The following is a 46864-nucleotide window of genomic DNA, read 5'->3' on the forward strand; positions in this document are numbered from 1 at the left end:
GCGATGGATGCAGCGATTGGGGACGCGGCCCTGGCCCACGTAATATCTACTCTGGCGGTGCCGTCTGACTTCTTTTGAAATGGAGGTCGGGTCTTTGTCCAGGGAGCGGGCTATGGTGCGGAAGGAGTGGCGTTTTTCAAGTGAGTGTTGAATGGCGTAACGATCTTCAAGGGTTAAATGTTTCTGTGTTGTCATAGGTGAACACTTCCTTCTTTTTGTAAGTGAGGAAGCAAAACATTATCCACCTTGAATTATAGGCTGTTTGCAGGAGTGAATTCCACTCCCAGCTTTGCAGAAGTTAATTCCGTATTTTGAACCAGTCAACTGGAATTTAGTTTTTCAAATAACAGAAATTGGAAATTTAGATTATTTTCAGAAAAAGACTTGCCTAACTCACTGCGATTGTGTATAATATATTGGTACGGCATTCATGGTTATGAATAAAGTATTGGGGACCGTTCATTCGGGAACCGCAGCTAAGAGACGAGAGGTTGCGATACACCCGGTCGCTTTGTCACGGCGGGTGTGCCGGGGAATTTTCGTGGAGCTAGTCTTATGAATTACATCTGACGAAGGAGGGAACAACATGGCAAAACAAAAAATACGTATTCGTTTAAAGGCATATGAACACCGTGCTCTTGATCAATCAGCGGATAAAATCGTGGAAACAGCAAAAAGAACGGGAGCTACCGTTTCAGGTCCGATTCCATTGCCGACTGAAAGACAACTTTACACAGTGATCCGTGCTACTCACAAGTACAAAGATTCTCGTGAGCAGTTCGAAATGCTTACACACAAACGTCTTATCGACATCATCAACCCAACAACAAAAACTGTTGACGCTTTGATGAAGCTTGATTTACCAAGCGGCGTAGACATCGAAATCAAACTATAATCAAAACCAAATCATATAAAAAACAAACGGAGGTGTTACCATGACCAAAGGAATCTTAGGCAAAAAAGTAGGAATGACTCAATTCTTTACTGCAAACGGTGAGTTAGTACCAGTTACAGTTATCGAAGCTACTCCAAACGTTGTTTTGCAAGTCAAAACAAACGAAACAGACGGCTACGAAGCGGTACAACTAGGCTACCAAGAAATGCGTGAAGTATTGTCAAACAAACCTGCTAAGGGTCATGCAGCAAAAGCAAAAACTGCTCCTAAGCGCTTCATTCGTGAATTTAACAATGTTGAGCTGGGAGAATACGAAGTAGGAAAAGAAATCAAAGTTGATATCTTTGAAGCAGGCGACATTGTTGATGTCACTGGTACCACTAAAGGACATGGTTTCCAAGGCGTAATCAAACGTCACGGACAAAGCCGCGGACCAATGGCCCACGGTTCACGTTACCACCGTCGTCCTGGTTCAATGGGTGCTGCTTCATTCCCATCCCGCGTATTCAAAGGCAAAAAATTAGCAGGACGTATGGGTAACGATCGCGTTACTATCCAAAACCTTGAGATCGTTATGGTTGACGTTGAGAAAAACGTAATCCTGATCAAAGGTAATGTACCTGGTTCTAAAAAATCATTGATCGAAATCAAAACAGCTCGTAAAGCTGTCAAAAAATAAGAAAATAAGAGAGGAGGAACGAGAATAATGCCAAACGTAGCCTTATTTAAACAAGATGGAACACAAAACGGTGAAGTGACTTTGAATGAAGAAATCTTTGGAATCGAGCCAAACGAAAACGTTGTTTACGATGCAATCATCATGCAACGCGCTTCATTGAGACAAGGAACTCACGCAGTAAAAAATCGTAGCGCTGTTAGCGGCGGTGGCCGTAAACCATGGCGTCAAAAAGGAACAGGCCGTGCACGCCAAGGTTCAATCCGTTCACCACAATGGGTTGGCGGCGGAGTTGTCTTTGGACCAACACCTCGTTCTTACAGCTATAAATTAAACAAAAAAGTTCGTCGTTTAGCTATCAAATCAGTTCTTTCATCTAAAGTGGCTGAAGGAAACTTGATCGTAGTCGAAACATTGAACTTCGATGCACCAAAAACAAAAGAATTTGCGAATGTGTTGAAAAACCTTAACGTTGATACGAAAGTATTGGTTGTTGTAGAAAACGACAACGATTTTGCAGCATTATCAGCACGTAACCTTCCTGGCGTAACAGTTGTTAACGAAACAGGAATCAACGTATTGGATGTTGTTTCAAACAACAAACTAGTCTTGACACAAGCTGCTCTTTCTAAGGTAGAGGAGGCTCTTCAATAATGGAAGCAACAGACGTTATCAAACGCCCAATCATCACGGAAGCTTCTATGCTTGCAATGGATGACAAAAAATATACCTTTGAAGTGGATGTTCGCGCTAATAAAACTTTAGTCAAACAATCTGTAGAAGCATTGTTCGGCGTAGAAGTCAAAAACGTAAACATCATGAATGTGCGCGGCAAACTAAAACGTATGGGCAAATACAAAGGCTATACAAGAAAACGCCGCAAAGCGATCATCACTTTAACTGAAAATTCTAAAACAATCGAATTATTCGAAAATTAATCCATTGAAATAATCAAATAGGAGGGAAAAAAACGTGGCGATTAAGAAATACAAACCTACCACAAACGGCCGTCGTAATATGACTGGTTCAGATTTCGCAGAGATCACAAAAACAACGCCTGAGAAATCATTGATCGAACCAATCAAAAGAAAAGCCGGTCGTAACAACCAAGGTAAAATTACCGTTCGTCATCAAGCGGGTGGACACAAACGTGCTTACCGTGTGATCGACTTCAAACGTAATAAAGACGGAGTTATTGGTATCGTCAAAGCAGTTGAGTACGATCCAAACCGCACAGCAAACATCGCATTGATCCAATATGTCGATGGAATCAAAACTTACATCATTGCCCCTAAAGGCATCGAAGTAGGCCAACAAATCGAATCTGGAGTAGGGGCTGACATCAAAGTCGGTAACGCATTGCCATTGGCAAACATCCCAGTCGGTACTGTTATCCACAACATCGAAACTAAACCAGGCAAAGGCGGCCAATTGATCCGTTCAGCTGGTACAAGCGCTCAAGTACTTGGTCAAGAAGGTAAATACACTTTGGTTCGTTTGAACTCAAGCGAAGTACGTATGATCCTTTCGACTTGCCGTGCTACAATCGGTTCAGTTGGTAACGAACAACACGAATTGATCAACATCGGTAAAGCCGGACGCAGCCGTTGGATGGGTAAACGCCCTACAGTCCGCGGTTCTGTAATGAACCCTAACGATCACCCACACGGTGGTGGTGAAGGTAAAGCTCCAATCGGACGCAAAGCGCCAGTTACTCCTTGGGGTAAACCTGCTCTTGGACTTAAGACTCGCAACAAGAAAGCTAAGTCAAGCAAGCTGATCGTTCGTGGACGCAAAAAATAATTATCACAACAATAATTAAGAGAAGCAACACATAATCGAAAGGAGGCTTCACCATGGGTCGTAGTTTGAAAAAAGGACCTTTTGTCGATGAGCATTTGGTTAAGAAAGTAGAAGCTGCATTAGCTAGCGAAAAGAAACAAGTCATCAAAACTTGGTCTCGCCGTTCTACAATTTTCCCGCAATTCATCGGTCAAACAATTGCAGTATATGATGGAAGAAAACACGTTCCAGTTTACATTCAAGAAGACATGGTAGGACACAAACTAGGAGAATTCGCTCCTACAAGAACATACCGTGGACATGCGGCAGACGACAAAAAGACAGGTCGCCGTTAATTACGAGGGGAGGAAATAACATGCCAGAACAAATCACAGAAGCAAAAGCATCTGCAAAAACTGTTCGCATTGCCGCTCGTAAGGTTCGTTTAGTAGTGGATCTTATCAGAGGCAAGAGCATCGGAGAAGCAATCTCCATTCTGAAATTCACACCGCGTGGCGCTTCGCCCGTTGTAGAAAAAGTGTTGATGTCAGCAATTGCCAATGCAGAACATAATTATGATTTAGATATTGAAAACTTGGTAGTAAGCGAAGCTTATGTTAACGAAGGACCAACGATGAAACGTTTCCGTCCACGTGCAAAAGGATCAGCTTCACCAATCATGAAACGTACTAGCCACATCACAATCGTGGTATCAGAAAAGAAGGAGGGATAATCTGTGGGTCAAAAAGTACATCCATTAGGATTGCGTGTCGGCATCATCCGTGACTGGGATGCTAAATGGTACGCAGAAAAAGATTTCGCAGCTTTCTTACATGAAGATTTGCGCATCCGTAAATACATCGAAAAGAACCTAAGCGAAGCTTCTGTTTCTAAAATTGAAATTGAACGTGCTGCTAACCGCGTGAACGTCTCCATTCATACTGCAAAACCTGGTATGGTTATCGGTAAAGGCGGTTCTGAAGTAGAAAAAACTCGTAAAGAGTTGAATGAATTAACTGGTAAAAAAGTACACATCAACATCGTGGAAATCAAAAAACCAGATTTGGATGCTAAATTGGTCGGCGAAGGCATCGCTAAACAGTTGGAAAACCGTGTAGCTTTCCGTCGCGCTCAAAAACAAGCAATCCAACGCACAATGAGATCTGGCGCTAAAGGGATCAAAACGCAAGTTTCTGGTCGTTTGAACGGTGCAGATATCGCTCGTGCAGAATCTTATTCTGAAGGAACTGTTCCATTGCACACTTTGCGTGCCGATATCGACTACGCATGGGAAGAAGCAGATACAACTTATGGTAAATTGGGCGTTAAAGTTTGGATTTACCGTGGTGAAGTTTTGCCAGCAAGAAAAACAACTGAGAAAGGAGGGAAATAACCAATGTTAGTACCTAAACGTGTAAAACACCGTCGTGAGTTCCGTGGAAAAATGCGCGGAGAAGCTAAAGGCGGAAAAGAAGTCGTATTTGGCGAATTTGGTTTGCAAGCAGTGGACTCTCACTGGATCACAAACCGTCAAATCGAAGCAGCTCGTATCGCTATGACTCGTTACATGAAACGTGGCGGGAAAGTTTGGATCAAAATCTTCCCTCACAAATCATATACATCCAAAGCTATCGGAGTTCGTATGGGTTCCGGTAAAGGGGCACCTGAAGGTTGGGTATCTCCAGTTAAACGCGGCAAGATCATGTTCGAAGTAGCAGGCGTCCCTGAAGAAGTGGCACGCGAAGCTCTACGCCTTGCATCACACAAATTGCCAGTTAAAACAAAAATTGTAAAACGTAAAGAAATTGGTGGTGAATCGAATGAAGGCTAATGAACTTAAAGAGTTATCCACTGCTGAAATGATTGAAAAAGAAAAACAATTCAAAGATGAATTATTCAATCTACGATTCCAACTTGCAACCGGACAGTTAGAAAATACTGCCCGCTTGAAAGAAGTACGCAAATCAATTGCACGTATTAAAACTGTATTGCGACAACAAGAATTGCAAAAATAGTAGATCAGCAAAGGAGGTCACAACGAAATGACTGAACAACGTAACCAACGTAAAGTCTACCAAGGCCGTGTTGTTTCCGATAAAATGGATAAAACGATTGTTGTAGAAGTATCTACATACAAAACACATCCTACTTACGGTAAACGCGTTAAGTACTCTAAAAAGTACAAAGCACATGATGAAAACAACCAAGCAAAAATGGGTGATGTAGTCAGAATTATGGAAACTCGTCCATTATCTGCTACTAAAAACTTCCGCTTGCTTGAAGTTGTCGAAGAATCAGTAATCATCTAAAGAAAATAATATTTCTATATCCGGAAGGAGGATACTGAAGTGATACAAACAGAAACTCGCTTAAAAGTCGCTGACAATTCAGGCGCTAAAGAAGTGCTTACTATTAAAGTATTAGGTGGTTCAAACCGCAAATTCGCAGGAATTGGTGATACAATCGTCTGCACAGTAAAACAAGCTACACCCGGTGGTGTTGTCAAAAAAGGTGATGTTGTTAAAGCTGTTATCGTTCGTACGAAACACGGCGCACACCGTAAAGATGGTTCTTACATCAAATTTGACGAAAATGCTTGTGTAATCATTCGTGACGACAAGAGCCCACGTGGAACACGTATCTTTGGACCAGTTGCACGTGAATTGCGTGATAACAACTACATGAAGATCGTTTCCCTAGCTCCAGAAGTATTGTAATCAACTGTCATAAATGAAGGAGGTGCAACAACGCATGCACGTAAAAACTGGTGATAAAGTTAAAGTCATTACTGGAAAAGATAAAGGAAAAGAAGGAGTCATCCTTAAAACTTTCCCTAAAAAAGATCGTGTTATTGTCGAAGGCATTAATATTGTCAAGAAACATCGCAAAGCTTCCCAAACAAACCCAACAGGCGGAATCCTTGAGGAAGCAGCACCTATCCATGTTTCTAACGTTATGTTAATTGATGCTAAAACTGGCGAACCTACTCGCGTAGGCTCTAAAGTCGTAGATGGCAAAAAAGTCCGTGTTTCCAAAAAAACCGGCGAAATCATTGATTAATTATTAGAGAAAGGAGGATATTCTAAATGAACCGTTTAAAAGAAAAATATACAAAAGAAATCGTTCCATCATTGATGGAAAAATTTGAATACAGCTCAATCATGCAAGCACCTAAGATCGAAAAGATCGTTATCAACATGGGTGTGGGTGATGCTGTGTCAAACACAAAAAACCTGGACAAAGCAGTTGAGGAACTAACTCTGATCTCTGGTCAAAAGCCAGTCATTACGTTAGCTAAAAAATCAATCGCTGCATTCCGTTTGCGTGAAGGTATGCCTATCGGTACTAAAGTTACTTTACGTGGCGAAAGAATGTACGACTTCTTGGATAAACTAGTAACAGTTTCATTGCCACGTGTACGTGACTTCCGTGGGATCAGCAAAAAATCTTTTGATGGTCGTGGAAACTATACTTTAGGTATCAAAGAACAATTGATTTTCCCAGAAGTTGACTATGATAGAGTCGACAAAGTACGTGGTATGGATATCGTTATCGTAACTACTGCTAACACTGACGAAGAATCAAGAGAATTATTGACTCAACTTGGAATGCCATTCCAAAAATAAGCTAAGGAGGCGAATAATAAGTGGCTAAAAAATCCATGATTGCTAAAAACAAACGTCCCGCAAAGCATTCTACTCAAGCTTACTCTCGTTGTGAACGTTGCGGACGTCCACATTCAGTTTATCGCAAATTCAAACTTTGCCGTATTTGCTTCCGTGAACTTGCCTATAAAGGACAAATTCCCGGCGTGAAAAAGGCTAGCTGGTAATTTAACCATACTCGCAAAAGGAGGTATAATGTAAATGGTCATGACAGATCCAATCGCAGATTTCTTAACTCGTATTCGTAATGCCAACATGGTACGTCACGAATCTTTGGAAGTCCCTGCATCAAAAACAAAACTAGAGATCGCGAACATTCTTAAAGCTGAAGGTTTCATCAAAAACTTTGAATACACTTCAGACGACAAACAAGGTGTTATCCGCGTATTCTTGAAATACGGTCCAAACAACGAACGCGTTATCACTGGTCTGAAACGTATTTCTAAACCAGGTTTGCGTGTATACGCTAAAACTGGCGATATCCCTAAAGTATTGAACGGTTTAGGAATCGCAATCGTGTCTACTTCTGAAGGTGTTATCACTGACAAAGAAGCAAGAGCTAAAAACGTCGGCGGCGAAGTATTAGCTTACGTTTGGTAATTTTCAAAAAATAAGAGAAAATAAAGGAGGTGCAGCCCTGTGAGTCGTATTGGTAATAAACTAATCGAAATCCCAGCTGGCGTAACCGTTACTCAACAAGGTAACACTGTTACAGTCAAAGGCCCTAAAGGCGAATTGACAAGCACATTTAATGACATGATCGGTATCAACATCGATGGAAACACTGTTACTTTCACTCGTCCTAACGAAGAAAAATTCACTAAATCCATTCACGGTACTACACGCGCGTTGTTCAACAATATGGTCGTAGGCGTATCTGAAGGTTTTGCGAAAGAATTGGAGTTAGTAGGGGTTGGGTACCGTGCGCAATTGCAAGGAAACAAACTTGTATTGAACGTCGGATATTCTCATCCAGTTGAATTCACACCTGAAGCCGGTATCGAAGTGGAAGTTCCATCAAACACTAAGATCATCGTTAAAGGTTACGATAAAGCTAAGGTTGGCGCTTTGGCAGCCAACATCCGTGGCGTACGTCCACCAGAGCCTTACAAAGGTAAAGGGATCAAATACGTTAACGAAATCATCCGTCGTAAAGAAGGTAAGACTGGTAAATAATAGTCCGCTATTTTTACTGTCTGCCTGAACGAACGACAAAATAAAATAAAAATAAAGAGGTGACAATTGTGATTACTAAACCAGATAAAAACAAAGTGCGCCAAGCTAGACACGCACGTGTAAGAAGAAAAATCTCTGGTACTGCTGAGTGCCCACGCTTGAACGTTTTCCGTTCCAACAAAAACATCTACGCGCAATTAATTGATGACGTAGCGGGTGTGACGCTAGCAAGTGCCTCTACAAAAGAATCAGAAATCGCAAAAGGTACTAAAACTGAAGCTGCTGCTGCAGTTGGAAAACTGATTGCTGAACGTGCTACTGCAAAAGGAATTAAAGAAGTAGTCTTTGACCGTGGTGGCTATCTGTACCATGGCCGTGTGCAAGCTTTAGCTGAAGCTGCCCGCGAAAATGGACTAGATTTCTAAGAAAAGGAGGATAACCACACATGGTTTATGTTGACCCAGCTCATATTGAATTAGAAGATCGCGTAGTTGCAATCAATCGTGTAACAAAAGTTGTTAAAGGTGGACGTCGTCTGCGTTTTGCTGCTTTAGTTGTTGTAGGAGACAGAAACGGACGTGTAGGCTTCGGTACTGGTAAAGCAGCCGAGGTTCCAGAAGCGATTCGTAAAGCTATCGAAAGTGCTAAAAAGAACCTGATCGAAGTACCAATGACTGAATCTACAATTCCTCACCAAGTTATCGGAACTTTCTGTGGCGGTAACGTAATGTTGAAACCTGCTAAATCCGGTTCCGGAGTATCTGCAGGCGGACCAGTCCGTGCCGTTGTGGAATTAGCGGGTATCGCTGATATCACAAGCAAATCTCTTGGTTCGAACACACCTATCAACATGGTACGTGCTACAATCGAAGGTTTGAAACAATTGAAAAATGTTGACGATGTTGCGAAATTGCGCGGCAAGTCGGTTGAAGAACTATTAGGATAAGGAGGACCACATAATGGCAGAAGTAAAGATCACTTTAACACGCAGCTTGATTGGACGTCCTCAAAACCAAAAAGATACTTGCAAAGCTTTGGGATTGTCCAAAATCGGCAAAACTGTTGTGAAACCAGCTAACCCAGCTATCTTGGGCATGATCAACACAGTTAGCCACTTAGTAACAACTGAAGAAGTTAAATAATAAATATCAGATTGAAGGAGGTGCCAAGTTACTATGAAACTTCATGAATTAAAACCAGCTGAAGGCTCACGTAAAGAGCGTAACCGTGTAGGTCGCGGATCTTCATCCGGTAATGGTAAAACATCCGGTCGTGGACACAAAGGTCAAAAAGCCCGTTCAGGCGGCGGCGTAAGACTTGGATTCGAGGGTGGACAAACTCCATTGTTCCGTCGCGTTCCAAAACGTGGATTCACGAACATCAACCGCAAAGAGTATGCTGTTGTCAACTTAGAAACATTGAACCGTTTCGAAGAAGGAACAGAAGTTACTCCAGCTTTATTAGTTGAAACTGGTATTGTCAGAGATGAAAAATCAGGCATCAAAGTTTTGGGCAACGGAAGCGTTGAGAAAAAACTGACAGTCAAAGCTAATAAATTCTCCGCAGCAGCACAAAAAGCTATCGAAGCTGCAGGTGGGACTGTAGAGGTGATCTAATGTTTGCTCTTCTGAAAAATGCATTTCAGGCGAAGGACATTAGAAATAGAATCTTCTTTACTCTAGGTATGCTGATTGTGTTCCGTCTCGGAACACATATTACTGTACCAGGTGTTGATGCGGGTGCCATCACAAACTTGGCATCGACAGGCTTATTCAGCCTGTTGAACACATTCGGAGGTGGAGCACTGAGTCAGTATTCCATTTTCGCAATGGGTGTTTCGCCATACATCACTTCTTCTATTGTTGTTCAATTGTTACAAATGGACATTGTTCCCAAATTTGTGGAATGGTCCAAACAGGGTGAAGTAGGTAGAAGAAAGTTAAACCAAGTAACAAGGTACTTAACAGTCATTTTAGCATTTGTACAATCCGTCGGTGTTTCTATCGGTTTCAACCAATTATCCAATTTGGGTTTGGTCAACGATCCGGGCATGACGACCTATATGATCATCGCTTTGGTGATGACGGCAGGTTCCATGCTGGTTGTTTTTATCGGAGAATCGATTTCAATGCACGGTATCGGAAACGGAACGTCGTTGATCATCTTCTCAGGTATCATCGCAAGAATCCCTACAGATCTTTACTCCTACTACAATGAACGTTTTGTTGATGCAGGATCCGATTTGATGAACAATATCTTGTTCTCGGTTGCGCTGTTGGCAGCGATATTGTTGGTGGTCACACTCGTTGTGTACGTTCAACAAGCCGAACGTAAAATCCCGATTCAATATTCCAAGCGTGCTTCCGGATCTAATCAATCCGCGCATCTGCCCTTAAAAATAAATTCAGCCGGAGTCATTCCGGTAATCTTTGCCAGTTCTTTCATGATGACGCCGCAAACGATCCTCGGATTCTTTGCGACTAATTACAGCGAAGCAAACTGGTATCAAATTTTATCAACCATCTTTAATTACCGTGAGCCCATCGGTGCAACAATCTATACGGTATTGATCATTGTCTTCACTTACTTCTATGCCTTCATTCAGATCAACCCTGAAAAGATGGCGGAGAACTTGCAGAAGCAAGGCGGCTATATTCCAAGTGTACGTCCGGGTAAGGGGACAGAAGATTATATTTCCGGCATGATTATGCGCTTAAGTACGGTCGGTGCGCTATTTCTTGGACTGATTGCGCTATTGCCAATCGTTGCCTCTGGTTTGTGGGATTTGCCGAGCTCGCTCGCCCTGGGCGGAACGAGTCTCTTGATTGTAGTCGGTACTGCACTGGAAACGGCGAGACAAATCGAAGGTCGAATGGTCAAACGTAATTACCAAGGATTTATTCAATAGTAAGTTTGTGGGGGGGAAAGAGATTTCCTCGTCACATATTCTTACATCTTTAGGAGGCAGTAAAATGATGAACCTAATTATTATGGGTCTTCCCGGTGCTGGAAAAGGAACACAGGCTGAAAAGATCATCGCGAAATACAATATTCCGCATATCTCTACAGGGGACATGTTCCGAGCTGCCATGAAAAATGAGACAGCCTTGGGCCTGGAAGCAAAATCATATATGGATAAAGGCGAACTTGTTCCAGATGAAGTGACGAACGGAATCGTTAAAGAGAGATTAGCAGAATCTGATACTGAAAAAGGCTTTTTGTTGGATGGTTTTCCAAGAACCCTCGTACAAGCAAAAGCGCTGGAAGCTATCATGAACGAACTCGACAAAAAAATCGATGCTGTTATTAACATTGATGTGAACCCTGAAGTTTTGATGCAACGTCTGACGGGTAGAATCATTTGCCGCTCTTGCGGAGCGACTTACCACAAAACAAACAATCCTCCGAAAGTGGAAGGAACGTGCGATCGTTGTGGCGGACACGAATTCTATCAACGCGAAGATGATAAGCCTGAAACCGTAGAAAATCGCATTCAGATTAATCTTGAACAGTCTCAACCAATCATTGCATTTTACAGCGAAAAAGGATTGCTACATAACGTTGATGGCGAAATCGGCATCGACAATGTATTCACCGAAATCCAAAAGATTATAGAATAGTCGCAAATGTCATTTGAAGTTAATCGAAATTTTCTTTTCAATCGATACTTGCTATGGTATAATCTAGCAGTTAGAGTAAAAATTGCCAAGACATGAGATTAATCAGCTCAACAGAATGTTAGGAGGTTAGCAGGCGTGGCGAAAGACGATGTCATTGAGATTGAAGGAGTAGTCGTTGAAACTTTGCCCAATGCAATGTTTAAAGTCGAACTTGAAAATGGTCACATAGTATTAGCACACGTATCTGGTAAAATTAGAATGCATTACATCCGCATTTTGCCAGGCGATAAAGTTACGGTAGAATTATCTCCGTACGATCTTACTCGTGGACGCATTACTTACCGCTTTAAATAATTGCACTCCATCACTAAATAGGAGGGAATTTAAATGAAAGTAAGAGCATCAGTAAAACCCATTTGCGAAAAATGCAAAGTCATTCGCCGCAATGGTCGTGTTATGGTGATTTGCGAAAATCCCAAACACAAACAACGCCAAGGATAATAACAAGGAGGTGCCTATAAATGGCTCGTATCGCAGGAGTAGATATTCCGCGTGACAAACGTGTAGTTATTTCATTAACTTATATTTTTGGTATCGGTTTGAACACAGCTAAAAATGTTTTAGCAGCAGCTGAGGTTTCAGAAGATACTCGCGTTCGTGATTTAACGAATGATGAATTGGACCGTATCCGTATTGAAGTGGATAAATTGAAGGTCGAAGGGGATCTTCGTCGTGAAGTGAACTTGAACATTAAACGATTGATCGAAATCGGTTCTTACAGAGGATTGCGTCACCGTCGTGGTTTGCCTGTTCGCGGACAAAACACTAAGAACAACGCTCGTACTCGTAAAGGCCCGGCTAAAGCAATCGCTGGTAAGAAAAAATAATAATTAAGTGAAGGAGGTCAAAACTTCATGGCTAAAAAAGTAGCTCGCAAACGTCGTGTGAAAAAGAATGTTGAAGCAGGTGTAGCACATATCCGTTCTACATTCAACAATACTATTGTTATGATTACAGATGTACATGGAAATGCTATTTCATGGTCGTCAGCAGGTTCATTAGGATTCAGAGGTTCTCGTAAATCTACTCCTTATGCTGCACAAATGGCTGCAGAAGCAGCAGCTAAAGTTTCTATGGAACATGGCATGAAAACAGTGGAAGTCGCTGTTAAAGGTCCTGGTTCAGGACGTGAAGCTGCCATTCGTTCATTACAAGCAGCAGGTTTGGAAGTTACCGCGATCCGCGATGTAACACCTATTCCTCACAATGGATGCCGTCCACCAAAACGTCGTCGTGTTTAATTGAGAATTGTACTGATATGTAACGAAACGCAATGGACTCACTAACATGAACTTAACGTTTTGAAAGGGGTAAATTGATAAATGATCGAAATTGAAAAACCAAGAATTGAAACGATTGAGATCAGCGAAGATGCCAAATTCGGCAAATTCGTTGTAGAACCACTAGAACGCGGTTATGGAACAACACTTGGTAACTCATTACGTCGAATTCTATTATCTTCACTTCCTGGTACAGCTGTAACAACTATCCAAATCGATGGTGTTCTACACGAATTTTCAACGATTGATGGTGTTGTCGAGGATGTTACCCAAATCATTCTGAACATCAAAAAATTAGCTTTGAAATTGTATACGGACGAAGACAAAACAATCGAGATTGACGTAAAAGGTCCAGCAGTCGTGACTGCAGCGGACATTACCCATGACAGCGATGTGGAAATCTTAAACCCTGATTTATATATATGTACAGTTTCAGAGGGAGCACAATTTCATGTCCGCTTGGATGTAAAAAATGGCCGTGGTTATGTTCGTTCCGAATATAACAAAACGGAAGATATGCCGATCGGTGTTTTGCCAGTCGACTCCATTTATACTCCGATCAGCAAAGTAAATTATCAAGTTGAAAACACTCGTATCGGACAAAAAAATATTTATGATAAATTGACGTTGGATGTCTGGACAGATGGTTCCATCAGCCCGGAAGAAGCAGTCAGCTTGGCTGCCAAAATCCTTACCGAACATCTGAATATTTTTGTTAATCTGACCGATGAAGCCCGCAAGGCCGAGATAATGGTTGAAAAAGAAGAAACACATAAAGAAAAAATGCTGGAAATGACTATTGAAGAATTGGATTTATCCGTACGTTCTTATAACTGTTTGAAACGCGCAGGCATCAACACAGTCCAAGAATTGACAGACAAGTCTGAAGCAGAGATGATCAAAGTACGTAATCTGGGACGCAAATCACTTGAAGAAGTGAAGAATAAGCTGAATGATCTTAATCTAGGCTTACGTCAAGACGATTAGTACCGTAGCAAAGGAGGAAAACCTAGGATGGCTTACCGTAAATTAGGACGTACTAGCTCTCAAAGAAAAGCAATGCTTCGTGATTTAACAACTGATTTAATCATCAACGAACGCATCGTTACAACTGAAGCTCGTGCTAAAGAAATTCGTTCAACTACTGAAAAAATGATTACTTTAGGCAAACGTGGTGACTTGGCGGCTCGTCGTTTAGCAGCACAATTCGTTCGTAACGAAGTTGCAGACGTTCGCGAAGAAGACGACAAGATCGTTGTCGAAACTGCATTGCAAAAACTATTCAATGATATCGCACCTCGCTATGCAGAACGTCAAGGCGGATACACACGTATCTTGAAGACTGAACCTCGTCGTGGCGATGCTGCACAAATGGTTATCATTGAATTGGTATAATTCAATCGCATAAAGATGAAACGTTCACTTTTAGATGGAATAGAGTGTTATGATTATGGAACGCGTTCAGCCTTCCTAGTCTAGCTCAAGCTTCTTCCGAAGATCGCATGATCTTCGGAGGGGCATTATTCATCCAAGAAGTGCTTTTTTTATCAAAAGAAACTAGAAAATGCCTTTATATTTTCTAGTTTCTTTTGATACATAAATAAAAGCGTTTTATTTTTGCGCCGTGTCAAGACAGTGGATGAAAAATACGGGAGAGTAGTTTATACTTACTAAAGTAGACATTCCCTCTCCGTGTTTTTCATCTTTTTTTATCCTCGCGCACTTGTGGGAGCAACGACGATGGGATACGGGTACAGAGATTCATAAAAGAGAAAGTAGGACAGCCATCATGAATGACATTATTGAGTTGCGCAATGTGACTTTTTCCTATACAGAGGAAGATGCAAGGCCCGCATTGAACAACGTTTCGTTGACGATCCAACAGGGTGAATGGATCGCCATCATCGGGCCCAACGGATCAGGCAAGTCAACCTTGGCCAAAACGATCAACGGACTGATCGAAGCGAATGCCGGCGAAGTGATCATCGAGGGAATCCCCTTGAATGCGGAAACGGTCTGGGACGTCCGCAAAAAGATCGGCATGGTTTTCCAGAATCCCGACAACCAGTTTGTCGGTTCGACCGTGCAGGATGACGTGGCTTTCGGCCTGGAGAATGTCGGCATTCCGCGCGAGGAAATGGTGAAGCGCGTGGCCGATGCGGTAGCGGCAGTGAACATGGCCAACTTCATGGACAAGGAACCGGCACGCCTTTCGGGCGGTCAAAAACAACGGGTTGCGATTGCTGGGATCGTGGCTTTGTCCCCGGAAATCATCATCCTTGACGAAGCAACGACCATGCTGGATCCGGAAGGGCGTCATGAAGTCATCGAGACCATCCAGGAAATCAAAGAAAAGGAAAATCTGACGGTTATCTCGATCACGCACGACATCGACGAAGCCGCCAAAGCGAACCGCATTTTTGTGATGGAAGCCGGGCAGCTGAAACGGATCGGCACACCGGAAGAGATATTCAGCTTGGGCAAGGAGATCATTGACATCGGCTTGGATATCCCGTTTCCGGAAAAGCTGAAATACCAATTGAAGAGACAAGGGCTGGAAGTTCCGGAAGCCTATTTGACTGAGGAAGGGATGGTGAGTTGGTTATGGACATTACTTTCGAAAAAGTAGGCTATTCCTATTCTGCCGGTACGCCTTTCGAAAGCCGGGCCCTCTATGATGTGAACCTGAATATCCCGGACGGCAGCTACACCGCCTTGATCGGACATACCGGCAGCGGCAAGTCGACAGTCACGCAGCATCTGAATGCGCTGCTGAAACCAACGGAAGGCAGCGTGACAATCGGGGACCGCGTCATCACGAACAAATCGAACAACAAAAACCTGAAGGACCTGCGGAAAAAAGTCGGCATCGTCTTCCAGTTTCCGGAGTCGCAGCTGTTCGAGGAGACGATCGCGAAGGATATCGCTTTCGGGCCGATGAACTTCGGCGTCAGCGAAGCGGATGCGATGGTGATCGTAAGGCGCGTGCTGCCTTTGGTCGGCCTGGACGAAACCTTCATGGAGCGTTCCCCGTTCGACCTCTCAGGGGGGCAAATGCGGCGTGTAGCGATCGCGGGCGTATTGGCGATGGAACCGGAAGTGCTGGTTCTCGATGAACCGACAGCAGGATTGGATCCGGCCGGCAGACGCGAGATCATGAACATGTTTTACCAGCTCCATCTCGAAAAAGGCCTGACCATCGTATTGGTCACGCATCAGATGAATGATGTCGCCACCTATGCGGATCATGTGGTCATCCTCGAGAAGGGAACGGTCGTCAAGATGGGCAACCCGGCCGAAATCTTCCGCGATGCCGAGTGGCTGCAAGAGAAGCAGTTGGGTTTGCCGGATGCCTTGGCTTTCCTGGATCGACTAAGCAAAAAGACCGGCGTCGATTTCGGCGGTGAAAGACCTTTGCGGACGGAACAGCTCGCGGCTGTCCTGATCGCGAAAATCAATGAAAACAAAGGCAACGGAAATGCCGTTAGGGAAGAGGGTGGCACCGATGTTGGATAAATTGCTGTTCGGCCGCTACATCCAAGGGGACTCGCTGATCCATCGGCTGGATCCCCGCGCCAAACTGATTGGCGCATTCTATTTCATCATCGTCATTTTTCTGGCCAATAACTGGCATACCTATCTGATCATGACGTTGTTCACCATCTTGTGCGTCATCCTGTCCGGCATCAAACTCTCGGTTTTTCTGAACGGCGTGAAGCCGCTGATCTGGCTGATACTGTTCACGGTATTGCTCCAGATCCTTTTCACAAGGGGCGGTGAGACCTACCTGGAACTGGGACCGATCAGCATCACTTCATTCGGGGTGATCAACGGCGCCTTCATCTTCATGCGCTTCGTCCTGATCATCTTCATTTCGACGTTGCTGACGCTGACGACGATGCCGCTGTCGTTGACCGATGCGATCGAAAAACTTTTGGGCCCGTTGAAACGCTTCAAGGTGCCGGTCCACGAGATTGCTTTGATGCTCTCGATTGCACTGCGGTTCGTGCCGACATTGATGGATGAAGCTTCAAAAATCATGAATGCGCAACGGGCGCGCGGCGTCGAGTTCGGCGAAGGCAATATCGTCAAGCAGATGAAGGCCGTGACACCGATTTTGGTACCGCTGTTCGTCAGTTCCTTCAACCGTGCCGACGAATTGGCCAATGCGATGGAAGCGCGCGGCTATCAGGGCGGTGAAGGCCGGACGAAATACCGCATCCTTGATTGGCAGAGACGCGATACGCTGAGCCTGCTGGCCTTTGTCGTGCTGACCGGGTTGCTGTTGTTCTTGCGGTCCTGAGCGCTCAGGCGTGCAATCTGAAGCTTTAGAACGAAACTGGGGGGCCGGGCAGCATTTCCGGCCCCTTTTAAAATAGGCAAAATTTCAACCATAGAAACCAGCCGGAACATCCAAATAAAGAAAGGGGCATACGCTACCCATGAGTGCACAACGATACAAATGCATCGTGCAATACGACGGAACGGGATATGTGGGCTATCAGGTCCAGCACAACGGCAACAGCGTCCAGACCGAAATCGAAAAGGCGCTGAAGAAAATGTCGAATGGGCAACTCATTCCGATCCATGCATCCGGCCGGACCGACTCGGGCGTCCACGCGCTCGGCCAGGTCATCCATTTCGACTATCCGGTCGCGATCAAGCCGGATCATCTGTTGCGGGCATTGAACAGTCTGTTGCCCGATGACGTCCTGATCAAATCCGTGGAGTTCGCAGCGGAAGATTTCCACTCGCGTTACCATGCATTGGGCAAAAAATACATTTACCGGGTCGATCTCGATCGCTTCCCGAACCCCTTCAAGCGGCTTTACACGACGCACCATCCTTACCGCTTCAATATGGAAAATCTGGAGCAGGCCATCAGGAAACTCGAAGGCGAACACGACTTCACCAGCTTCTGTTCGACCAAAACGGACAAAACCGATCTGGTGCGGACCGTCTACGAAGCCAGCGTCAGGAAGGACGAGGAGAACAACGAGCTGATCTTCACCTTCAGGGGCAATGGCTTTCTCTACAATATGATCCGCATTTTCGTCGGGACGCTGCTGCAGATCGCTGACGGCCTGAAAAAGGTTGAGGAAATCGACCGCCTCCTGGAAGCGAAGGACAGGCGCCAAGCCGGCCCGACCGCGCCTCCCCAAGGTCTGTATCTTGTGGAAGTATACTATGATGAAGAAAAATTGAGGAACGGACAGGAGTGAAAGGGATGTTTGAAAAGGAAAGAGCGGAAATCGACGCCATCGACCAGGAATTGGTGAAGCTGTTCGAACGCCGGATGGATGCCGTAACGGAAATCGCGCGGATCAAAAAAGAGCATCGGTTGCCGATCCTGGACCAATCCAGGGAGGACCGGGTGCTGGAGAAGGTGCGCAGGCTGACCGAGAACAAAGACTATGAGGACAGCATGGAAGACCTCTTCCGTTCCTTGATGACGATCACGAAGGCCTTCGAAACCAAACAGAACCAGGAATAGAAATGCTGAAAAAGCGGCTGCGGAAAAGATTTCGTCTTTTCCGCAGCCGCTTTTTGCGCTGAGGCAATGCATGTCGGCATCAGCTCCGGCCAAAGGGGCGCTCACCGAAGAAGACGCCCTGTGATCTGCATCAGCTCCGATGAGGCACTGTCCGCCGGAGCTGGAGACCCCCCTAATCAGTCCGAACTCCGGAGAAGCCGTCGTTCACCGGAGTTCGGCACCAGAAAACAGAGCCCCCGACGAATGAAGCTCGCCGGGGGGAACATATTTTGTTTTATCAGGCCTCGGTAGCGACCGCAGCCTTCGCGAATGCCTGGCGCAGATCGGCGATCAGGTCATCCGGATCTTCGATTCCCGTCGAGATGCGCAGCAGATCATCCGTCAGGCCATAGGATTCGCGGACATCAACCGGGATATCGGCGTGGGTTTGGGTGGTCGGGTAGGTGATCAGGCTCTCGACGCCGCCCAGGCTTTCGGCGAAAGTGAAGATGTTCAGTGCATCCAGGACAGCAGGGATGTAGGCTTTGTCATGCAGCGTGAAGCTGAGCATGCCGCCTTTGCCCGGATAGTGGACCGATTTGACCAGCGGCTCGGCTTCGAGATAGGTGACGATTGCTTGTGCATTCGTCTGATGCTGCTTCATGCGCAACGGCAGTGTCTTCAATCCGCGGACCAAAAGCCAACAGTCGAAGGCGTCCAAAGTGCCGCCTGCCGTGTTCAGCTGGAAAGCCAGTTGTTCGCCGAGCGCTGCGTCGTTCGTCACGACGGCACCCGCCAACAGGTCGTTGTGGCCGCCCAGGTACTTGGTGGCGCTGTGGACAACGATATCGGCGCCCAAATCCAGCGGGCGCTGCAAAAGAGGGGTGTAGAAGGTATTATCCACAATCACCAGCAGACCGTGTTTTTTCGCAGTCTCAGCCACAGCCGCGATATCCGTTTCTTTCATCAGCGGATTCGTCGGCGTTTCGATGTAGACAGCGGCCGTATTGTCCCGGATGGCAGCCGCGATGTCGATTGGGTCATCGACATAGGTGAAGGAATAGAAGCCTTTTTTCTCCATATCCTGGAAATAACGGAAGCTGCCGCCGTAAAGATCCCGGGAGGCGACAAAATGGCTGTTGGCCGGGAAAATGCTGAAGGCGAGCTGGATTGCGCTCATGCCGGAGCTTGTCGCGAACCCTTGCACGCCGTTCTCAAGCACTGCCAAGCCCTCCTGAAGGATATCCCTTGTCGGATTGGCGGTGCGGGTATAGTCGTAGCCGGTCGACTGGCCCAAGCCGGGATGTCCATAGGCTGTGGACAAATAGATCGGCGCGCTGACGGCCCCGGTGTGCGGATCTTTTCTGTTGCCCAATTGCGCAAGATAGCTTTGAATGTTGATATTGTCCATCATCGATTCCCCTTTATACGAAATGACATGCACTGCGGCATTATCATCTGTTTTTCATTTCAAGTTAATGTTATTGCCATGTTAGCATGGAGGATTGGAGTGGTCAATATCATTATGTATTTTTTGTCAGTAAAGATGCGACAAATAATCGATCAAGCGTGAACGGGATAACTTATCGGTGCTACTGGTCAAAGCCGGAAACTCGCGTATAATGGAAGTATCAGAACGAGTGAAGGAGAGTGGAAAAATGGTAACGTTCATCAAAGAACTGAAACGCATCCCACGCGGAGATGTGCCGGATTTTGTGGCCGCCGCGATGCCCCAATTCTATGAAGCGATCGCCTGCCCAAATGATGTGGTCCTGTCCGTGCAAGCCAGCATGGCGCATTATTCGACCCCAAAAAAGAATGTGGCAGCGGAAGAATATGAAGCTTTTGAAGTGACGCTGACGAAGAAAGGCGATTTCGTTGCGGTGGAAGATATCGTGAAGGATCCGGAAATCATTGCCGCATTCAAACCGTACAAAACTTCCGGAAAAGGCGCTTATCCGTTTGTGCCGGTCGAGGTCATCGAGCAATTATATTTATATCTGAAAAAATGATCAGGAAAGCCTTCGCTGCCGCAGCCGACGCGGCAGCGAAGGTTTTTTCCGTGCTCCGGCATTTGAAATATTTCTTCCGGAGCGATTGACATTTCTTTTGGGATATTGTATTATGTAAGACGGTATTGTTTGCCCCACGATGAGCCCCGGAAACTCAATTGGATCAAACAGACAGAGAAGAATATGGAGGAAACAAACGTGCGTACAACATACATGGCTAAAGCAAGCGAAATGGACCGTAAATGGTTCGTAATCGACGCAACTGATATCCCATTGGGACGTCTTTCAACTACGGTTGCAACAATCTTACGCGGTAAAAACAAACCAACTTTCACACCTCACGTAGATACAGGTGATTTCGTGATCGTCATCAATGCAGACAAAGTTCAATTAACAGGTAAAAAAGCAACTGACAAAATCTATTCCCGTCACTCAGGTTATCCAGGTGGGCTAAAACAGATTACAGCTGGCGAATTACGTGCTAAAAACTCAAGAAAATTGGTTGAATTGTCCGTTAAAGGCATGCTTCCTAAAAACTCTTTGGGCGCTAAACAATTCACTAAATTACACGTATACGGTGAAGCAGTTCACCCGCACGCTGCACAACAACCAGAAGTTTTAGACATCACTAACCTAATTTAAGGAGGGAAATTCATTGGCACAAGCACAATACATCGGCACTGGTCGCCGTAAAAACTCAACTGCTCGCGTACGTTTAGTACCAGGAACAGGAAAAATCGTTTTCAACAAAAAAGACATGGAAGACTACATCCCATTCGCTTACCTATATGAAGTAATCAAACAACCTTTGAACCTTACAGGTACTCTAGGAAGCTACGATATCTTCGTTAACGTAAACGGCGGCGGATTCACTGGTCAAGCTGGTGCAGCTCGTCACGGCATCTCACGCGCATTATTGCAAGTGGATCCTGACTTCCGCGCACCATTGAAAGCAGCTGGCTTGCTGACTCGTGACCCACGTATGGTTGAGCGTAAGAAACCAGGTCTTAAGAAAGCTCGTAAAGCTTCACAATTCTCTAAACGTTAATATCGTTGGTATTTCAACGTTTTCAAAGACACTTTCCTTTATTGGAAGGTGTCTTTTTTTGTTCGTGAATGAAAACGTGAATGAAAGGGCTAAAAATTGACTTGTTTTGCAAACTTTTCAGCGGTGTTTTCCCGGGCTTTCTGAGTCATATGCCCGTAGATGTCCATCGTAGTTTGAATATTTGAGTGGCCTAACCGTTCCTGTACCTCTTTCATATTTGCGCCACCTTCAATCAAAATAGAGGCATGTGTATGGCGAAAGCCGTGTATTGAAATCTTTTTTAACTGAGGATTCAGATTAAGGACCTTTTCGACAACGGTATCAGGATACTTCATGTATAGGGGTTCATTGAATCCATATTTAGAGAAACGATTAAATACTGGCTGAGTGCTTTTTGAATGATTGATTCCAAGCTGCAACAGTTCCTGCGCTTGAAAATTTTTCCATTTTTTCAAGATTGATACTGTTCCATCATCAAGGGATAGTGTTCTGACTGATTTTTTTGTTTTTGCTTCACTCAGCTCTTGTTTTCCGTTTAGATAAGTCATGTTTCGCTTCACGCTCAATGTCTTTTGTTCAAAATCAATATCGGACCAGTTGAGAGCGATTGCTTCACCCTTTCTTAAACCGGCGAAAGCCAAAACCCTAAAGAGAGCCACTTCTTTGAGCCCGAAATTTTTCGTTAGCGTATCGAAAAAGGTTTGAAGCTCATTGGTATCATAAAAGTTATGCGCAACCTCCCCCAATAGCTCTGCCTTGGATACGTTTTTTCTAGGCATTTGAACATAACGCATGGGACTGTCTGAGGTATATTTCAAGCGAACAGCATGGTCAAGAACTCTTTGAACGCATGACTTCAACACCTTGAAATTCGTATAGTGGGTACTCCAATCATTTACGACTTGTTGACAGTAGCCTAATGAAATGGAATCAATCGGCTTGGCACCGAATGCGGGGAGAACGTATTTTTCAAATTGTTGCATAGTCCTGTCTAAAGTGACAGGACGAACTGTGTTCTGGTATCCAATTTTCCATTCTTCGAATACTTCTAAGAAAGTAACTGTTGTCTTCTTCGAATATGTTCCCTTCGATAATTCCAACTTTAACTTTGCGAGTTCAAATTCAGCATCAGCTTCAGTATCGAATCCTCTTCTAGTAATGATATCTCTTTTCCCCGTAGTTGGGTCTATTCCGTTGTAGTGCGAAAACCAGTACGTTGTTCTTCCTGTTTTTTTTTCGAGGTAAACTTTTATTTTTGTCATAATTATGACCCCTTTTCTAGTGTAATAGAAATTCGACCACGCTGTTGGTGAATTCGATTATCTTAGATAAAAGGTTTCAAAAATATAACACTTATTTTTGATTTCATGTGTTCGAGTACGAATTTTGCTCATTCACTGACAGAACGTCTATTAAAAGTAGCCCTCCTTTCGAAGATAGTATACAACATCGGCACACGGCTGACATACTTCCTTGCTTTTTCAGGCATGATTTTTTAGAAGCAGATAGCCATAGAAATTGTATTTAATGATTTCAAAAGATGTAAGGATTCGAAATTGAAGAGAATAAGGTTTCCTGAAACGTTTACATATAGCTTTGGATTCCGTTATACTGTAAACAAAATATTAGTTTCATGAATCGCAATTTAGCACCATCCTGGTGTTTGATAGATTAACTTCGCAAAAGGCAGTTTTTCAAAGTTTTTTCAACTACACGGAAGGAGTATTAGCAGATGAATAATGTAGAACGGATGCACGAGAAAAGCACAGAACGTAATCGAGTGTTGGTACTTCAGAGCCAATCCCTTGAAAATGAAGTGCAGACAGCGAGACGGCGCTTGAAAGAAGCCGACAAATATTTAATCGAAGCGACAGCACAGCAAAGGCAGGAACAGACTATCGAGAGTGAAGAACGAATGAACATGCGCTTCCAGCAATTTCAAATTGCACGCATAATACTGAAATTGACGCAGGAAAAGATGGAATTGTTCGAAAAGACTATAGCATTGTTCCTTTAAGAAAATACGGGAAAGGGGATGGAAGCATGTTGATTCACCTGGATAAACATCTGAATGTATTCATCAATTACAACGAGAAATACTGGTTGGAGAACAATATGACCAAAGCGATAGTGAATACCCTAGAATTGCTGGACACTTCAAACCAATTGGAATTGATTGCGAAGCTAGTGAAAAATCCGGCCATCACTCAACTGGACAAAACCCAACATCGTTGCCGTTTTGCCTTGCAGAGCAAACCGCGAGGACTGGACATAGAGGCCGTACCATCAGAAAACCGTATTTTATTGGGATTAAGCCCGACTGGTGGCGTTTGGAATGAAAAACTGCTGGATATCCGGAAATTGAAGTTGAACCCTACCGAAGCAGTTCAGGAAATCTATACAACACTTTTTTCTGATGTGACATCCGTAAAAGAGATGGAGCAGGGCAAATTTGATAAAATCTATCTGAACTTTGCCCAAGCTGAATACGATACCCTGTTGTGGTTGGATGCTAATCATGGGTCCATACCTGATGGCTGGATTCTGATAGAAAAGGACGGGCAACCGGTCTACTGCATCATCATTGAAAATAAGCTTTATGACCTGAATCCGTATCAATTGCGGAATCATCGTCAGAAGTCCCTTGAGTATAATGCAGCAACTACAATCACCCAATCTTTTTCAACGGTGTATGACCTGTTCCTCAGAAAACAAAATAATTTGGATGTAAAAGGCCAAACGACGCTTATTCCCCATCTGCTTGAATATATGACCATAATGGGCTATGAACCCGTTCATCGTTTCTATCTAAATGATGTACTGACAATTCGGAATGCGGATTCGGAAGAAGAACGAAAGTTCTATAAAGAGTTGCTCTACCAAAAATTCTTCAATTTTTTTCAGAATTACTGCGAAGAAAATGGTTACGACTTCAATCGGAAAAAACGACGCATGAACATTACTGGAATATCAGAGTTCAATTTCGTTTTCGAATTCGATGTAGAAAACGCCCAAATTATCATAAGTTCGGAAATAGGTAATCAAAATGCCTTTGTGAGTCAAAAAATTCTAGCTCAATTACAAAAAGCTGATAGCGATTTCGCACAACAAGTTCAGAACGACTATCCGAAAAGTACATTCGAACGTTTCATACGAATGAAAAGCAGCAGGGCGTTTCTGTATTTTCCCATCGCGGAATACGCCCATCTCAATGCCTATATCGATTCCATCAAGGGGATGTCCATTAGTGATGGAAAGATTCCCAAGGATGAATGTCTCAAATTCTTGACTACCCAACATGTCCACCCGGATGAACATGCATTTGCTGCTCTGAAGCGTTATCAGTTTCAACACTGGCATAAATTGGAGTATCTTCGTATTCTTGATAGGCTGGAACTAGACATATATCTCGATGAGCCTAACCATGCCAGGCTGAAAAGGGACCTGACAATGCTTATAGAACAACACATCATTGGGCTCAAAAGATTCAAAAAAGAGCTATCTTTATAAACTGACATGTTTGTTTATCGGAGTATTATGTTCATATGATACTTAATCCTAGCTTGCTCGAACGCGCTAGATTGAATAAGATGGCATAATCCTGCGTTGTCCTTTCTAGAATAGGAAAAACAACAAAGGGGACATGCCTTATGAACGATTTCGGAATGATGATTGAAAGCTATATGAAGGAAATGGAAGCTAGGATTACGGAAAGGGTATTTCAACAAATGGAGAACAATGCGAGTGAAAAGGCGGGGAAAATGTGGATGACCAAAACAGAATTGGCTAGCTACCTGGGGATATGTTTCAAAACTCTCGATAAATTTATGAAAGAGCATCCTAACTTCCCATCAATGAATTTTTCAGGAGCTATCCGATTCAATGCCTGTCAAGTTGATGAATGGCTTGAAATTCATAATCAGGTAGTTAAAATGAGGGGGAAGAAACGGGCCTCATGATTTGGTTGAAATAAAAAAATGAATTCAGACAGTCTGTTTCCGAATACGGAAACAGGCTTCTTTTGATTCTTTCTGAAGAGTGGATTTCGTTCCGCCCACGATGCAACCAATATTTTTCAGAATTGTAAAGCTGATTCTGTTAAGGAGAACGAAACTGCAAATCAACAAATCCATTTTCATTGCGTAATGTTGCGGGAATATTTGATTAGTAAAAGATTGTTGCTGTTTCTGAATATGATACAATTAAGAAATAATCAAGTTATAAAAAAAGTCATTATTGGCTTGGAAAACACTTGAACATTAACTTTAGACAAAGCGGAGGTAAAAAATAATGGATACCCACCGTATAAAATATTATGGCCCCGGCGATATGACCTACAACATGTACCTACATGAATCGGAGCAGTATATGGAGGCCTTCAATTACGACAGGAGCACTCGCAAGTTAATTGATGTTATTGAGATGCACAATGTACTCAAATATTTGTCCGCAGCTGATATCGTAATCAACGATAAGGTGGATTCATTCAAAAAGGTGGCAAAGAGGATAATTGGCTCCTATGTGTCGCGAAAAGACTTGGATGCATTGAGTGCGGAGTATGAAGAGCTATACATCCTCTACAAAGAAGATTTCTGGGAAATCTTCGTCGATTACCAACTCATCAAAAAGACAACAGTCCCACAATTCCAGGATTTCATCGAAAAGAATAACGTTTTTATTGTTGTTCTGTTGCAACAAAAAGCCATTTGCGATAAGTACCGAGTGCCGTTAAAGGTACTCTTGCTGAAAGAACCGAAGTGTTTTGAGTTGTTTCTGAGCAAGTATGATTCTGCCGGAGAGCGAGATTATGAATTCCCACCGAACTTTTCGAACGAGGAGATAAACGATTGGGCGAGAAGATACTGCGAATGGGAGGATGCAAACCCTAATTATTTGCTGCAACTGTCACTCTGGAGTTCCCATCATGAAAAAAAAATAGATGACCGGATTATCCTCAAAGCAAAACGAGCTAGAGAAAAGCAAATGAACAAATATTTTGATAAAAGTAGCGGGTTCTCTTGGGGCCTAGAAGTTGAGTTCAAGCCAGACATTCCCACAGGATTCCGATTTGAGGCTAAAAGCGAGACGGATTTCAAGGTTAGTTTTGATAAGAATTGGTTGATTGAAGAAAGAGATTATCCTACATTATTGAACAATTTTACCTATCATTTTGGATTCTTCGATTTGATGGGAAGATTTTCCTTGATTGGCTCTCAAAATGCTACCGGGTCCCTGTCAGATATTATGCAGCCCCAAGCGAAACATGGCTATCGAGTGTCTCTAGACTTCAAAATAAAAAGAACATACTTCTCAATGTTATATCAAGCATATTTTGATTATTTGGCATATGAAGGGTATGACCTTGAAGAAATATACGCTTTCTGTTACAACGAATTATTCCAGAGTGAATATAATATCCAAGGATTTTCTTGTAATCCCACTCCTAAAGAGAACGGGTTCTACGACAGATGTAAGGCACTCATTCCAGAAATGGACAGCATCTTGAAGCAGTTTGACTTTTTTCAGCGCTATGGTGAAATTGATGATGATTTGTTTGAAATGCAATCGAAGACTACTGGATATCGCGAGATAAAATCATTGCAGGATAAGAAGTATGTCTACTTCAACTCGGAGGATACGTTGGGACTGTGTAGATTGTTGTTCGATAACCAATCAAGGCTTTCGTTTCCAGAGAAGAAAAAGGGCGAAAGTTCATTTTACTACTATGTCCAAAAAGGGATTGCGGTGGCTGATTTTTATGAAAGCCAGCAGTGGATTATCTCAGAACATTTAAAAGACAATGACATTATCGGCTATGATGTGGCAAATCGTATTTATTTCAGAGACCCAGTCCTTATCCGGATGTATAAAGCAATTTGGGAGTCCGGTTATTGTTCGTTGTTCGATTTCTCTGATGACTTTTTGACGAAGGTCCAACAAGAAGTGGAAAAAGGAAATCTTAGATATGGAGACACGCTTTTTTCTGAACAGGAGAGTGATTACATCTCTTTTATCATGGATGACAAAAAGTTCAGCAACACGTTGGCAATCCGAAATAAATATACACATGGTAGCTTCTCGAAACGTTCGGGCCATGAGCATAAGGGGCACTATCTGGAGCTGATGATGATTATGTTGTTGTACACTGTCAGAATCAACGGTGAATTGGATTATCAAGATAGGAAAAAGCAGAAACAGAATTCTGAACCACAAGTGTAGAAGAACCTATACTCCCCAAAAAAAGATTCGGTAGAGTGATATCAACTTTTAAAGCACAAAAATCGCTAGGGCATGAACTTGAAATGACCGTTATCCCTTATGGAGATGACGGTTTTTTCTTGCTCCGATAAGAAAATGATGAAACGGGACCAATCATTCCCTTCCGCAGCAAGGTTTGTCATTTGTCAGACCGTATCAAACGCTCATATAGAATAACTGTAAGAAAAGGCACATAGGATACCCCAAAACCATTTGGAGGTAATTCTATGAAAATGAACATGGAACAAGAAATCACAAAATTGAAAGGTAAGCAACTGCATCTGAGAGGAAGGCATCTAGCCTCGGAACTGGTTCGGATACAAGCGGTCGAGGGAAAAAATAAGACGCTGGGGTATGGACTTTTGTATAAGGCAGTGGAAGGCTCAAAAAAGGTCGTTCAAAATGATGTTCCGTCCTTAAGGAAAGCTGATAAACCCAATGACAACACGGATTTAGGTGTGGTACCACTAAATGCATTTGGAGCGAAGGAAGACGAGTGGTACTTGCATGATGACTCTAGTATTATTGTTGCGGTTTCTGATGTATTTGATTTGAGTGTTTGCAAGGGCTATACTGAAAATCTCTTTCGAACGATACCGCTTGTGATTGGGTTTGATACTGAGTGGGTGGTCGTTTGATGCTGCTTCAATGGATGATATTACCGTTTCTGTATACGAGAATACTCTCTTACACGTTAAAGCTAAGGCTGAGGCTGATGACCTCGTGAAAGATAAATTCTTCATCAGAAATGATTGGAATGAATCTTCTGTGCAAGCGAAACGGAGAGTTTTGAGTTATCAGTTTTCGTGTGTTGTTTACGATGAAGCTCAAAGTCACTTCTGTCACTACGACTACATTGTGCTGTGTGAATCCGATACTCCGTTGTCCTATGCACGGCTTATCAATGGGTTTTTATCGCTTTTGAAAGTCGAGATGCCACAGTTCAAAAAGCATCTAAGACAGTACAAGTCGTTTGAGAATCCGAATAATTTGTCTATTTCCAGCAAAGCCTATACGAAGGCAAAAGATAAACATGAGCGTTCGTATCCGTACAACAAAATCGTCCTTGTTAGCCATTTCAATGGCGTTGACTTGACCAATTTTTACAACAACAAGAAAATGATGGACCAATTGTCTTGCATGAATAAGCTCAGCTTTTTTAATGGGAGGGCATTCAATTCCGATAACTACCATGACAAACTACGAGGGATACGCACGGCTACGCTGATTAGGGATACGATGCTGTTATCTTCCAACAATTCGAGTTTACAATCGTTAGGTGAAAATATCGGGATTGAGAAGTTGGACTGCAGCGATTATGTCGACCGTATGGATAAACTGCTCCAAGATGATATCAGTCGGTATGTTGAATGTGGTTTATCCGACAGTGTCATCTCGCTAATATGGACGTTGACTTTCAATGAAAACAACCTGAACCAAAAAGACATCTATTCAACTGTTGGGAGTGCCGCAGCGCATCGAATCCGTGAGTCTATCAAAGCCAAGAACAGGTGGACCACAGACAAAGAGTTCAATGAAAACTATCTATCCATATTCGATGTAGGTAATTATTATCAGGGCAGAAATCAGCAAATTTCCGATAAAAGAAGCCTGATTGAGCAGGACGCGATAAGCAGTTTTTTTGGCGGACGGAATGAGTGCTTTTCCCACGGCATCTTTACTGCTGAATCCGGAAAGGAATTTCTGGATATCGACCTCAGAAGTGCGTATCCTATCGCTATGTGCATCTGTTCTAATATGAATTGGAATAATCCTATTGACTGCTCGTACAACCGGGATAATACGGACAATGGCAAATTGCGGAGTGAGATGTTTAAATTCGATGACTTGGGTTTTGGCTTGGTTGATTTCGAGTTTCCAAAAGAATTGGCCTATCCGTGCATTCCGGTGAAGTCAACAACCTTTAACGGACTTGTGTTCCCGCGCAAAGGGTCAACCTATGCCAATATTTCTGAAATAAAGCTGGCTTTGGATATGGGTGCTTCTGTAACAGTCAGTGAAGGTGGAAGAGTGGTTGTCCTGAGCACAAAGGATGAAAACGATATGTTTGATGCTGTTAAGGAATTTATCAAAACTCGTAAGCTATATGAAAAAAAATACGGAAAGAAGAGTGGACAGGCGCTTTTGCAAAAACTATATGCTAATAGTGCGTTCGGCAAACTGGGGCAGGGAATAAATGGCAAGCGATACCAAAATTTATGTAATAATACGACGGAAATGGCGCAATACTCTGTTATCACAATGCCTGCATATGCTGCTGCCATTACCGCCTTGGTCAGATGCTTGGTTTCATTTTGTATGCATTGTTGCGAAAAAGCGGATTTGAAAATTCACAGTGTCACAACGGACGGTTTCATTGTGGCGGGGGAAAGAGAATCAGTGCTTCGGATGCTGAATGAATCAGTCAAGGAAAAATTCCCTTTTATTTTCGAAGCCTTAGAACAAGCCTTTTCTAATTCAGATACAGCTTTTGAAGTGAAGCATGAATTCAAAACGTTCTTTAATTCGAGGACCCGTGCAAATGTGTCAGTTGGTGAAGGCGAAGGTATTATGGCAAAGGGGTCATATAGAGGGAATGACGTGTTCCGCAATCTGTCTGAAGATGCGAAGCATCACTTTTTCTTTGAAGCACTCGTGACTAGGACGGGCAAAATACGCGACGAGCGCGTGTCGCTCCCATCTTACAAAGATGTGGTGAAGCACAATAAGGTCTTTATGAATGAAATGAAGGTCGCAAATTTGAGTTTCGACTTTGATTTCAAAAGGATGATTGATATGCCAACCATACAGACCAATCAAACGGTGTTAAATGGAAAGTTATTCTCGTATGATTCCTTTTTCACGCTGCCTTTGGAAACCGTGGAGGAGTATGAAAGTCTGCATAAATACAGGGATTCTTATGCTGGCTGCGTCAATAATAGGTCCGAATACGCCAACATCCATCAGAAATATAGGCATCTTTCAACCGGAACAGAGACAAGATACAATCCTAAAATGAATTCTCAGAATGAGCAACATTTGGATTATGTGTGCAAAGAGTTGTTAAAGATGGTGCGCCAAGGGATGTTGACAGATAAACTGGCTAGTCTAAACAGCAAAGACCTGTATGACCTGTTTATGACCAACTGCGAATGGGATATCTCTTATGAAGCGTTTAACAACGCATTCAAAAAGGGAAAAGGGCGCAAAGTAATGCTAGATGGGGAAACGCCGTTGTTCTCTGTAATCAAACAGAGTTTGTTGGGGGCAAGCTAAATCAGGATAGTTTGGGAATGCATCAAAGAAGGGCTAAACGGCTCTTCTTTTTTTGTACACAACGATATCGAATAATCATTGGTATCTGAATGGCGACAGGGACTTTGATTATATTGCTAAAATTAAATCGGAAGGGTAAAATATACGTATGTACGTATGCGGACCGAGGAGGCGTTTAACATTCGGAAAAAATTCACCACTACACTGGACCAACAAGTAATTAGAGACCTAAAACTGCTAGCGATACAGGAGCAAACAGACGCTAATAAAATCATCGAACGCCTGATTCAAGAATATTTGAAAAAACAAGAAGAAAAGCAGCAATGACCTCCGTTGCCTTGCTTTGTTATCAAAATCAACCATCACAAACTTAAAGGGGCTATCGCAACATGAATGAAACAAAGAGGCATCAACTGACCAACGCCAATATCCAAGAAAAATCCGCCTTACTATGGAACATCGCGGACACTATCCGCGGACTTTACAAGCCCCACGAATATGGAGAGGTTATCCTCCCGTTCACCGTCATCAAACGATTCCACGATACTCTGTTGCCGACCAGGCAAGCCGTGCTAGATGAACTGGAAAAACGTAAGAATATTTCCATGAAGGACAGCTTTTTGCGCCGCGCGTCCGGCTACGTTTTCTACAACACCAGCCCGTATACGTTCGACATGCTGTTGGCTGACTCCGAAAAAATTGAAGAGAATTTCCGTGCCTATTTGAGCGGCTTTTCCGAAAACGTGCAGGATGTATTGTCCAACTTCGATGTGGATGTGCACGTTACTAAATTAGCCAAGAATGGCAAACTATTCCAGGTCATCCAAGAATTCAACAAGCAAACAGGATACTTGGGTGCCGATAAAATCAGCAGCACTGACATGGGGTATATCTTCGAAGACTTGGTCAAGCGCTTCTCTGAGAGCTACAACGAAGACGCTGGGGCGCATTTCACGAGCAGGGACATCATCTATTTGATGACGGACATCCTGATTGCAGAAGACAAGGAAATTTTGGAAGCAGAGGGCGTATCCAAAACGGTCTATGACCAAACCATGGGAACGTCGCAGATGCTCTCTGCCATGCAGGAGCGCCTGACCTTGTTGGACGCAGATGCCGAGGTTATTACATTCGGCCAAGAACTTAATCCTAAGACGTACGCCATCGCGAAGGCTGACACAATCATCAAAGGCGGCAATCCGGACAACATGCGTTTGGGAAACACTCTGACGGAAGATTATTTTAAAGGGTATGAATTCGATTATGCCATTTCAAATCCGCCTTTTGGCATCGACTGGAAATCCGACTACAAAGCAGTGGAAGCGGAGCACAAGAAAGGGAATCAAGGCCGCTTCGGTGTTGGATTGCCGAAGAAGAGCGATGGACAACTGTTGTTCCTACTGAACGGTATCAGTAAACTGAAGGATACCGGCCGCATGGGCATCATCCACAATGGTTCGGCCTTGTTCAGCGGAGCAGCGGGCAGCGGTGAAAGCGAAATCCGTCGCTACGTCATCGAGAACGATTGGCTGGATGCGATTATCCAATTGCCGAACGATGTTTTCTATAACACGGGCATTTCCACCTATGTTTGGATTATCGACAAGAGCAAACAACCGCACCGCCAAGGCCAAGTGCAGTTAATTGACGCGTCTAACATGTATGAGAAGCGCCGTAAGGCAATCGGGAGTAAACGTGTGGACATCTCTGAAGAATGCCGAGAACTGATTGTGACGGCATATGGCGAGTTCCTGAACAAAGAATACAAACTGGATGATAGAACCGTCGAATCCAAGGTTTTCGACAATCTCGACTTTGGCTTCAACAAAGTGACCATCGAAAGCCCATTGAAAGACGAAGCGGGGAATTTGGTCCTGAAAAACAAGAAAGTCCAGCCGGATGTGTCCTTACGCGACACCGAGGACGTCCCCTTGACGGAGGACATAGATGCGTATTTCGAACGCGAAATCAAGCCGTTTAATCCGGATGCATGGATTGATAAGAACAAAACCAAAGTCGCCTACGAAATTCCGTTCACGCGCCTATTCTACAAGTACGTGGCGCCGGAGAGTACCGATGTGATTGCGGAACGCATCAAGGTATTGGAAGAAGAAATCGTGAAGAGCTTCGAAATGCTAAGCGGGAAGGATGTGGAAGTGGATGGTTAGAGCGATGAAGGATTCTGGAGTGGAATGGATTGGAGAGATTCCGGAACATTGGGATATAAAGAAAATTAAATATCTTTTGAAAGAAAGAAACGAAAAAAACACACCTATCAAAACACGAGACATTCTTTCGCTGAGCGCGGCTAATGGAGTAGTTCCTTATGGCGAAAAAACAGGTGGAGGAAACAAGGCAAAAGACGATGTGAGTCTTTATAAAATAGCGCACCCAAAAGATATTGTAATGAATAGCATGAACATAATAGCAGGTTCTGTCGCATTATCTCAATATCATGGATGTGTAAGCCCTGTTTATTACATGTTCTATTCGGATGACAAAGATTCTGACATAAACTATTTCAGTAACATCTTTCAGTCAAAAGAATTCCAGAGAAGTTTGATGGGGCTAGGAAATGGAATTTTAATTAAACATTCAGAAAAGAGTGATAAGTTAAATACTATCAGATTACGAATTCCGTCGGAGAAGATGAAAAATACATTGCTTCCTGTTCCACCTTTAAAAGAACAACGAAAAATAGCTGCGATGCTCGATGAAAAAAACGCTCACATCGACAGCATCATCTCAAAGACGAAGGAATCAATCGAAGCATTCAAAACCTATAAACAGGCGCTCATCACGGAAACCGTCACTAAAGGACTGAACCCGGATGTAAAGATGAAGGACAGCGGGATTGAATGGATTGGGGAGATTCCCGAGCATTGGGAAATTACCAAAATAAAAAATATCGTTAAAATCGTAAATGGGAAAGATAATGTCGTGAAGGACGGCGAGATACCTGTGTACGGCTCAAGTGCTACTCCTTTCGGGTTTACCGATAAGATTATGCACGATAAAGAAACTGTATTATTGGGAAGAAAGGGTACGATTGATAAACCGCAATTTATTAAAGAGCCGTTCTGGGCTGTTGATACGGTTTTTTACACCATTCCTAAAAGGAATACATACTTGAAGTTCTTCTTCTATTGCATGAGCGGTTTCGATTATAAAAAATATACATATGGAAGCGCGATTCCAAGCATGTCTCAAGGAATATTAAATGAAATAAAACTACCTTATCCAATTTTAAAAGAGCAACAACAAATCGCTGATTTCCTGGACGAAAAAACAGCCCATATCGACTCTCTTATTGCCAACAAGGAGAAGATGGTTCAGGAGTTAGAAGCCTACAAGAAAGCCATGATTTACGAATACGTAACCGGGAAAAAGGAGGTGGAATAGATGGCCATAACGGAAGACAATGAAAAACGCTTCGAGGAAGATATCGAAAGGTACCTGCTGACCAACGGCGGCTATACCAAAGGCACACAAGAAGCCTATGACCGAGAGAAAGCCATTTCCGTCTCAACGCTAATTGCGTATTTGGAAGAAACGCAAGCAAATGAATGGCGTAAATATCAAAGCGTCTATCCAAACAAAACAGCGGAGCAGTTGGTCAAACGTTTGAATGAACAAATCAGCACGAACGGTTTGTTGCACGTATTGCGGCACGGCATCGTGGATAGAGGGGTGCGGCTGAAGGTCGCCTCTTTCCGTCCGGAAACGTCCCTGAATGCGACTGTGGTGCGCGACTATCACGCGAATAAACTGGAAGTGACGCGCCAATTCCATTATTCGACAGACAACAATAATTCGATTGATATGGTCCTCTCCCTGAACGGCATTCCGATTGTCGCCTTGGAGCTGAAGAACCAAATCAAGGGGCAAACCGTCGATAACGCGAAGAAGCAATTCATGTATGACCGTGACAAACGGGAAACCTGTTTCCAATTCAACAAACGCTTCCTGGTCTACTTCGCCGTCGATTTATACGAAGCCTGGATGACTACCAAACTGGACGGGAAAAACACCTTCTTCCTGCCGTTTAACATGGGTTCGAATGGGGCCGGGGAAGTCGGCGGGAAGGGTAATCCGGTCAATCCGGCTGGATACGCCACGTCGTATTTGTGGGAGCAGGTGCTTCAAAAAGATAACCTGATGGACATCCTGCAACGCTTCATCAATGTCGATGGTACGGGAGCAAAAGCAAAACTGATTTTCCCGCGTTACCACCAATGGGATGCCGTGACGAAGCTGATTGCGGCTGTGAAACAGGCCGGCAGTGGGGAAAATTATCTCATCCAGCATAGTGCCGGGTCCGGAAAGAGTAATTCCATCGCTTGGCTCGCTTATCGTCTCTCGAGTCTGCATGATGCGCTGAATCAGTCCATTTTCACTTCCGTCATTGTGGTAACGGACAGAAAAGTGTTGGACCAGCAACTACAGGAAACCATTTCCAGTTTTGACCACACGCTCGGCGTAGTCGAAACGATTGGACCAGATAAAAACTCGAAAGACTTGCGGGATGCCATCAACGATGGGAAGAAAATCATTATCACGACCCTTCAAAAATTTCCGGTAATCTATACAGAAGTGGAACGCACTGCCGGTCGGCGTTTTGCGGTCATAGTGGATGAGGCCCACACCTCCCAGACGGGCAACAGCGCCCAGAAACTCAAAACCGCCTTGGCGGATACGACGGATGCGTTGCAGGAATATGCGGAACGCGAAGCCCTTGCGGAAGATGCTGTGCCGGATGGACAAGATTTATTGGTGAACGAGTTGCTGAATCACGGACAGCATAAGAACCTCAGCTTCTTTGCCTTTACGGCCACTCCGAAAGAAAAGACGTTGGAAATGTTTGGTAAAGCGCAACCGGATGGCAGCTACCGACCATTCCACGTGTACAGCATGCGTCAAGCGATTGAAGAAGGATTCATTCTGGACGTGCTGAAGAACTACATGACCTACGAAACGTCCTATCGGATTGCCAAATCGACGGAAGACAACCCTGAGATTCCGACCACGAAAGCCGTAAAAGCGATTCGACGCTATGAATCCCTGCATCCACACAACCTGCAGCAAAAGACGATTATTATGGTGGAGCAGTTCCGGGACATCACACGGAATAAAATCGGAGGAAAAGCCAAAGCGATGGTCGTGACGGCTTCCCGGTTACATGCGGTCCGCTATTACCATGAGTTCAAACGCTACATCGAATCAAAAGGGTATACGGACCTGGATATTCTGGTCGCTTTCTCCGGCGTAGTCAAAGATGGCGAGATTGATTATCGGGAAACCTCGATGAACATGACCAAAGATGGTCGTCCCATCAAAGAAAGTCAGCTCAAGAGCGAATTTCATACGGATGATTTCAATATGCTGATTGTCGCCGAGAAGTACCAAACGGGCTTCGACGAGCCGTTGCTGCACACGATGTTCATCGACAAGAAGCTGCAGGGCGTCAAAGCCGTCCAAACGCTTTCGCGGGTCAACCGCATGCATCCGGGCAAAGATGACACCTTTATCTTGGATTTTGTCAACAAAGCGGAAGATATCCAAGCCTCGTTCGAGCCGTACTTCGAGGTGACGGAGTTGGATGAAGCCATCGACGTCAACATGATTTACGATACGCAGCAACGCATCCGGAATTTCAAATTGTACAATGACGCGGATGTCGAAAAATTCATCCAAATCTATTACAAGAATGGGAAGCAAACGACTGCGGATATGGGCCGGATGACCAGCTTGCTGAAGCCGGTGCTGGAGCGATATAACGATTTATCCGACGAAGAAAAGTACCAATTCCGGGTGAGCATCCGCAACTTCAACAAGTGGTATGCCTACATCATCCAAATCACGCGGCTGTTCGATAAAGTATTGCACAAGGAGTACGTATTCACATCCTATCTGAACAAGTTCATCCCGAGTGATAATCTTCCGGCCCTCGACATCGAAGACAAGCTGAAGCTGGAATATTATCGACTGGAGCAAACCTTCAAAGGGGACATCACCTTGAATCCCAATGCCGTCGAGACGGTTTTGGAAAATCCAAAAACGACGGAAGTGGCGGTCAAACCAGACGAGGAAACGGCATTGTTGGACGAAATTATCCGCAACATCAACGAGCTGTTCCACGGCAAGGTGAGTGAAGTGGATAAGGTGTTGATTGGGGAATTTACGGAAGCGGCGACTAACGGCGACAAAAAGTTGGAAATGTCTGCGAAAAGCAATGATTTCAAAATTTTTGCCCGCAACATCTTCCCAGTCTTTTTCGAAGAAACGGCAATGAAGAAGTACGACGAATCAGTAGAATCTTTCGACCAGTCTATGAAAGCCTACCAAAGGCTCTGGGATGAACCGGAGCGGTATCACGCGGTCATGGAGTCAGTTGCAAAAGTCGCGTACAAAGTATTGCGGAGCCGTTAAATGTTTGTTCAATGCGATGGCGCATTATAGATGACAAAACGGATGCGACGAGGAGTTTTTGAGCATACTGAAAAACGAATTGGAGCGAATAGACATATTGGATGACCCGAGCATGATTCGTTATCAATGAATGTAAGAAAAGAATCGAGTGCCAAGTCCTTCCTAGTACCCTAAAACAACAACTGGTGTTGAGTTGATGTGTTTCTGGCAAACGGAATTTTGTGTGGGAAAAATGAATTGTATTCCTGTTGCTATTCGTAGAATTGTAACTGGTACGCTAGCGCATATATGAGTGTGAATGAGGTCAATCAATCAGGAGAGCACATTTTCTTCGCATCGAGGAGAAAATGTGCTTTTTCATCTTTGGACATCATTGAGCGGCCAAGTTACTTTTCTCGCGGCTGCCTACCGTATTTCCGGGTGTTTTGGTCTCAGTTACTATATGGCAAAGACATTGAAACCATCTAAACGTTCAGGAAAGCCGGATACCCGCTGGAACCTATGGTGGATACTGTCTTGTCGTTCGCATTGGGTTGGTCGTTGGCATTTATAACGGAACCTACCTTGATTGTCGCGCTGGACATGTTGGCCCTGTTCTTCATCTATCGCGTTTGGCGGGAGATTGTCTGGTTCAACGAACAAGAAAGCAAGAAGGACGACGTTATCGTTCACGAATAACAGCCAAAGGCGCTTCTACGCATCGTAGAGGGGCTTTTTTGTTTGCGCTTGGGCCCTTTGGCTGGGCGATGCGTTAAGTTGCACGTCACTTGCATTTCTGGCTATTTCAACACATTACGCATCCAAGAACCGACAGACACCAACAGTCCCGTACACCCGTTTAAGTTGCAATTCTGATGCCCACGACCAGGACAAAAAGCCCGCGCGCAAAAAAAACTTTTCAATATGTGTATATGGATAAATGCCGAAATTTCGTCGAAATATTGATGTGGACAAGTAACTGAAAACGAACTTGAGTGGTTATTGATTTGATTGCCATCCAAGCAAACGGTATAATAGAAGTAAGCCAGTCAACCGAACTGGTCGCTTCTCAATGAAAGAAAGCTTCTTGGTTTCTGTCTTTAAATTGATAATGTTACTTTCGAAATTCAGCAGCATGGTGAAAGCAATTGCTGCATACAATATATTGAACCGCAAAAGAAAACAGGAAACTTCTTCAGGGGAGTTAAGTAAGAAAGGAGGAATGTCTTTGTATAAATATACATCAGAAGCACTACTAAAGAAATTTATGGACAGAGGCGAAATCATGTTTTACTTGCTTATGGGCAGCATCAACGCAATGTTTATTCTGACCGAAGTATTTCGTTGGATTCAAATTACTTTTTATGGTGTGGCAAATAAGGCCGTTTGGTCATTCACGTTGTACCATCTGTCATTTTTCGTTGTTTGCATAGCCCTGTACGTCTGGGGCAACTCGTTTTCAACCCTAGCGGATGACCCTGTTGCAGGCATCGTTCGAGGACTTCGAAAGCAAACGACAAGTGAGTTCGGTAGATTTGTCGGCAAATCGATGAAGTTTTTATCGCCAGTTGTTGACAACTATTTTTCCAAACGAGTCACCACTGCGATTTTATTCGCAGCAACAACTGTAGTGAAGAAGATTTACGCTTACATTAGTATCAGATTTTAATCGTTTCACCCAAAGCGTTCGTTTACGGTTCAACGAACGCTTTCATTCTGCCCAAAAACAGAAATTGGTCAGCGTTCCGGTCTACGTACGGCTCTTCCTCCTACCAAAAAGAACATACGTTTGGTATGATGGACAAAAGAATGCTCGTTCGAAAGGAGGCATCAGCATGTTATTCGAGAAAACCTTCTCCTCACAAAAGAGGATTGATGTGCCCTTATTGCTGAAGAAACGCAAAGCGCAGGAGTCGGCTTTTTTGGCGGAGGACATCCGGATTTTGAACCGAAAAGGCGAGGTCTGGTGGTTCATGGCCGCAAATGGAGATTGTTTCTTCATGGCGAACCTATGCACGCCGCCTTATCGCCTGTATTTGTTCCGGGTGGAGTTGGGCGATTTGCTGACGGTAGCTGATATCGTACACGCGGTTGAGACCGGCGAGCTGAAAAATTCGGTATGGAAACCAGCGGGTGCATGAAGGGCCATGAAAAGCCGTAAAAGTAACATTTGTCGGAAATGGAGCGGGTAGGAATATTAGATGACCCGAGCAAGATTCGTTTTCAAAACGAATACGATAACCACCGCGTACCGAGTGCGCCTATCTTTCTCAACGACTTCGACTGTGGGTGGGCAGATGTTTTGCTGAAAATCGGTATTCAGTATAGGGAAAATAAGCAGTAGGTTTATTGATACTCCTGGGACAATGTTTAGTGCGCGTGCGCAGATTCATGTATTCAGGGGGGCCATCAACAGAAGAAAGCACCTGTTCTTCTTTGCGAGGAGGAAGGGTGTTATTTCGCATACTGCCAACTCTATACAGATGGATATTTTGTCCGGTATCAAAAAATGCGAGAGAAGAGAAGTAAGTACAGCAGACATTGGCATGTCAGAGCATAAAGTTTAGGTGACTTTCACCAAAAGCGACGAAACGCCAGCAAAGCCTCTTTTCGGTGAAATTTGAAATGGGTGTGTTTCTAAATTCAACAAGATGGCATATGAATTGCATATCATTAGGAAGGTTTGTTATAATGACGATAGGTTAAAAAATAGCTGTGTTTCCAAAGTTCACCAGTTATTTTTTTGTGTTATTTTTTGAGATGAGATGGGCTCTGCGTCAACAGGGCCCTCTTCATGTAAGTCATTGAAACTACTGGCTTGAATTGGAATGAACCCGCGACTCCCCGAGTAGTTCAGCGGTTTTTTTTGTGTCTTAATTGTAGTAGCTACAGTTATCACCACAACTTGGAAACCAAAAGAATAACGATGCAGATTGAGAGGCATACTATAAAGAAGCGGGATGGTGAACAATCAACATGGATGACCAAAAGAGCGTACCTTCATATGCCACAAGTGCGATAAGGAAGCGCCCCCGGAGTAGAGCAGAATGGGAAGCCTTGCGCCATCTTGAAATTTTGCAGGGATTTCCAACTGGGAACGTTGGTAACAGGGTTTGGAAAGACGCAAATGACCACTCCGAAGGTTTTTACGAACTGGATGCAAACGGAATTGAAATTGCCTGGTTTCCGACTCCGGGGTTTGAGAATCGAGAAGGATGCTAAGAAGCGGCATTTAAGGCTGAAATGAAAAACGAATTTTCCATCTGCATTCTCCACTAGCTGTTTGAATTTTGAGTTCGGAATCTCCAAATGAGCGCTCCGCCTGGATGAGTAGTAAGGCATTACAGCTTCCAAATGCGTCATGACGCATGTAAAAAAACGTAAGCAAGTGGATTCCGATATGCCTCTGACAACTTTAATGGGAGTTGCGAAGCTTTTTTGGGATTGGTATAATGGTGGCAGATGAACAAAAAATAACCGTTATCCTGTCAAAGTAAAAAGATAAGGCGATTATTTTTTTGTGTCTTTTGATTGGTAAAGGAGAGTTCTGCGCTAACAGGACTCTTTTTTTCGTTTTCGTAATTGGAGCTATCGATGAAAGACGGGAAATTTAAAGGCTATTGTAGGAAAGCACATTGTTCCCGAACAGACAATTCTCCAATTGTGCCGCAGGGGAGAGCAGGAATCGAATGAAGCCGGAATATTCAATACATTCCATAACGCAGAAAGTCTGGAGAAAAGGACACGGAGGAATATGCAATGAAGTCAGAAGAAGAGGAAAGCGCATTCGAATTTGAACAGCAGGGCATGGAAAACACCTCGAAAAAGAACGAAGAAGTCACAGACACTTTTATGGAAATGGTAATCTCAGTTTGTGATGAAAATGAGGAAGCCTTGAAACAACTGGGTGATAGATGAGGCGTGCGGCCGTCCGGGAAACAAATATTGGCAGTCTATGACATCATTATCGCTGAGACGCATTTGAGGATTAGGTGGTTTTTCCATGGGTTCTTGCTGATTTATGCTTGATGCGTTCTGACGCCTGTGGGATTATGAAGTTTCACATATAAGACGAGGTGTGTTGAATCAACATGTAAAGCGAAAGCCGGACTCGCATGCATTGCAGCGGATTTGGGAAGTGCTTAAACGCATATACGGCAGAATATGACATTCATTTCAATAACTCGCCGAGCCCACTGTTGCCAACATTATTTGTTACGTGAAACGTCAGATAATCTGAGGGAAACGGACTCGGCAGGTCCGCGGGGAGCGAACCTACAATAGTGGAGGAGAAAATCGAGCAGGTCAAACGAAAAGGGACAGTCCGTGAATAGCAAACAGGCATTCGCTATGGTATATTATGTATGCAGAAATGCGATGAGAGCAGGCTCATAGTCAACTTGATATTCGGAATATATGTTCCACCGGTGGCAAGCACCAAAACGAAACCTGTATAGAGGCTGCTCTTTTTCAAGAGTAGTCTTTTTTCTCTTGGTAAATGGTTTTCAGTTTCTTGATTACCGGACAAGCTTTTTACCTTGCTCTTTCAGGTAGAATTTGACTGTATCAATTAGAGAGCGTGGGGGGGATGGCCTCCTTCCCTCAGAAAGAGACCTTTTCACATTTGGTGAATAAGTCGAGACCAGCTACAATATGGTCATTTACGCTCAGTCGCTTTTCAAATGAACCCGTATCCTGTGTCAGAAGATACAAAAGGAATAAAGGAATCGGGCAAAGCCGGGTTCATTCAGCGATGGTTTATGGGCGGAGAAACAAATCTGAATGGAAAGGATGTGCAAGCCGTGCTGGGGGGATAGCTTGCTTGCAAAATATCTTCGTTGAGTAGGAGGTTATTTGAATGATGATGACGTTGACATAAGTCAATTGTTCTTTATTGTTATCAATAAAAGTGGACAAATTTTCTCGGAAAGGTCATACTGTAACCAAGCCGATAAAATTGTCATCATCAAGGAGGTAGCGGGATATGGATATTTTTGAGAGAGTCAAGGAATCAAAAGTTAGTGAAATGTCACATGAGGAAATATTACGGTTAAAGGAAGCGGTTTATAAAATAGTAGAAGAAATGGAATTGAATGGCGAAAAAGTAACGATTCGTGCTGTTCACAAGAAAACAGGAACTCATGAATGGATATTAGAACAGTTTCCAATTATTAGGGAAGCTAAGTCTAGGCAAAGGTTGAAAAGGGAAACTGAAAGACGAAAACAAATACTATGGGATGATAGCGGCGATTTTAGAAAAATGGTGGAGGAAAGCATTCTTAATCCGTATTCTGTATTGAGAAAGCGAAATGAAGCTAAATCGGATTCCGAACAATGATGTGAGATTTTTGAAATTGCAATATATGAAATCCTTCTTAGAAGATGACGTGAAAATCTCACAGATGAAAAGAATCATTTTTTGATTTGTTCTCATCGGTTTCAGAATGACTCGCAAATGCGATAACAGATTTCAAAGTTTTGTACTACGCGGGCAATCCAAGTGCATCCCATGACTGAACGGTATTCAGGAAGGATGTAGCAAACCAGTATCACTTGTCTTGGGAGAGGATTATGTTGCTCAAAAAGTAGCCAATCCGTATTCCGTACGTGAATTTAAGTCTGCGGACAAGTTGGCTAGTCTCTATACACGACGTTTTGGTCCGGTTATTATTTCTACCAAAGAGGTAACGAATCCAGTGAATTTGGGCATTTTTACAAAAAAAGTGGGAACCACTCATTGTGATTGAGTAGTTCCCACTAAAAGTTGCTCGTGTTTTTCCCAGCGTGGTCGAAATTCCTTGAAATGCTAATCATCCTAATTCAGTCATGAATGAATCGAAATGAAGATGTTGCTTGTTTGTGACTGAATTCGTGACTGAAAAAATTAAATTTAATACCTTTTGATTCTATATACATATCTGAAAAATCATGGTACACTGCATTTTGCATGCCGGTGCAACCTTATACAATCTAGCAGATAAAAAACCAGGTTTGAAAAAAGCGCGTAAAGCTTCACAATTCTCAAAACGTTAATTGCTGGAGCCGTTGCGGATTCATTCGTTTACGGATACAGTATGGGACGGAGATTTCGAAAGAAATCGAGTACCATTCAATTACACTGTTTTCAAATGTTTTTTGCTTCAGGTTGGTCACACGGCCAATTTGAAAAATCAATCAACAGCCCTAAAGCATCGGCATCTTGCTGATGCTTTTTTTCTTGTATAAATTCAAAAGAATAAAAGTATGGAGTGTCATACTGATGAAGGCGGTGTGAACAGTGAGTCCAAAAGAAAAAATGCTGGAAATAATCAAGAACAAACAAGGCGGCGGAAAGTCCAAACAAACCGACACGCCAAAAAATGATATCAAGAACATGCGCAAAGGCCCGAAGATTTTTAACAAGTAATGACAGCTTGCAGAATAATAATTTGTTGATCCCATTCGGAAGAGTGGGTTTTTTTGTTTAACGAGGGGCATCTTCGGTTCGGATTCTTTCCGGTAATCCAAGCAAGTTACTTTACAAAAGTTAGTTCCTGCTTTATGATTGATTAATCAACCGTTGACTAGTCAAACGTTTGTCAGTCAGCCAATATCGGATAATCGAGGTGAATGTGCATGAACTTAAGAGACATAAGCAAGTTGCTGTACCAGATCAAACTGACTAATCAGGAGATTACCACGCTGTTCGAAAAGGAAACAGGGTTCAGTTTGACGCGCTATGAGATGCTGATGTTCCTGAAAGAAAAGGGAAGCTGTTCCCAAAATCAGATCCAGACGGAGCTGAAAATCGACAGCGCAGCGATCACGCGCCATCTGAAAATCCTGGAGCAAAAAGGCTATGTCCTGCGGGAACGGAATGCGGAGAATAACCGGGAGGTCTTTGTCCGCTTGACGGACAAGGCGATCCAGGAGCTGGATGCCTGCGGGAAAGAACAGGATCAGGACAGAATGGGGATTTCGCTGTCCTTAAGTGACGAGGAAGCCGAACAATTATCCCAATTGCTGAACAAACTGCACCTGAATAGAGAACAAGAAAGAGGCTAAGAACATGACAAATACACTTATCAACAACGATTTTTCGGAAATCGTATTCGGAAGAAAATCCATCCGCGCATATGATGAAACATACAAGATCAGCCAGGAAGAAATGCTGGAAATGATACAGGAAGCCACGACGACGCCTTCATCCGTGAATATGCAGCCTTGGCGTTTCGTGGTTGTCGAGAGCGAGGAAGCCAAAGCCAAACTGAAACCGCTGATCCGTTTCAACACAAGGCAGAATGACACATCCTCAGCGATGGTGCTGATATTCGGGGATATGCAGTGCTACGAGCATGGGGAAGAAATCTATAATGCTGCCGTTGCGCAAGGGAAAATGTCCGCGGAGGTGAGGGACCAACAGTTGGCCGCCATCATTCCTTATTACAAAAACTTCTCCAAAGAACAGATGAACGATGTCGTGAAAATCGATTCCAGCCTGGCGGCGATGCAGTTGATGCTGGTGGCGCGTGCCCATGGCTATGACACGAACCCTATCGGCGGTTTTGAAGCGGATCAGTTGGCCGAGGCATTCGATCTCGACAAGGAACGGTATGTGCCGGTCATGATCCTGTCCATCGGCAAAGCCATGGAAGAAGGTTACAAATCCGTGCGGTTTGCGTCGGAGAAAATCACAGCGTTCAAATAGGCACCTTTTTGTAAGTACCTGATGAAAAAGTGCCTGCTTCTTTTTTTGACTAACCAGCTTTACAATAGTAAGAAAGAGAAGGGAGTTGCAAAAATGTCATTATTATTGTCACCAACTGAAATAGCAGGATTATCATTGAACAACCGGGTCGTTTTGGCCCCGATGTGCATGTTTGAAGTCGAAAAAGAAGATGGGGTGCTGACACCCTTCCATTTTGCCCATTATGGCGCACGCGCGATCGCGAAGGCTGGCCTGATCATTATCGAAGCAACCGGGGTGGAACCGGATGGACGGATCAGCAATCGGGATCTGGGGCTTTGGAACGATGAGCAGGCAGTGGAGCTCAAGAAATTGGTGGATATGCTGCACGCTTTGGGAAGCAAAGTGGGCATCCAGCTTGGACATGCCGGCCGGAAAGCGGAGAATGCGGAAGTTCTGATCGCGTCAAGCGCCATCCCGTTCAGCAATGAGTACGGAACACCCAACGCAATGACCAACGAAGAAATCGAGCGCGTCCAAGCCTCCTTCGTGGCGGCTGCAGAACGTGCCGCAGTTGCCGGAGTCGACATGATCGAACTGCATGGGGCGCACGGCTATCTGATCAACCAGTTCCTGTCGCCATTGACCAACGAACGGACCGATGCTTACGGCGGTTCGCTGGAAAACCGTTACCTGTTCGCAAAAGAAATCATCGAGCAAATTCGCGGATCTTTCAATGGCTCGCTGTGGATCCGCTTATCGCTGACGGCATACGCTGATTCAGAAAAGCAGAACAGCCTGGATGAGTGGAAAACGATCGGGAAATGGCTCGAAAAAGACGGCATCGATTGCATCGACGTTTCCACAGGCGGTCTGCTTGACAGGAAACCGAATATCCCTGTCCGACCCGGCTATCAGGTGCCTTACACGAGCGCGATGAAAGAAGCCGTTTCAATTCCGGTGACCGCGGTCGGCCTGTTGGATAACCCAGGCTTGTGCGAACACATCCTGCAAACAAAACAAGCGGACCTGATCCTGCAAGGCAGGGCGCTGATCCGCAACGTCAACTGGCTGGCCGATGCCGCCGAAGAACTGCGCGACACCAATTTCGAGGTGTACAATCATTCCTACCAAAGAGGGCAACGAAGAAGATAGCCAATTGGTGTTCTGGCAATTAAAATCAGCGAAAAACCAAAAACGGGATTGCCTCTCCATTATGGAGGCGGTCCCGTTTTTGGTTGTGCGCCCGGCATGGGTGATAACTTGGTGGTGAAAGTCCACTACAGGCTTTGCAGTAGGAACTGTTAGCGAAAGACAAGGGTGTCCACCGTGAGGTGGAATCTGAAGGAAGTCGGACGCAAACACTCGCACTGACGAACAGAAATCTCATATAAGGCTGGATGGAGACGGACGAGCTTGCAAAACAAAGTAAAGTCCCATACTGCACGAATCTCCTACAGTAAATGAGGCAGTGACATGAGTGGAAGGTTATCATTCTTACCCGGGGAGGTCTCGCTAGCAGGAATCCCTGTAGTAACAACGAATAGCGAGAAGTCAGCAGAGGTCATA

At 44.0% G+C, this 46864-nt stretch carries 58 protein-coding genes; 55 read left to right on the forward strand and 3 right to left on the reverse strand.

What is annotated here, in order from left to right; all coding sequences use genetic code 11:
- A partial coding sequence (locus BMX58_RS10570) for a helix-turn-helix domain-containing protein (RefSeq protein ID WP_131814079.1) occupies window positions 1-195 on the reverse strand: 195 nt, incomplete at its 3' end.
- A gap of 391 nt (window positions 196-586) precedes the next feature.
- Here BMX58_RS10570 and rpsJ point away from each other — a divergent pair.
- From rpsJ to BMX58_RS10740, 34 genes are all read left to right on the forward strand, one after another.
- Window positions 587-895, forward strand: coding sequence for a 30S ribosomal protein S10 (gene rpsJ, locus BMX58_RS10575; protein WP_068623097.1), 309 nt, complete (start codon window positions 587-589; stop codon window positions 893-895).
- Between the two features lie 40 nt (window positions 896-935).
- On the forward strand, window positions 936-1574 hold the full coding sequence (gene rplC, locus BMX58_RS10580) for a 50S ribosomal protein L3 (RefSeq protein WP_068623096.1): 639 nt from the start codon (window positions 936-938) through the stop codon (window positions 1572-1574).
- 27 nt (window positions 1575-1601) lie between these two features.
- A complete protein-coding gene (gene rplD / locus BMX58_RS10585) occupies window positions 1602-2225 on the forward strand; it encodes a 50S ribosomal protein L4 (RefSeq protein WP_068623095.1) in 624 nt (207 codons plus the stop codon).
- Window positions 2225-2509, forward strand: coding sequence for a 50S ribosomal protein L23 (gene rplW, locus BMX58_RS10590; RefSeq protein ID WP_068623094.1), 285 nt, complete (start codon window positions 2225-2227; stop codon window positions 2507-2509). The genes rplD and rplW overlap by 1 nt, the downstream gene beginning before the upstream one ends.
- 34 nt (window positions 2510-2543) lie before the next feature.
- Window positions 2544-3374 (forward strand): 50S ribosomal protein L2, encoded by an 831-nt coding sequence (gene rplB / locus BMX58_RS10595; RefSeq protein WP_068623093.1) that lies wholly within the window; start codon window positions 2544-2546, stop codon window positions 3372-3374.
- Window positions 3375-3427: 53 nt separating this feature from the next.
- The gene (gene rpsS / locus BMX58_RS10600) at window positions 3428-3709 is read left to right on the forward strand and encodes a 30S ribosomal protein S19 (RefSeq protein ID WP_068623092.1); all 282 of its coding nucleotides are present in this window, start codon (window positions 3428-3430) and stop codon (window positions 3707-3709) included.
- A 20-nt stretch (window positions 3710-3729) separates the two neighbouring features.
- Window positions 3730-4086, forward strand: a complete 357-nt coding sequence (gene rplV, locus BMX58_RS10605) for a 50S ribosomal protein L22 (protein ID WP_068623091.1) — start codon at window positions 3730-3732, stop codon at window positions 4084-4086.
- Window positions 4087-4089: 3 nt separating this feature from the next.
- Window positions 4090-4746, forward strand: a complete 657-nt coding sequence (rpsC, locus tag BMX58_RS10610) for a 30S ribosomal protein S3 (RefSeq protein WP_068623090.1) — start codon at window positions 4090-4092, stop codon at window positions 4744-4746.
- A gap of 3 nt (window positions 4747-4749) precedes the next feature.
- Window positions 4750-5184, forward strand: coding sequence for a 50S ribosomal protein L16 (gene rplP, locus BMX58_RS10615; RefSeq protein WP_068623089.1), 435 nt, complete (start codon window positions 4750-4752; stop codon window positions 5182-5184).
- Window positions 5174-5368, forward strand: a complete 195-nt coding sequence (rpmC, locus tag BMX58_RS10620) for a 50S ribosomal protein L29 (protein ID WP_068558977.1) — start codon at window positions 5174-5176, stop codon at window positions 5366-5368. The genes rplP and rpmC overlap by 11 nt, the downstream gene beginning before the upstream one ends.
- A 27-nt stretch (window positions 5369-5395) precedes the next feature.
- A complete protein-coding gene (gene rpsQ, locus BMX58_RS10625) occupies window positions 5396-5662 on the forward strand; it encodes a 30S ribosomal protein S17 (RefSeq protein WP_068623088.1) in 267 nt (88 codons plus the stop codon).
- A gap of 39 nt (window positions 5663-5701) precedes the next feature.
- On the forward strand, window positions 5702-6070 hold the full coding sequence (gene rplN / locus BMX58_RS10630) for a 50S ribosomal protein L14 (RefSeq protein WP_068623087.1): 369 nt from the start codon (window positions 5702-5704) through the stop codon (window positions 6068-6070).
- Between the two features lie 34 nt (window positions 6071-6104).
- Window positions 6105-6413 carry a 50S ribosomal protein L24 gene (rplX, locus tag BMX58_RS10635; protein ID WP_068623086.1) on the forward strand — a complete coding sequence of 103 codons (309 nt, stop codon included), beginning with the start codon at window positions 6105-6107 and terminating at the stop codon, window positions 6411-6413.
- A 26-nt stretch (window positions 6414-6439) separates the two neighbouring features.
- Window positions 6440-6979 carry a 50S ribosomal protein L5 gene (gene rplE, locus BMX58_RS10640; protein WP_068623085.1) on the forward strand — a complete coding sequence of 180 codons (540 nt, stop codon included), beginning with the start codon at window positions 6440-6442 and terminating at the stop codon, window positions 6977-6979.
- A 20-nt stretch (window positions 6980-6999) separates the two neighbouring features.
- Window positions 7000-7185: a type Z 30S ribosomal protein S14 gene (locus BMX58_RS10645; RefSeq protein WP_072763659.1), complete on the forward strand. Its 186-nt coding sequence runs from the start codon at window positions 7000-7002 to the stop codon at window positions 7183-7185.
- A gap of 34 nt (window positions 7186-7219) precedes the next feature.
- On the forward strand, window positions 7220-7618 hold the full coding sequence (gene rpsH, locus BMX58_RS10650; protein ID WP_068623084.1) for a 30S ribosomal protein S8: 399 nt from the start codon (window positions 7220-7222) through the stop codon (window positions 7616-7618).
- A gap of 39 nt (window positions 7619-7657) precedes the next feature.
- Window positions 7658-8194, forward strand: coding sequence for a 50S ribosomal protein L6 (gene rplF / locus BMX58_RS10655; protein WP_068623083.1), 537 nt, complete (start codon window positions 7658-7660; stop codon window positions 8192-8194).
- A 59-nt stretch (window positions 8195-8253) separates the two neighbouring features.
- Complete coding sequence (gene rplR / locus BMX58_RS10660) at window positions 8254-8619, forward strand: 50S ribosomal protein L18 (protein ID WP_068623082.1); 366 nt, start codon at window positions 8254-8256, stop codon at window positions 8617-8619.
- Window positions 8620-8639: 20 nt separating this feature from the next.
- Window positions 8640-9140: a 30S ribosomal protein S5 gene (rpsE, locus tag BMX58_RS10665; RefSeq protein ID WP_068623081.1), complete on the forward strand. Its 501-nt coding sequence runs from the start codon at window positions 8640-8642 to the stop codon at window positions 9138-9140.
- A gap of 13 nt (window positions 9141-9153) precedes the next feature.
- Entirely contained in the window at window positions 9154-9336 is a 183-nt protein-coding gene (gene rpmD / locus BMX58_RS10670; RefSeq protein ID WP_068623080.1) for a 50S ribosomal protein L30, read from the forward strand.
- Between the two features lie 33 nt (window positions 9337-9369).
- Window positions 9370-9810: a 50S ribosomal protein L15 gene (gene rplO, locus BMX58_RS10675; RefSeq protein WP_068623079.1), complete on the forward strand. Its 441-nt coding sequence runs from the start codon at window positions 9370-9372 to the stop codon at window positions 9808-9810.
- A complete protein-coding gene (gene secY, locus BMX58_RS10680; protein ID WP_068623078.1) occupies window positions 9810-11102 on the forward strand; it encodes a preprotein translocase subunit SecY in 1293 nt (430 codons plus the stop codon). The genes rplO and secY overlap by 1 nt, the downstream gene beginning before the upstream one ends.
- A gap of 67 nt (window positions 11103-11169) precedes the next feature.
- Entirely contained in the window at window positions 11170-11814 is a 645-nt protein-coding gene (locus tag BMX58_RS10685; protein WP_068623183.1) for an adenylate kinase, read from the forward strand.
- Window positions 11815-11949: 135 nt separating this feature from the next.
- Complete coding sequence (gene infA, locus BMX58_RS10690; RefSeq protein ID WP_068558953.1) at window positions 11950-12168, forward strand: translation initiation factor IF-1; 219 nt, start codon at window positions 11950-11952, stop codon at window positions 12166-12168.
- Window positions 12169-12201: 33 nt separating this feature from the next.
- The gene (gene rpmJ, locus BMX58_RS10695) at window positions 12202-12315 is read left to right on the forward strand and encodes a 50S ribosomal protein L36 (protein ID WP_062470716.1); all 114 of its coding nucleotides are present in this window, start codon (window positions 12202-12204) and stop codon (window positions 12313-12315) included.
- 20 nt (window positions 12316-12335) lie between these two features.
- A complete protein-coding gene (gene rpsM, locus BMX58_RS10700; protein ID WP_068623077.1) occupies window positions 12336-12701 on the forward strand; it encodes a 30S ribosomal protein S13 in 366 nt (121 codons plus the stop codon).
- Window positions 12702-12728: 27 nt separating this feature from the next.
- Window positions 12729-13115, forward strand: a complete 387-nt coding sequence (gene rpsK, locus BMX58_RS10705) for a 30S ribosomal protein S11 (RefSeq protein WP_068623076.1) — start codon at window positions 12729-12731, stop codon at window positions 13113-13115.
- An 81-nt stretch (window positions 13116-13196) separates the two neighbouring features.
- Entirely contained in the window at window positions 13197-14141 is a 945-nt protein-coding gene (locus tag BMX58_RS10710) for a DNA-directed RNA polymerase subunit alpha (RefSeq protein ID WP_068623075.1), read from the forward strand.
- Window positions 14142-14168: 27 nt separating this feature from the next.
- Complete coding sequence (gene rplQ, locus BMX58_RS10715; RefSeq protein ID WP_068623074.1) at window positions 14169-14549, forward strand: 50S ribosomal protein L17; 381 nt, start codon at window positions 14169-14171, stop codon at window positions 14547-14549.
- Window positions 14550-14943: 394 nt separating this feature from the next.
- A complete protein-coding gene (locus tag BMX58_RS10720) occupies window positions 14944-15783 on the forward strand; it encodes an energy-coupling factor ABC transporter ATP-binding protein (protein WP_068623073.1) in 840 nt (279 codons plus the stop codon).
- Window positions 15759-16670, forward strand: coding sequence for an energy-coupling factor ABC transporter ATP-binding protein (locus BMX58_RS10725; protein WP_068623072.1), 912 nt, complete (start codon window positions 15759-15761; stop codon window positions 16668-16670). Before BMX58_RS10720 ends, BMX58_RS10725 begins: the two co-directional genes overlap by 25 nt.
- Window positions 16660-17457: an energy-coupling factor transporter transmembrane component T family protein gene (locus BMX58_RS10730; RefSeq protein WP_068623071.1), complete on the forward strand. Its 798-nt coding sequence runs from the start codon at window positions 16660-16662 to the stop codon at window positions 17455-17457. The genes BMX58_RS10725 and BMX58_RS10730 overlap by 11 nt, the downstream gene beginning before the upstream one ends.
- A gap of 139 nt (window positions 17458-17596) precedes the next feature.
- The gene (gene truA / locus BMX58_RS10735) at window positions 17597-18376 is read left to right on the forward strand and encodes a tRNA pseudouridine(38-40) synthase TruA (RefSeq protein ID WP_068623070.1); all 780 of its coding nucleotides are present in this window, start codon (window positions 17597-17599) and stop codon (window positions 18374-18376) included.
- Window positions 18377-18381: 5 nt separating this feature from the next.
- Complete coding sequence (locus tag BMX58_RS10740; RefSeq protein WP_068623069.1) at window positions 18382-18648, forward strand: chorismate mutase; 267 nt, start codon at window positions 18382-18384, stop codon at window positions 18646-18648.
- A 277-nt stretch (window positions 18649-18925) separates the two neighbouring features.
- Here the strand turns inward: BMX58_RS10740 and BMX58_RS10745 are convergent, their stop codons facing one another.
- A complete protein-coding gene (locus BMX58_RS10745) occupies window positions 18926-20041 on the reverse strand; it encodes a PLP-dependent transferase (protein WP_093088845.1) in 1116 nt (371 codons plus the stop codon).
- A 244-nt stretch (window positions 20042-20285) separates the two neighbouring features.
- Between BMX58_RS10745 and BMX58_RS10750 the strand changes: the two genes are divergently transcribed.
- The 3 genes from BMX58_RS10750 (at window position 20286) to rpsI (ending at window position 21687) form a co-directional block, all read left to right on the forward strand.
- Complete coding sequence (locus BMX58_RS10750; RefSeq protein WP_068623067.1) at window positions 20286-20639, forward strand: hypothetical protein; 354 nt, start codon at window positions 20286-20288, stop codon at window positions 20637-20639.
- 198 nt (window positions 20640-20837) lie between these two features.
- Entirely contained in the window at window positions 20838-21281 is a 444-nt protein-coding gene (gene rplM, locus BMX58_RS10755; protein ID WP_068623182.1) for a 50S ribosomal protein L13, read from the forward strand.
- Between the two features lie 13 nt (window positions 21282-21294).
- Window positions 21295-21687, forward strand: coding sequence for a 30S ribosomal protein S9 (gene rpsI / locus BMX58_RS10760; RefSeq protein WP_068623066.1), 393 nt, complete (start codon window positions 21295-21297; stop codon window positions 21685-21687).
- Window positions 21688-21776: 89 nt separating this feature from the next.
- Here rpsI and BMX58_RS10765 read toward each other — a convergent pair whose 3' ends face one another.
- Complete coding sequence (locus BMX58_RS10765) at window positions 21777-22949, reverse strand: site-specific integrase (RefSeq protein ID WP_068623065.1); 1173 nt, start codon at window positions 22947-22949, stop codon at window positions 21777-21779.
- A gap of 470 nt (window positions 22950-23419) precedes the next feature.
- Between BMX58_RS10765 and BMX58_RS10770 the strand changes: the two genes are divergently transcribed.
- From BMX58_RS10770 to BMX58_RS10845, 18 genes are all read left to right on the forward strand, one after another.
- Window positions 23420-23704, forward strand: a complete 285-nt coding sequence (locus BMX58_RS10770; protein WP_068623064.1) for a hypothetical protein — start codon at window positions 23420-23422, stop codon at window positions 23702-23704.
- A gap of 98 nt (window positions 23705-23802) precedes the next feature.
- Complete coding sequence (locus BMX58_RS10775; protein WP_131814081.1) at window positions 23803-25197, forward strand: hypothetical protein; 1395 nt, start codon at window positions 23803-23805, stop codon at window positions 25195-25197.
- A gap of 140 nt (window positions 25198-25337) precedes the next feature.
- Window positions 25338-25646 (forward strand): MerR family transcriptional regulator, encoded by a 309-nt coding sequence (locus tag BMX58_RS10780; RefSeq protein WP_068623062.1) that lies wholly within the window; start codon window positions 25338-25340, stop codon window positions 25644-25646.
- Between the two features lie 331 nt (window positions 25647-25977).
- On the forward strand, window positions 25978-27906 hold the full coding sequence (locus BMX58_RS10785) for a hypothetical protein (RefSeq protein WP_068623061.1): 1929 nt from the start codon (window positions 25978-25980) through the stop codon (window positions 27904-27906).
- A 266-nt stretch (window positions 27907-28172) separates the two neighbouring features.
- Window positions 28173-28583 (forward strand): hypothetical protein, encoded by a 411-nt coding sequence (locus BMX58_RS10790; RefSeq protein ID WP_068623060.1) that lies wholly within the window; start codon window positions 28173-28175, stop codon window positions 28581-28583.
- 10 nt (window positions 28584-28593) lie between these two features.
- Window positions 28594-31221: a hypothetical protein gene (locus tag BMX58_RS10795; RefSeq protein WP_068623059.1), complete on the forward strand. Its 2628-nt coding sequence runs from the start codon at window positions 28594-28596 to the stop codon at window positions 31219-31221.
- 389 nt (window positions 31222-31610) lie between these two features.
- Window positions 31611-33389, forward strand: coding sequence for a type I restriction-modification system subunit M (locus BMX58_RS10800; RefSeq protein WP_068623058.1), 1779 nt, complete (start codon window positions 31611-31613; stop codon window positions 33387-33389).
- Window positions 33382-34623: a restriction endonuclease subunit S gene (locus BMX58_RS10805; protein ID WP_068623057.1), complete on the forward strand. Its 1242-nt coding sequence runs from the start codon at window positions 33382-33384 to the stop codon at window positions 34621-34623. The genes BMX58_RS10800 and BMX58_RS10805 overlap by 8 nt, the downstream gene beginning before the upstream one ends.
- The gene (locus BMX58_RS10810; protein ID WP_068623056.1) at window positions 34624-37650 is read left to right on the forward strand and encodes a type I restriction endonuclease subunit R; all 3027 of its coding nucleotides are present in this window, start codon (window positions 34624-34626) and stop codon (window positions 37648-37650) included. It begins immediately after the preceding gene.
- A gap of 501 nt (window positions 37651-38151) precedes the next feature.
- Complete coding sequence (locus tag BMX58_RS14700; protein ID WP_165605755.1) at window positions 38152-38328, forward strand: hypothetical protein; 177 nt, start codon at window positions 38152-38154, stop codon at window positions 38326-38328.
- A gap of 373 nt (window positions 38329-38701) precedes the next feature.
- Window positions 38702-39298: a hypothetical protein gene (locus tag BMX58_RS10815; protein ID WP_068623055.1), complete on the forward strand. Its 597-nt coding sequence runs from the start codon at window positions 38702-38704 to the stop codon at window positions 39296-39298.
- Between the two features lie 166 nt (window positions 39299-39464).
- Window positions 39465-39770: a hypothetical protein gene (locus BMX58_RS10820; protein ID WP_068623054.1), complete on the forward strand. Its 306-nt coding sequence runs from the start codon at window positions 39465-39467 to the stop codon at window positions 39768-39770.
- Window positions 39771-41388: 1618 nt separating this feature from the next.
- The gene (locus tag BMX58_RS14705) at window positions 41389-41547 is read left to right on the forward strand and encodes a hypothetical protein (RefSeq protein WP_157077230.1); all 159 of its coding nucleotides are present in this window, start codon (window positions 41389-41391) and stop codon (window positions 41545-41547) included.
- 1066 nt (window positions 41548-42613) lie between these two features.
- Complete coding sequence (locus BMX58_RS10830) at window positions 42614-42967, forward strand: hypothetical protein (protein ID WP_068623052.1); 354 nt, start codon at window positions 42614-42616, stop codon at window positions 42965-42967.
- A gap of 939 nt (window positions 42968-43906) precedes the next feature.
- The gene (locus tag BMX58_RS15005; protein ID WP_068623051.1) at window positions 43907-44035 is read left to right on the forward strand and encodes a hypothetical protein; all 129 of its coding nucleotides are present in this window, start codon (window positions 43907-43909) and stop codon (window positions 44033-44035) included.
- Window positions 44036-44244: 209 nt separating this feature from the next.
- Window positions 44245-44673, forward strand: a complete 429-nt coding sequence (locus BMX58_RS10835; protein WP_068623050.1) for a MarR family winged helix-turn-helix transcriptional regulator — start codon at window positions 44245-44247, stop codon at window positions 44671-44673.
- A 4-nt stretch (window positions 44674-44677) separates the two neighbouring features.
- A complete protein-coding gene (locus BMX58_RS10840; RefSeq protein WP_068623049.1) occupies window positions 44678-45316 on the forward strand; it encodes a nitroreductase family protein in 639 nt (212 codons plus the stop codon).
- A 93-nt stretch (window positions 45317-45409) separates the two neighbouring features.
- Window positions 45410-46450, forward strand: coding sequence for an oxidoreductase (locus BMX58_RS10845; protein WP_068623048.1), 1041 nt, complete (start codon window positions 45410-45412; stop codon window positions 46448-46450).
- Window positions 46451-46864 lie beyond the last annotated feature (414 nt).

Origin of the sequence: Trichococcus ilyis, from assembly GCF_900109135.1 — a bacterium.
GTDB classification, from domain to species: Bacteria; Bacillota; Bacilli; order Lactobacillales; family Aerococcaceae; genus Trichococcus; species Trichococcus ilyis.

Excerpts from the sequence above, each read along its gene's own strand:
- rpsJ (WP_068623097.1), top strand. The coding sequence starts at position 587 with ATGGCAAAACAAAAAATACGTATTCGTTTAAAGGCATATGAACACCGT.
- rplQ (WP_068623074.1), top strand. The coding sequence starts at position 14,169 with ATGGCTTACCGTAAATTAGGACGTACTAGCTCTCAAAGAAAAGCAATG.
- rpsQ (WP_068623088.1), top strand. The coding sequence starts at position 5,396 with ATGACTGAACAACGTAACCAACGTAAAGTCTACCAAGGCCGTGTTGTT.
- BMX58_RS10780 (WP_068623062.1), top strand. The coding sequence starts at position 25,338 with ATGAACGATTTCGGAATGATGATTGAAAGCTATATGAAGGAAATGGAA.
- BMX58_RS10750 (WP_068623067.1), top strand. The coding sequence starts at position 20,286 with ATGGTAACGTTCATCAAAGAACTGAAACGCATCCCACGCGGAGATGTG.
- BMX58_RS10775 (WP_131814081.1), top strand. The coding sequence starts at position 23,803 with ATGACCAAAGCGATAGTGAATACCCTAGAATTGCTGGACACTTCAAAC.
- BMX58_RS10720 (WP_068623073.1), top strand. The coding sequence starts at position 14,944 with ATGAATGACATTATTGAGTTGCGCAATGTGACTTTTTCCTATACAGAG.
- BMX58_RS10790 (WP_068623060.1), top strand. The coding sequence starts at position 28,173 with ATGAAAATGAACATGGAACAAGAAATCACAAAATTGAAAGGTAAGCAA.
- rplP (WP_068623089.1), top strand. The coding sequence starts at position 4,750 with ATGTTAGTACCTAAACGTGTAAAACACCGTCGTGAGTTCCGTGGAAAA.
- rpsM (WP_068623077.1), top strand. The coding sequence starts at position 12,336 with ATGGCTCGTATCGCAGGAGTAGATATTCCGCGTGACAAACGTGTAGTT.
- rplO (WP_068623079.1), top strand. The coding sequence starts at position 9,370 with ATGAAACTTCATGAATTAAAACCAGCTGAAGGCTCACGTAAAGAGCGT.
- rpmC (WP_068558977.1), top strand. The coding sequence starts at position 5,174 with ATGAAGGCTAATGAACTTAAAGAGTTATCCACTGCTGAAATGATTGAA.
- BMX58_RS10740 (WP_068623069.1), top strand. The coding sequence starts at position 18,382 with ATGTTTGAAAAGGAAAGAGCGGAAATCGACGCCATCGACCAGGAATTG.
- BMX58_RS10765 (WP_068623065.1), bottom strand. The coding sequence starts at position 22,949 with ATGACAAAAATAAAAGTTTACCTCGAAAAAAAAACAGGAAGAACAACG.
- rpsE (WP_068623081.1), top strand. The coding sequence starts at position 8,640 with ATGGTTTATGTTGACCCAGCTCATATTGAATTAGAAGATCGCGTAGTT.
- BMX58_RS10685 (WP_068623183.1), top strand. The coding sequence starts at position 11,170 with ATGAACCTAATTATTATGGGTCTTCCCGGTGCTGGAAAAGGAACACAG.
- BMX58_RS10800 (WP_068623058.1), top strand. The coding sequence starts at position 31,611 with ATGAATGAAACAAAGAGGCATCAACTGACCAACGCCAATATCCAAGAA.
- rpsH (WP_068623084.1), top strand. The coding sequence starts at position 7,220 with ATGGTCATGACAGATCCAATCGCAGATTTCTTAACTCGTATTCGTAAT.
- rplE (WP_068623085.1), top strand. The coding sequence starts at position 6,440 with ATGAACCGTTTAAAAGAAAAATATACAAAAGAAATCGTTCCATCATTG.
- rpmJ (WP_062470716.1), top strand. The coding sequence starts at position 12,202 with ATGAAAGTAAGAGCATCAGTAAAACCCATTTGCGAAAAATGCAAAGTC.
- rplV (WP_068623091.1), top strand. The coding sequence starts at position 3,730 with ATGCCAGAACAAATCACAGAAGCAAAAGCATCTGCAAAAACTGTTCGC.
- BMX58_RS10840 (WP_068623049.1), top strand. The coding sequence starts at position 44,678 with ATGACAAATACACTTATCAACAACGATTTTTCGGAAATCGTATTCGGA.
- BMX58_RS10810 (WP_068623056.1), top strand. The coding sequence starts at position 34,624 with ATGGCCATAACGGAAGACAATGAAAAACGCTTCGAGGAAGATATCGAA.
- BMX58_RS14705 (WP_157077230.1), top strand. The coding sequence starts at position 41,389 with ATGAAGTCAGAAGAAGAGGAAAGCGCATTCGAATTTGAACAGCAGGGC.
- rplC (WP_068623096.1), top strand. The coding sequence starts at position 936 with ATGACCAAAGGAATCTTAGGCAAAAAAGTAGGAATGACTCAATTCTTT.
- BMX58_RS14700 (WP_165605755.1), top strand. The coding sequence starts at position 38,152 with ATGGTGGATACTGTCTTGTCGTTCGCATTGGGTTGGTCGTTGGCATTT.
- BMX58_RS10830 (WP_068623052.1), top strand. The coding sequence starts at position 42,614 with ATGGATATTTTTGAGAGAGTCAAGGAATCAAAAGTTAGTGAAATGTCA.
- BMX58_RS10745 (WP_093088845.1), bottom strand. The coding sequence starts at position 20,041 with ATGATGGACAATATCAACATTCAAAGCTATCTTGCGCAATTGGGCAAC.
- rplD (WP_068623095.1), top strand. The coding sequence starts at position 1,602 with ATGCCAAACGTAGCCTTATTTAAACAAGATGGAACACAAAACGGTGAA.
- rpsS (WP_068623092.1), top strand. The coding sequence starts at position 3,428 with ATGGGTCGTAGTTTGAAAAAAGGACCTTTTGTCGATGAGCATTTGGTT.
- BMX58_RS10805 (WP_068623057.1), top strand. The coding sequence starts at position 33,382 with ATGGTTAGAGCGATGAAGGATTCTGGAGTGGAATGGATTGGAGAGATT.
- BMX58_RS10820 (WP_068623054.1), top strand. The coding sequence starts at position 39,465 with ATGTTATTCGAGAAAACCTTCTCCTCACAAAAGAGGATTGATGTGCCC.
- BMX58_RS10815 (WP_068623055.1), top strand. The coding sequence starts at position 38,702 with ATGAAAGAAAGCTTCTTGGTTTCTGTCTTTAAATTGATAATGTTACTT.
- BMX58_RS10730 (WP_068623071.1), top strand. The coding sequence starts at position 16,660 with ATGTTGGATAAATTGCTGTTCGGCCGCTACATCCAAGGGGACTCGCTG.
- BMX58_RS10785 (WP_068623061.1), top strand. The coding sequence starts at position 25,978 with ATGGATACCCACCGTATAAAATATTATGGCCCCGGCGATATGACCTAC.
- truA (WP_068623070.1), top strand. The coding sequence starts at position 17,597 with ATGAGTGCACAACGATACAAATGCATCGTGCAATACGACGGAACGGGA.
- BMX58_RS10770 (WP_068623064.1), top strand. The coding sequence starts at position 23,420 with ATGAATAATGTAGAACGGATGCACGAGAAAAGCACAGAACGTAATCGA.
- rplW (WP_068623094.1), top strand. The coding sequence starts at position 2,225 with ATGGAAGCAACAGACGTTATCAAACGCCCAATCATCACGGAAGCTTCT.
- BMX58_RS10710 (WP_068623075.1), top strand. The coding sequence starts at position 13,197 with ATGATCGAAATTGAAAAACCAAGAATTGAAACGATTGAGATCAGCGAA.
- rpmD (WP_068623080.1), top strand. The coding sequence starts at position 9,154 with ATGGCAGAAGTAAAGATCACTTTAACACGCAGCTTGATTGGACGTCCT.
- BMX58_RS10835 (WP_068623050.1), top strand. The coding sequence starts at position 44,245 with ATGAACTTAAGAGACATAAGCAAGTTGCTGTACCAGATCAAACTGACT.
- secY (WP_068623078.1), top strand. The coding sequence starts at position 9,810 with ATGTTTGCTCTTCTGAAAAATGCATTTCAGGCGAAGGACATTAGAAAT.
- rpsK (WP_068623076.1), top strand. The coding sequence starts at position 12,729 with ATGGCTAAAAAAGTAGCTCGCAAACGTCGTGTGAAAAAGAATGTTGAA.
- rplX (WP_068623086.1), top strand. The coding sequence starts at position 6,105 with ATGCACGTAAAAACTGGTGATAAAGTTAAAGTCATTACTGGAAAAGAT.
- BMX58_RS10845 (WP_068623048.1), top strand. The coding sequence starts at position 45,410 with ATGTCATTATTATTGTCACCAACTGAAATAGCAGGATTATCATTGAAC.
- BMX58_RS10725 (WP_068623072.1), top strand. The coding sequence starts at position 15,759 with ATGGACATTACTTTCGAAAAAGTAGGCTATTCCTATTCTGCCGGTACG.
- BMX58_RS10795 (WP_068623059.1), top strand. The coding sequence starts at position 28,594 with ATGGATGATATTACCGTTTCTGTATACGAGAATACTCTCTTACACGTT.